The organism is Mesorhizobium sp. Root695 (assembly GCF_001428185.1).
Classification (GTDB): Bacteria; Pseudomonadota; Alphaproteobacteria; order Rhizobiales; family Rhizobiaceae; genus Mesorhizobium.
In genome coordinates this window covers 223,089-278,689 of record NZ_LMHO01000023.1, presented here as the reverse complement: position 1 = coordinate 278,689, position 55,601 = coordinate 223,089, and the positions used below count along the sequence as shown (strand labels likewise).

At 62.8% G+C, this 55,601-nt stretch carries 59 protein-coding genes (2 of these 59 cut by a window edge); 34 read left to right on the top strand and 25 right to left on the bottom strand.

Features of this window, described 5'->3' with window-relative positions; genetic code table 11:
- From ASD99_RS20365 to ASD99_RS20345, 5 genes are all read right to left on the bottom strand, one after another.
- Positions 1-82: the 5' portion of a DoxX family protein gene (locus ASD99_RS20365; RefSeq protein ID WP_057144700.1), read on the bottom strand. 395 nt of this gene lie to the left of the window's left edge; only the first 82 of its 477 coding nucleotides appear in the window; it begins with the start codon at positions 80-82; its stop codon lies off the left edge, out of view.
- An 11-nt stretch (positions 83-93) separates the two neighbouring features.
- Positions 94-849 carry a DNA-binding domain-containing protein gene (locus ASD99_RS20360; RefSeq protein ID WP_244497830.1) on the bottom strand — a complete coding sequence of 252 codons (756 nt, stop codon included), beginning with the start codon at positions 847-849 and terminating at the stop codon, positions 94-96.
- Between the two features lie 16 nt (positions 850-865).
- Positions 866-1,894 carry a DUF692 domain-containing protein gene (locus tag ASD99_RS20355; protein WP_056594629.1) on the bottom strand — a complete coding sequence of 343 codons (1,029 nt, stop codon included), beginning with the start codon at positions 1,892-1,894 and terminating at the stop codon, positions 866-868.
- Positions 1,895-1,939: 45 nt separating this feature from the next.
- Positions 1,940-2,209 (bottom strand): DUF2282 domain-containing protein, encoded by a 270-nt coding sequence (locus ASD99_RS20350; protein ID WP_056594632.1) that lies wholly within the window; start codon positions 2,207-2,209, stop codon positions 1,940-1,942.
- Between the two features lie 231 nt (positions 2,210-2,440).
- Positions 2,441-3,283, bottom strand: coding sequence for a patatin-like phospholipase family protein (locus tag ASD99_RS20345; protein WP_057144698.1), 843 nt, complete (start codon positions 3,281-3,283; stop codon positions 2,441-2,443).
- A 333-nt stretch (positions 3,284-3,616) separates the two neighbouring features.
- On the opposite strand from ASD99_RS20345, the gene ASD99_RS34860 reads away from it, so the two are divergent.
- The 5 genes from ASD99_RS34860 (at position 3,617) to ASD99_RS20320 (ending at position 7,414) form a co-directional block, all read left to right on the top strand.
- Positions 3,617-3,775, top strand: coding sequence for a hypothetical protein (locus tag ASD99_RS34860; RefSeq protein ID WP_244483005.1), 159 nt, complete (start codon positions 3,617-3,619; stop codon positions 3,773-3,775).
- 245 nt (positions 3,776-4,020) lie between these two features.
- Positions 4,021-4,935 carry a LysR family transcriptional regulator gene (locus tag ASD99_RS20335; protein WP_056594637.1) on the top strand — a complete coding sequence of 305 codons (915 nt, stop codon included), beginning with the start codon at positions 4,021-4,023 and terminating at the stop codon, positions 4,933-4,935.
- Between the two features lie 194 nt (positions 4,936-5,129).
- A complete protein-coding gene (locus ASD99_RS20330) occupies positions 5,130-5,612 on the top strand; it encodes a cupin domain-containing protein (protein WP_056594641.1) in 483 nt (160 codons plus the stop codon).
- 92 nt (positions 5,613-5,704) lie between these two features.
- Positions 5,705-6,907 carry an MFS transporter gene (locus ASD99_RS20325; protein ID WP_057144697.1) on the top strand — a complete coding sequence of 401 codons (1,203 nt, stop codon included), beginning with the start codon at positions 5,705-5,707 and terminating at the stop codon, positions 6,905-6,907.
- Between the two features lie 42 nt (positions 6,908-6,949).
- The gene (locus tag ASD99_RS20320; RefSeq protein ID WP_056594647.1) at positions 6,950-7,414 is read left to right on the top strand and encodes a DUF302 domain-containing protein; all 465 of its coding nucleotides are present in this window, start codon (positions 6,950-6,952) and stop codon (positions 7,412-7,414) included.
- Positions 7,415-7,477: 63 nt separating this feature from the next.
- Here the strand turns inward: ASD99_RS20320 and ASD99_RS20315 are convergent, their stop codons facing one another.
- Positions 7,478-8,362 (bottom strand): LysR family transcriptional regulator, encoded by an 885-nt coding sequence (locus tag ASD99_RS20315; protein WP_244497828.1) that lies wholly within the window; start codon positions 8,360-8,362, stop codon positions 7,478-7,480.
- A 305-nt stretch (positions 8,363-8,667) separates the two neighbouring features.
- On the opposite strand from ASD99_RS20315, the gene ASD99_RS20310 reads away from it, so the two are divergent.
- From ASD99_RS20310 to ASD99_RS20295, 4 genes are all read left to right on the top strand, one after another.
- Positions 8,668-9,450 carry a 3-hydroxybutyrate dehydrogenase gene (locus tag ASD99_RS20310; RefSeq protein WP_057144695.1) on the top strand — a complete coding sequence of 261 codons (783 nt, stop codon included), beginning with the start codon at positions 8,668-8,670 and terminating at the stop codon, positions 9,448-9,450.
- Positions 9,451-9,476: 26 nt separating this feature from the next.
- Positions 9,477-10,616: a patatin-like phospholipase family protein gene (locus ASD99_RS20305; RefSeq protein ID WP_082583360.1), complete on the top strand. Its 1,140-nt coding sequence runs from the start codon at positions 9,477-9,479 to the stop codon at positions 10,614-10,616.
- A 42-nt stretch (positions 10,617-10,658) separates the two neighbouring features.
- The gene (locus ASD99_RS20300; protein WP_082583359.1) at positions 10,659-12,053 is read left to right on the top strand and encodes an NAD(P)/FAD-dependent oxidoreductase; all 1,395 of its coding nucleotides are present in this window, start codon (positions 10,659-10,661) and stop codon (positions 12,051-12,053) included.
- A gap of 284 nt (positions 12,054-12,337) precedes the next feature.
- The gene (locus tag ASD99_RS20295) at positions 12,338-13,042 is read left to right on the top strand and encodes a peroxiredoxin-like family protein (RefSeq protein ID WP_057144694.1); all 705 of its coding nucleotides are present in this window, start codon (positions 12,338-12,340) and stop codon (positions 13,040-13,042) included.
- Here the strand turns inward: ASD99_RS20295 and ASD99_RS20290 are convergent.
- Both ASD99_RS20290 and ASD99_RS20285 read right to left on the bottom strand, forming a co-directional pair.
- Positions 13,026-13,931, bottom strand: a complete 906-nt coding sequence (locus ASD99_RS20290; RefSeq protein ID WP_056594659.1) for a LysR family transcriptional regulator — start codon at positions 13,929-13,931, stop codon at positions 13,026-13,028. The two genes, ASD99_RS20295 and ASD99_RS20290, sit on opposite strands and share 17 nt — an antisense overlap.
- A gap of 147 nt (positions 13,932-14,078) precedes the next feature.
- Positions 14,079-14,969, bottom strand: coding sequence for a LysR family transcriptional regulator (locus ASD99_RS20285; protein WP_056594663.1), 891 nt, complete (start codon positions 14,967-14,969; stop codon positions 14,079-14,081).
- 110 nt (positions 14,970-15,079) lie between these two features.
- Between ASD99_RS20285 and ASD99_RS20280 the strand changes: the two genes are divergently transcribed.
- From ASD99_RS20280 to ASD99_RS20225, 12 genes are all read left to right on the top strand, one after another.
- A complete protein-coding gene (locus ASD99_RS20280; protein WP_057144693.1) occupies positions 15,080-15,745 on the top strand; it encodes a peroxiredoxin-like family protein in 666 nt (221 codons plus the stop codon).
- An 18-nt stretch (positions 15,746-15,763) separates the two neighbouring features.
- A complete protein-coding gene (locus tag ASD99_RS20275) occupies positions 15,764-16,996 on the top strand; it encodes an MFS transporter (protein WP_057144907.1) in 1,233 nt (410 codons plus the stop codon).
- Positions 16,997-17,244: 248 nt separating this feature from the next.
- Positions 17,245-17,496 (top strand): hypothetical protein, encoded by a 252-nt coding sequence (locus tag ASD99_RS35200; protein ID WP_057144692.1) that lies wholly within the window; start codon positions 17,245-17,247, stop codon positions 17,494-17,496.
- 164 nt (positions 17,497-17,660) lie between these two features.
- On the top strand, positions 17,661-18,692 hold the full coding sequence (locus ASD99_RS20265; protein ID WP_056594673.1) for a substrate-binding domain-containing protein: 1,032 nt from the start codon (positions 17,661-17,663) through the stop codon (positions 18,690-18,692).
- 92 nt (positions 18,693-18,784) lie between these two features.
- Positions 18,785-20,320, top strand: coding sequence for a sugar ABC transporter ATP-binding protein (locus ASD99_RS20260; protein WP_056594676.1), 1,536 nt, complete (start codon positions 18,785-18,787; stop codon positions 20,318-20,320).
- Positions 20,321-20,402: 82 nt separating this feature from the next.
- Positions 20,403-21,326: an ABC transporter permease gene (locus tag ASD99_RS20255; RefSeq protein ID WP_413813945.1), complete on the top strand. Its 924-nt coding sequence runs from the start codon at positions 20,403-20,405 to the stop codon at positions 21,324-21,326.
- Positions 21,327-21,350: 24 nt separating this feature from the next.
- On the top strand, positions 21,351-22,331 hold the full coding sequence (locus ASD99_RS20250; protein WP_056594688.1) for a sugar-binding transcriptional regulator: 981 nt from the start codon (positions 21,351-21,353) through the stop codon (positions 22,329-22,331).
- Positions 22,328-23,323 (top strand): aldo/keto reductase, encoded by a 996-nt coding sequence (locus tag ASD99_RS20245; protein WP_056594692.1) that lies wholly within the window; start codon positions 22,328-22,330, stop codon positions 23,321-23,323. The genes ASD99_RS20250 and ASD99_RS20245 overlap by 4 nt, the downstream gene beginning before the upstream one ends.
- A gap of 21 nt (positions 23,324-23,344) precedes the next feature.
- The gene (locus ASD99_RS20240) at positions 23,345-25,042 is read left to right on the top strand and encodes a glycerol-3-phosphate dehydrogenase/oxidase (protein ID WP_056594697.1); all 1,698 of its coding nucleotides are present in this window, start codon (positions 23,345-23,347) and stop codon (positions 25,040-25,042) included.
- Positions 25,043-25,056: 14 nt separating this feature from the next.
- Positions 25,057-25,875 (top strand): class I fructose-bisphosphate aldolase, encoded by an 819-nt coding sequence (locus tag ASD99_RS20235; RefSeq protein ID WP_200951027.1) that lies wholly within the window; start codon positions 25,057-25,059, stop codon positions 25,873-25,875.
- A gap of 22 nt (positions 25,876-25,897) precedes the next feature.
- Positions 25,898-27,412, top strand: a complete 1,515-nt coding sequence (locus ASD99_RS20230) for an FGGY-family carbohydrate kinase (protein ID WP_057144691.1) — start codon at positions 25,898-25,900, stop codon at positions 27,410-27,412.
- Positions 27,409-29,025 carry a GMC family oxidoreductase gene (locus ASD99_RS20225; RefSeq protein ID WP_057144906.1) on the top strand — a complete coding sequence of 539 codons (1,617 nt, stop codon included), beginning with the start codon at positions 27,409-27,411 and terminating at the stop codon, positions 29,023-29,025. Before ASD99_RS20230 ends, ASD99_RS20225 begins: the two co-directional genes overlap by 4 nt.
- A gap of 148 nt (positions 29,026-29,173) precedes the next feature.
- Here the strand turns inward: ASD99_RS20225 and ASD99_RS20220 are convergent, their stop codons facing one another.
- Positions 29,174-29,560 carry a hypothetical protein gene (locus ASD99_RS20220; RefSeq protein ID WP_057144690.1) on the bottom strand — a complete coding sequence of 129 codons (387 nt, stop codon included), beginning with the start codon at positions 29,558-29,560 and terminating at the stop codon, positions 29,174-29,176.
- Between the two features lie 128 nt (positions 29,561-29,688).
- Here ASD99_RS20220 and ASD99_RS20215 point away from each other — a divergent pair, with 128 nt between their 5' ends.
- Together ASD99_RS20215 and ASD99_RS20210 are read left to right on the top strand one after the other, a co-directional pair.
- Positions 29,689-30,009 carry a hypothetical protein gene (locus ASD99_RS20215; RefSeq protein WP_057144689.1) on the top strand — a complete coding sequence of 107 codons (321 nt, stop codon included), beginning with the start codon at positions 29,689-29,691 and terminating at the stop codon, positions 30,007-30,009.
- Positions 30,010-30,105: 96 nt separating this feature from the next.
- Complete coding sequence (locus ASD99_RS20210) at positions 30,106-30,888, top strand: DeoR/GlpR family DNA-binding transcription regulator (RefSeq protein ID WP_057144688.1); 783 nt, start codon at positions 30,106-30,108, stop codon at positions 30,886-30,888.
- A 2-nt stretch (positions 30,889-30,890) separates the two neighbouring features.
- Here the strand turns inward: ASD99_RS20210 and ASD99_RS20205 are convergent, their stop codons facing one another.
- The 6 genes from ASD99_RS20205 to ASD99_RS20180 form a co-directional block, all read right to left on the bottom strand.
- Complete coding sequence (locus tag ASD99_RS20205) at positions 30,891-31,397, bottom strand: L-2-amino-thiazoline-4-carboxylic acid hydrolase (RefSeq protein WP_057144687.1); 507 nt, start codon at positions 31,395-31,397, stop codon at positions 30,891-30,893.
- Entirely contained in the window at positions 31,394-32,179 is a 786-nt protein-coding gene (locus ASD99_RS20200; RefSeq protein WP_057144686.1) for a dipeptide/oligopeptide/nickel ABC transporter ATP-binding protein, read from the bottom strand. The genes ASD99_RS20205 and ASD99_RS20200 overlap by 4 nt, the downstream gene beginning before the upstream one ends.
- A complete protein-coding gene (locus ASD99_RS20195; RefSeq protein ID WP_057144685.1) occupies positions 32,176-32,973 on the bottom strand; it encodes an ABC transporter ATP-binding protein in 798 nt (265 codons plus the stop codon). The genes ASD99_RS20200 and ASD99_RS20195 overlap by 4 nt, the downstream gene beginning before the upstream one ends.
- Positions 32,970-33,800 (bottom strand): ABC transporter permease, encoded by an 831-nt coding sequence (locus ASD99_RS20190; RefSeq protein ID WP_056594731.1) that lies wholly within the window; start codon positions 33,798-33,800, stop codon positions 32,970-32,972. Before ASD99_RS20190 ends, ASD99_RS20195 begins: the two co-directional genes overlap by 4 nt.
- Positions 33,797-34,783, bottom strand: a complete 987-nt coding sequence (locus tag ASD99_RS20185; protein ID WP_057144684.1) for an ABC transporter permease — start codon at positions 34,781-34,783, stop codon at positions 33,797-33,799. The genes ASD99_RS20190 and ASD99_RS20185 overlap by 4 nt, the downstream gene beginning before the upstream one ends.
- Before the next feature lie 129 nt (positions 34,784-34,912).
- Complete coding sequence (locus tag ASD99_RS20180) at positions 34,913-36,523, bottom strand: ABC transporter substrate-binding protein (RefSeq protein WP_057144683.1); 1,611 nt, start codon at positions 36,521-36,523, stop codon at positions 34,913-34,915.
- On the opposite strand from ASD99_RS20180, the gene ASD99_RS20175 reads away from it, so the two are divergent.
- Both ASD99_RS20175 and ASD99_RS20170 read left to right on the top strand, forming a co-directional pair.
- Positions 36,522-36,722: a hypothetical protein gene (locus ASD99_RS20175; RefSeq protein WP_057144682.1), complete on the top strand. Its 201-nt coding sequence runs from the start codon at positions 36,522-36,524 to the stop codon at positions 36,720-36,722. The genes ASD99_RS20180 and ASD99_RS20175 overlap by 2 nt on opposite strands.
- Positions 36,723-36,898: 176 nt before the next feature.
- On the top strand, positions 36,899-38,089 hold the full coding sequence (locus tag ASD99_RS20170) for a M24 family metallopeptidase (protein ID WP_057144681.1): 1,191 nt from the start codon (positions 36,899-36,901) through the stop codon (positions 38,087-38,089).
- Positions 38,090-38,261: 172 nt separating this feature from the next.
- Here ASD99_RS20170 and ASD99_RS20165 read toward each other — a convergent pair whose 3' ends face one another.
- The 3 genes from ASD99_RS20165 to ASD99_RS20155 are packed head-to-tail and all read right to left on the bottom strand — an operon-like array spanning position 38,262 to position 40,763.
- Positions 38,262-38,681 carry a cupin domain-containing protein gene (locus ASD99_RS20165; RefSeq protein ID WP_056594744.1) on the bottom strand — a complete coding sequence of 140 codons (420 nt, stop codon included), beginning with the start codon at positions 38,679-38,681 and terminating at the stop codon, positions 38,262-38,264.
- A gap of 6 nt (positions 38,682-38,687) precedes the next feature.
- On the bottom strand, positions 38,688-39,554 hold the full coding sequence (locus ASD99_RS20160) for a phosphoenolpyruvate hydrolase family protein (RefSeq protein WP_056594747.1): 867 nt from the start codon (positions 39,552-39,554) through the stop codon (positions 38,688-38,690).
- A 12-nt stretch (positions 39,555-39,566) separates the two neighbouring features.
- A complete protein-coding gene (locus ASD99_RS20155; RefSeq protein WP_057144680.1) occupies positions 39,567-40,763 on the bottom strand; it encodes a Tm-1-like ATP-binding domain-containing protein in 1,197 nt (398 codons plus the stop codon).
- 83 nt (positions 40,764-40,846) lie between these two features.
- Between ASD99_RS20155 and ASD99_RS20150 the strand changes: the two genes are divergently transcribed.
- The 7 genes from ASD99_RS20150 to ASD99_RS20120 all read left to right on the top strand — a co-directional run bounded on the left by ASD99_RS20150 (position 40,847) and on the right by ASD99_RS20120 (position 47,663).
- A complete protein-coding gene (locus tag ASD99_RS20150; RefSeq protein WP_057144679.1) occupies positions 40,847-41,542 on the top strand; it encodes a TetR/AcrR family transcriptional regulator in 696 nt (231 codons plus the stop codon).
- A 359-nt stretch (positions 41,543-41,901) separates the two neighbouring features.
- Complete coding sequence (locus ASD99_RS20145) at positions 41,902-43,218, top strand: ABC transporter substrate-binding protein (protein ID WP_056594757.1); 1,317 nt, start codon at positions 41,902-41,904, stop codon at positions 43,216-43,218.
- Between the two features lie 68 nt (positions 43,219-43,286).
- A complete protein-coding gene (locus ASD99_RS20140; protein ID WP_056594760.1) occupies positions 43,287-44,192 on the top strand; it encodes a carbohydrate ABC transporter permease in 906 nt (301 codons plus the stop codon).
- Position 44,193: 1 nt separating this feature from the next.
- Positions 44,194-45,153, top strand: a complete 960-nt coding sequence (locus tag ASD99_RS20135; protein ID WP_057144678.1) for a carbohydrate ABC transporter permease — start codon at positions 44,194-44,196, stop codon at positions 45,151-45,153.
- On the top strand, positions 45,150-45,371 hold the full coding sequence (locus ASD99_RS20130) for a hypothetical protein (RefSeq protein ID WP_056594768.1): 222 nt from the start codon (positions 45,150-45,152) through the stop codon (positions 45,369-45,371). Before ASD99_RS20135 ends, ASD99_RS20130 begins: the two co-directional genes overlap by 4 nt.
- Positions 45,368-46,471 (top strand): ABC transporter ATP-binding protein, encoded by a 1,104-nt coding sequence (locus tag ASD99_RS20125; RefSeq protein ID WP_056594771.1) that lies wholly within the window; start codon positions 45,368-45,370, stop codon positions 46,469-46,471. The genes ASD99_RS20130 and ASD99_RS20125 overlap by 4 nt, the downstream gene beginning before the upstream one ends.
- A 106-nt stretch (positions 46,472-46,577) precedes the next feature.
- Positions 46,578-47,663, top strand: a complete 1,086-nt coding sequence (locus tag ASD99_RS20120) for an ABC transporter ATP-binding protein (RefSeq protein WP_057144677.1) — start codon at positions 46,578-46,580, stop codon at positions 47,661-47,663.
- Between the two features lie 185 nt (positions 47,664-47,848).
- Here the strand turns inward: ASD99_RS20120 and ASD99_RS20115 are convergent, their stop codons facing one another.
- Entirely contained in the window at positions 47,849-48,832 is a 984-nt protein-coding gene (locus tag ASD99_RS20115) for an AraC family transcriptional regulator (protein WP_056594777.1), read from the bottom strand.
- A 91-nt stretch (positions 48,833-48,923) separates the two neighbouring features.
- Between ASD99_RS20115 and ASD99_RS20110 the strand changes: the two genes are divergently transcribed.
- Entirely contained in the window at positions 48,924-50,138 is a 1,215-nt protein-coding gene (locus ASD99_RS20110) for an MFS transporter (RefSeq protein ID WP_057144676.1), read from the top strand.
- 118 nt (positions 50,139-50,256) lie between these two features.
- Here ASD99_RS20110 and ASD99_RS20105 read toward each other — a convergent pair whose 3' ends face one another.
- Positions 50,257-50,604, bottom strand: coding sequence for a GFA family protein (locus ASD99_RS20105; protein WP_056594784.1), 348 nt, complete (start codon positions 50,602-50,604; stop codon positions 50,257-50,259).
- Between the two features lie 106 nt (positions 50,605-50,710).
- Here ASD99_RS20105 and ASD99_RS20100 point away from each other — a divergent pair, with 106 nt between their 5' ends.
- Positions 50,711-52,000 carry an amidase gene (locus ASD99_RS20100; RefSeq protein WP_057144675.1) on the top strand — a complete coding sequence of 430 codons (1,290 nt, stop codon included), beginning with the start codon at positions 50,711-50,713 and terminating at the stop codon, positions 51,998-52,000.
- 24 nt (positions 52,001-52,024) lie between these two features.
- Here the strand turns inward: ASD99_RS20100 and ASD99_RS20095 are convergent, their stop codons facing one another.
- The 5 genes from ASD99_RS20095 to ASD99_RS20075 all read right to left on the bottom strand — a co-directional run.
- Positions 52,025-52,399: a hypothetical protein gene (locus tag ASD99_RS20095; protein ID WP_056594790.1), complete on the bottom strand. Its 375-nt coding sequence runs from the start codon at positions 52,397-52,399 to the stop codon at positions 52,025-52,027.
- Positions 52,400-52,440: 41 nt separating this feature from the next.
- A complete protein-coding gene (locus ASD99_RS20090) occupies positions 52,441-53,421 on the bottom strand; it encodes a hydroxyacid dehydrogenase (RefSeq protein WP_057144905.1) in 981 nt (326 codons plus the stop codon).
- Between the two features lie 5 nt (positions 53,422-53,426).
- Positions 53,427-54,143, bottom strand: coding sequence for a FadR/GntR family transcriptional regulator (locus ASD99_RS20085; protein WP_057144674.1), 717 nt, complete (start codon positions 54,141-54,143; stop codon positions 53,427-53,429).
- A gap of 2 nt (positions 54,144-54,145) precedes the next feature.
- Entirely contained in the window at positions 54,146-55,315 is a 1,170-nt protein-coding gene (locus tag ASD99_RS20080; RefSeq protein WP_057144673.1) for a mandelate racemase/muconate lactonizing enzyme family protein, read from the bottom strand.
- A gap of 62 nt (positions 55,316-55,377) precedes the next feature.
- Positions 55,378-55,601: the final stretch of a sugar phosphate isomerase/epimerase family protein gene (locus ASD99_RS20075; protein ID WP_056594799.1), read on the bottom strand. 664 nt of this gene lie beyond the right edge of the window; the window shows 224 of its 888 coding nt (coding positions 665-888); its start codon lies beyond the right edge, outside the window; its stop codon occupies positions 55,378-55,380.

Here is a 55,601-nt window from a genome sequence, read left to right as displayed (position 1 = left end):
GCTCCGGCAACTTGATCACTCGTTGGTAAAGACCAACAAGGCCGGCAGGGCGAGGAGGGGAATATTCCGGTATCGCAGTCATGGTCGTTTCCTTCAGTTTGAGAGAGGGTGCACCGGGACGCGCACGTCGGTGACGAGCCTGTCGCGGAACAGACGCACAAGCGCTGAAACCAGGTCGAAGGCCGGGTCGAGCGCCAAGGCGCGGCCAGTGGCATGCTCAAGGCCGAAGCCGTGCTTCAGCGAATGCCAGAAGGCGAAGCTCGCGCGGTCGAGCAGAAAAAGCCGCACGTAGTTCCTCGATCGCCACAGCGCCACCCGTTCGGGGCGCCTTGTCCAGGTGATTTTTTCATCGACCGCAGTCTCCTTTTGATGCTCCATCCATACCGATAGGATCGACCAGTGGGAGACGATCAGTCGCAGTGAAGGCTGGAGCAGCATATCCGGCGACAGCCCAAGGTCGGTGCTGTCGTATTCTGCGAGACTGCGGGCCGGCAGCGAAGCTGTATCGAGCGCTTCGGCAATGGCCCATTCGAGCCGCGCGGTCTCGGCGACGATTGGCATGTCGGACAGCGTGTCGATGGTTTTCAGGAAGCGAGGGAAGCCCGCGCCATAACGCGCCAGGCGTGACTCCGCCGGCGGATGCCGTCGAATGAATTCGCTCGCCATAAAGCGGAAGAAACGTTCGTCGACGAGGCGAGCCGTAACGGGGAAGACCGCCATCAGCACAGCAGTCAACGAACTGCGCGTATTGTTCTGGTAGATGCGCAGGCGAGCCATTGGGTCGGCCTTGCCGGCGGTCAGCATTTTTGCGTCGATCACTGGCTCCATGGCCAGCACCGAGCGCGCCACGATGGTCTGCAGATGTTCAAGCGGCAGCATGATATCCTCCCTCGATTGTCGGCAAGGCCATGTGCATGGCCGGTTTGGCTCTGGCAGCGGCAAATGCCGCAAGCACAGGCATGCTTGTCTGAGAGCTTTCGAAAGCCGGTAGCGTGTGCGCCGGCGGGGCCATAGTCGTGGCGATGTGCCGCGCGGCCTGCTTGCGGTTGAACATGACCGAAGCGGTGAGCATGTCGGCCCACATGGCTTCACCAAGCAGAACGTCGAGAACCGGCACATCGGTATCCCATTCGATCAGCGTAGGGCGCGGTCCAAGACTGGTGATGGCATGCTGGTAGAGGTGCCAGACAACTGGCGGCACGCGAGAGCCGTGGTCGTCGATAAGCACCGTGTCGCCGCCGACCTGATTGGTCGCGTGACCGGCAAGGTGAATTTCGCCGATGGCATCGGCAGGCAAAGCGTCGATGAAGGTCTTGGCGTCGTATTGGAGATTGTGCGCCGAAACCTGGACATTGTTGACGTCCAGAAGCAGGCCGCAGCCAGTTTGCGCCACCAGCCCAGCCAGAAATTCAGCTTCATTCATGGAGGAGTCCGCAAACGCGACATAGGCGGACAGGTTCTCGATCAGCACACGCCGCTTCAGCGTATCTTGGATGGTCGCTACATTGCGCGCCACGATCGCCAGCGCCTCTTCGTCATAGCGAAGCGGCAGCAGGTCATTGAGATAGGCTCCGTCGGCAACGCTCCAGGCAAGATGCTCCGAAACAAGATCAGGCTGGAACCGCTCGCAGACCTTGCGCAGCCTTTCCAGATGATCGCGGTCCACGCCTTGTGCGCTGCCCAGAGACAGGCCGACGCCATGCACCGACAGCGGATATATTTGGCGCAGCCGTTCAAGCGCCTCGACGGCGGCGCCGTCGCCCATATAGTTCTCGGCATGAACTTCGAGCCAGCCAGCGGAGGGTCTGCGGGTCAGCATCTCGCTGATGTGAGGAGAGCGCAGACCGATGCCAGCGGATGCCGGGATCGTGAGGGGCTGAAATGCACGGGACATCGGTCTGCTCCCTTCCAAAGGGGGTTGGCTTGAAGTCTGGGTCGGTCAGGCTTTCGGCTTGTCGCTGCCGCCGGTGATCTTGGCGCAGCTGCCGGCCGGCACGTAGAGCCAGGAGTCCGGCTGGTTGTCGGCGGTCGAGGTGCCGGCGCATGAATGCGTCGCAGTCTGGCAGTCGTTCTGGCCAGCCTTGACGACGCCATAGCACTTCTCGAACGAGAAGCTGGGCTGAGCGGCGGGGCCGCTATAGGCTGCAGTTGCAGCAAGCGAGGTGGCGGCCGCGAGGGCCGATCCGATGAGGGTCTTGGTGTTGATCACGGTCGTTTCTCCTGATTGCGTTTCGAGGGAAGACTGACCTAGCGGCCTGTCTGCAAACAGTGTCGTCGAACGTGCGATGAAGCTGAAATGCTGTCTCGGCATGGATTTGATACGCGGTCACTATGTTGAGGAGGATAACGTGCAAAAGCCCTCCGGCGGGGAACCGGAGGGCTTTGGCGCCTGCACTTCGTGAGCGGAGCGAAGCGGGCGCGGCTAGGCGGAGGGAGGCGCCTAGACGTATCGATTTTTGTTGTCGACGACCGAGCTTTCGCTCAAGGTTGGATGGTCGGCGAGAAGCCAGTCCTCGGCTCGCTGGCGACCGCGGTCACGCATGTCGGTCAATTCGCCCCAGTCGATCCAAGGCCTGGTAAACAAGGCAGCGCTTGTTCTGTGATGGCTGTCGAAGAGGATAGATCCAGAGTTCACGGCATTTGCGGCGAGGCAGTAAGCCGCACAAGGCGTCATGCACCCGGAGGGTTTGCCGCTGACAATGAGCCAATGCGCAGCCTCGATCGGCTGCACTGCTGGCAAGGTCGAAAAATCGCATTCGCCCCAATACGTATCGCCATCGATTTCCACGGGCGGGAATAGAAATGGGACTGTCGCCCCCGCCAAAATAGCGTCGATCGACAACTGGTCGCCGGAGAAAATCGTCACTGTGTCGGTGCGTGCATTTGAAGTCAGGATGTTGAGCTCCAACTGGCAGCTGTTTTTGTGCAACTCGGCAATGTCGATCGACTGTTCCAGGATCGATTTCAATGGATTGGCTGTCGCGGCCACAGACGTCCATGCGTGGCTGACGCGCCGCCAGAAATTGGTAAGCGCCGTCCTTGCCCCACGCCTGCCGCCCAAAGCCAGTCCGTAGGCAAGAACCGCCGCTTCTATGCCCCCGAAACCGGATGCGGTGATGCTGCGGAAGGAAAGACGAGGTTCATCCAGCAGACGATCGAGCACGCCCCAGACAAATGCGCCGTGTGCGTCGCTTGCCAGCGCAATGTCGATCAGCTGGCGGTCTTCCGTCGCGGGTCTCGCACCGGCAATGAAGGCTTGGTCGGTTGCGGCCTGGATTTGCATCTTTTGAGTCTCCTCCCGAAGAACGCCCGGCAAGGCGTTTGATGGAGACACTGCCGCATGATCCGCCATTGGCGAAATGCCAAGGTGGCATGAACTCCATAGGCAGATTGCATTGGCTGCAATCCCTCGCGCGGCGCAAGGTTGTGCCAGCTAGGCGAGGATCTTGCTTGGCGCGACGACGGTCGCTGGCAAGCCTTCAGCACAAGGAAGAGCGTGTCATGAGAATACGAACTGTCTGTGTGGGGTGTTCGCCTTCAGTCTTTTGGCCAGACGCGCATCCGCCGATGCCTTCAGCGATCTGGCGTCGCTGCCATCATTCATAGCGATGCCGGAATGAAAACGATGAAGCCGATGGCCTGTTTCAAGAAGGCCTGGCTGGCTGCGCCTCGGAAGGATCGGGACACGATGATGAAGATGTGCAATGACGCCGCCATGAGCAAGCCGCAAGCTGCGTTCTGCGCCAATGTATTGGCGCTTGGCGGCGCCAATTGAGCTGCTCCGGCCGCTAACCGCAGCCCCAGGGCTCGGGCAGCCAGGGATGATGTCAACGATGGCGAGCGGTTGGCCTGCCGTCCTCTTCGAAGGTGGTCAGCTGCTCCGCTACCCAATTTGTCCGTACCGCGTGCCATGACAGACCGCTATCGACTTTATAGCCGCAGTGCATTGGCGCCAAAGCGAGCCTTACGGCAGTCTCCGAAGCACGAACAGCCACGTCTGCAATTCGGGGACAAATCGGCATGGACATTCACCACATCCGCTACTTCCTGGCCGTGTGCGAGACGCGAAACTTCACGCGCGCAGGTGAAAAGTGCAACGTCACTCAGCCGGCGCTATCCCGCGCCATTCAGCAACTTGAGGAGGAGGTCGGAGGGCTACTGTTTCGCCGCGAACGAAGCTTGACCCACCTGACCGATCTAGGTGTGCTGCTTCGCCCCCGTTTTCAGCAGATCCTCGACGAACTGACTGGAGTGCGGCAGGAGGCATCAAGGTTCCTGTGCCTGGAGAACGCCAACCTTAAGGTCGGCGTCATGTGCACCATCGGCCCCCGTCGCTTCACCGGTCTGCTGACCGACTTTAACCGGCGTCAGCAGGGCATCCAGCTGCAACTGGTTGAGGGCGTCCCGGCATCACTCTCCCAACTTCTAGAGTCCGGCGAGATCGACGTCGCCATTATGGCGTCAAGCGACAGCTTTCCGGACCGCTTCGACGTCACACCGCTTTATCGCGAGCGCTTTGTCCTCGCCTTTCCAAACGGCCATCGGCTGGCCCGCAATGACAACGTGGCCATCTCCGAACTGGATGGTGAAAATTATCTCAGGCGGCTCAATTGCGAGTATCGCGATCACCTCGCGGGTCTGTGCACGGATCGGGGCGTGAAGCTCAGGATCTCCTATGCCAGCGAACGCGAGGACTGGATCCAGAATATGGTGTCGGGAGGACTGGGCATCTGCTTCATCCCGGAATTCAGTGCGGTGATTCCAGGGCTGCAGGTCCGTCCCGTGATTGATCCTGAGGTCTGGCGAGAAGTATCCCTGGTTGTCGTTGCGGGGCGCAGGTTCTCGCCTGCGGCATCGGCTTTCGTAAACAGCGTCAAGGCGTATGGCTGGCCTGAGAGCGCAATCGTCCAGGCCATCCAAAAGACCGCTGCCTGAAGCAAATCAAAGAATTAAGGGGTCGCACGTGGCAGTTTGCCGCGTGTGCCCCACATGCATTTGCGATGGTCCACGATAGTTTTCAGGTATCGATTTCAGAGCCAGTCAGCATTTCTCTTTTTGGATCGCTCCCGTCACTCTCCGCGTCATGCCCCGCCTCCCGCGTTTGGGCACCGACAAAGGAGAAATACAAGATGGCTACCAAAAAACTCACCCTTTCGTTTGCGGCAGGTCTGCTTTCGGCAACCGCTGCTTTTTCCTCTGCTCCAGCCTTCGCCGGCGACTGCCCCGCCGGACAGGCCGCCACGACCGACATCCAGGAACATCCCAGCAAGCCGATCGGCGTGACCGACACCGTTCTTTCGGCGATCGATCTCAGCCCGAAGGGCGAAGCCTGGAAGGGCAACATGCTGCGTCTGCGCAAGCTGGTCGTTCAGCCGGGCGGCGTGGTGCCGTGGCATGAGCACACGGTTCGCCCCGCTAACATTATCGTCGTCGAGGGCTCGATCACTGAATACGCCAGCACCTGCAAGGTCGGAATCGAGCACCCTGCTGGCGATGTGACCGCTGAGTTCGGCCAGCTCGCCCATTGGTGGAAGAACAACGGAAAGGTGCCCGCGGTGCTCTATTCCGCCGACGTCCTTCCGCCCGCGATGCACGACGACCACATGATGTGATCCGAACGTTTGGGCGGACAGTTCCCACACTCAGCAACCGAATGCGCGTCCTCAGGTAATCGCCTGGGGACGTCCGGCCACGGAGCCTCGTCATGACAACCAGTGAACAGACAGAAATGACGCCGCTGCACAACGTGGCCGCAGATAGTCGGCGCTTTGGCCTTGTTGCGCTGATCGCATTTCTTACGCTTGTCGATCTGTTCGCCACCCAGGCAATACTGCCGTCACTGGTGATAAAATTCGGCGTCAGCCGTGCAACTATGGGGTTCGCCGTCAACGCCAGCACGTTCGGCATGGCGGTGGCAGGTATCGCTGTTGCCCTCTTCGGGCGCGGCATCGATCGCCGCAATGGCATCTGGATCAGCTTGGCCATATTGGCGATCCCGACAACACTGCTTTCGCAGACCGACAGCATAGTCGTCTTTGCCCTCCTGCGCGTTGCGCAAGGCCTGTGCATGTCGACCGCGTTCACGCTGACAATGGCCTACCTGGCCGAACATTTCTCCGCACGGCAGACGACCAGTGCGCTCGCCGCCTATGTAACGGGCAATGTCGCCAGCAATTTCTTCGGACGACTGATGTCGGCCGCCGTCGCCGACACATTCGGCATCTCCACCAACTTTCTGACCTTCGCGGCTCTCAATTTGTCTGGCGCGGCGCTTGTCTGGTTCACGCTACAAAAGACTTCGGCAGCGATGCGCGTCGATACGGTCGGTCATTCTGCCCGCGCATCTTGGAAAGGCCCTCTGGAGAATGCCGAACTACGTGCTTGTTTCGCGATCGGCTTCCTGATCCTTTTCGTCTTCATAGGCACCTTCACCTATGTGAATTTCCAGCTTGTCGCCCCGCCGCTGTCGCTGTCACCGATGGCACTCGGACTGATCTATTTCGTCTTCCTGCCATCGATGCTGACCACGCCACTCGCCGGACGTGTGACGGCCGGTCTCGGCCCGAGGATTGGCATCGGTGCAACGCTTGCGATGGCAATCGTTGGGCTGCTGCTGTTGCTCACAACCAGCCTGCCGATCGTCCTTGCAGGGATGGCGCTGGTCGCCATGGGAACCTTCCTGGCGCAAGCGATAGCAACGGGACACGTCAGCCGGACCGCTTCGCGCGATCGCACCGCCGCGAGCGGCATCTACTTGGCCTCCTACTATGGGGGCGGGCTCGCTGGCAGCTTCGTCATCGGACAGATTTACGACCGGATCGGGTGGACGGCATGCGTGGCCGTGCTCGCCGCCTTCCTTGCCGGCGCCATCGCGGTGGCGCGCGTGCTGCAACCTCCAAAGACGTGACACCCAAGACCGAAAAATGACCATTCAACAAAGGAGACTGACATGACCAACTACCTCAAGACCATGATTGCTGGAGCCGCCCTACTGATAGCTGCCGCCATACCAGCCGCCGCTTCTGATGGCGTTGTCACGGTGAAGAGCGACTATTCCGTCACTGAGACCGTCGCCCGCATCAAGAAGGATGTCCTCAAGAAAGGCATCAAGTTCTTCGGCGTCATCGACCAGGCAAAGCTGGGCAAAAATGCCGGCAACGAAGTCAAGCCGTCGCGACTGGTGATGTTCGGCAACCCGGCCCTCGGGACAACCTTCATCACATCCAATCCCGAAGCCGGTCTCGACTGGCCGGTGCGCGTGCTCGTCTATCAGACTGCGGATGGCGCGGTTTACGCCGCCTATAGCGACTTCGACTGGATCGCCAAGCGTCATGGCATCACCGACCGCGCCCCGCAGTTCAAGATGGCAACCGAGGTCATCCAGTCGGTGACCTCGACAATCAGGAAGAACTGAGCGTGGGCATGTGCCGGAGATCCATCACTCTGGCATGGGAAAGAACGTGTTTGCGCGCAGAGGCTATTCAGCGGCGGACAACGCCTTTGCACGCTCGCCGAACCACTTCTTCTGCGTGGCCTCGCGCACGAGTGCGCCAACCGCCGGCGAATGCCTGCGGCCGCGCACCGTGACGAGATTGACCTCGCGCCAGAATTCCGGATCGGTGATCGGCAACGGCACCACTCCGGGGTGCTTGGCGGTATGCTCAGGCATGAATCCGAAACCAAGCCCGGCGGCGATCATTGCGAGTGTCCAATCGTCACGATCGCTCCAGTAAACGGGACTGACGGTGACGCCCTGCGAGGCAAGAATGGCATCGGCATAACCGGCAAATTCACAGTTGTTGCGGTGGATGTAGGTCTCATTGCTCATATCCGTCACCCGCACGCTGCGCTGGTTGGCCAGGCGATGGTTCAGATGAACTGCCATCACCATCTGTTCCTGGAACAACGGCAAGGAGTGAACCTCCTCATCGGGCACGTTTGACGGCAACGCGTAAATTGCTGCCTCGAGATCTCCCCCGAGCAGTCGTTTGCGCAAGCTCGGTGCATCGGCATCGCAAAGATGAAGCTCCACGCCCGGATGGTGCGTTCGCACGGACGAGATGAGCTCGATGATTTCATCCGGAGCAATCGTGCTCATGATGCCGACCCGGAGAGGCGTTTTCTTCAGGTGCACGTATTGCTCGGCGATCTGCTTTGCCTGCCTGGAGTTCTCGAAAACGCCTTCGAGATAGGTCTCGACCATGCGACCGAGTTCAGTCAGATGGGTGAAGCGCCGTTCACGGTGAAAAAGCGCGCCGCCGAACTCATCTTCGAGCAACTTGATCGCGCGTGACAGTGCCGGCTGCGTAACGTTGCACAGCTCGGCCGCCCTGGTGAAATTCATTTCCTTGGCGACGGCCAAGAAATACCTGACCGGGCTGATCTCCACTGCACGCTCCCCCAGCGGCTGGCATACGGCACGACCCGCATTGCCCGGTGATCTTACTAGTTGCCCCAACGTCAAACAACCCGATCCGGCATTGAAAACCCAGGCGACAGATTGACGATCTGACGGTCGGCTATCGAATCCATGTCTCAACGGCATTTCCGCTGTCCCGAGCCAGCCGCCATACTTGGCCCCAGAAGTCGAGACCCGGGTGCTAAGGCCCGTTGCTAGCAGCCCTTTGCAGGCCATTTCGGCCGCAGCTTCAACCGAAGGAAACAACGATGCTCAGAGGAAAGACGGCACTGATCACAGGCTCGACCAGCGGCATCGGCCAAGGCATTGCCGACGCCTTCGCAGCGAAGGGCTGCAACATCATTCTGAACGGCTTCGGCGATCCCGGTGCGATCGAGTCGCTGAGGGCAAAGCTTGCCGCGAACCATGGTGTGACTGTTTGCTACGACGGCGCGGACATGAGCAATGGCAGCGCGATCACCGCGATGATGGACAAGGCAATCGCCGAGTTCGGCGCAGTAGACATCCTCGTCAACAATGCCGGCATCCAGCATGTCGCGCCGATCGACGACTTTCCGATCGAGAAATTCGAGGCGGTCGTGGCGATCGATCTCATGTCGTCCTTCTACACGATCCGGCGCGCGCTGCAGGGCATGAAAGAGCGCAAATGGGGTCGCATCATCAATGTTGCATCTGCCCACGCGCTCGTCGCTTCACCGTATAAATCCGCTTACGTCGCTGCCAAGCACGGGGTCGCCGGTCTGACCAAGACGGTCGCGCTTGAAGTCGCTGAGCAAGGCATCACCGTCAACGCGGTGTGCCCAGGATACGTCCTCACCCCATTGGTCGAAAAGCAGATACCCGACACAGCCAAGGCACGCGGGATCACGGAAGAACAGGTGATCAAGGACGTGCTCCTGGCAGCCCAGCCAACCAAACAGTTCGTGACTGTAGCTGAGGTAGCGGCGCTCTGCCTGTTCCTGGCCTCAGAGGATGCGGCTTCGATCACCGGCGCGATCATGCCGATCGAAGGCGGCTGGACCGCCCATTGAATCCGGCAACGAGGAGCTGAACAACCATGAACAAGATCACCAGAAATCCTTCGGCGTCGGAACCTGTGCAAGCGGCCGCCAGTGTGCGACAGACCGTGCTGGTCCTGCAGGGCGGCGGCGCGCTGGGCGCGTATCAGGCCGGCGTCTACCAGGCGATGGTCGAAGGCGGTATCGAGCCGGACTGGGTGATTGGCACCTCGATCGGCGCAATTAACGCCGCGCTCATTGCCGGGAACGAACCACAAGACCGCCTGCCAAGACTGCGCGAATTCTGGGATGGCGTCGGTCGCAGCAGTCCGCTCGACGAGTTCTTCCGGATGATGGTTCCAAGCAACATTTTTGCCAATATGGGCACGGTGATACGTGGCATACCGGGATTCTTCGAGCCCAACCCAATCGCAATGTTCGGGGTCAATCGCGAAGTGGGTGTGGAGAATGCATCCTACTACACCACCGATCCGCTGAAGCGGACGCTAAACAACCTTATCGACTTCGATTGCCTCAACCGCCGTTACACGCGGCTGACAGTCGGCGCTGTCAACGTCAACACCAGCGAACTCAAATATTTCGATAGCAGCCTGATGCCGTTGTCGGTGGCCCATATCATGGCGTCGGGCGCCTTGCCGCCGGCTTTCCCGGCAGTCTGCATCGACGGCGAGCCCTACTGGGATGGCGGCATCTATTCGAACACGCCTATCGAGGTCGTGCTGGACGAGCGTCCGCGGCGCGACGCGCTGATCTTCGCCGTCAACATGTGGCAACCGCGCGCCACTGAACCGAAATCGATCTGGCAGGTCATGGGCCGGCAGAAGGATCTTCAATACGCCAGCCGCGGACGTAGCCACGTCGCCCGCCAGGAGCAACTGCATCGTTTGCGCCACGTCGTGCGCGAAATGGGAAAGTTGGTCCCTGAAGAGCGGCGCGAGGATCTAATGTTCAAGGAGCTTGCGGCCTACGGCTGTCCGTCGGTCATGCATCTTGTGCGGCTGCTGTCACCGCGCCTCGACGGAGAGGATCACACCAAGGATATCGACTTTACCCGCGCAGGCATTCGCACCCGCTGGGAGGCCGGATACGAGCACGGGCAACGCGTCCTCTTGGAGAAGCCGTGGGAATGCGACGTCGACCTGCTCCAGGGCATCGTTATTCACGAATCGCAAGAGTGAGTTGTTCCAGCGGCGAGCCCGAGGAAAAGACGGAGACTACCGATGCAGATCATCACTCCTGGGATGCGGCTGGTTCCGGAAGCCGTGCTCGCCAACGACGCCGCGCTTTTACGCACGATACCAGAGACGCCATCCCACGCCGACAGTTCACGGCATCGCGTAGTCATCGTCGGCGGAGGTGCCGGTGGACTCGAGTTGGCAACACGGCTCGGCAGGAAATTCGGCAAGCGGCGGCTTTCCATAACGCTCGTCGATCGCAATCGCACACATGTCTGGAAGCCACTTCTGCACGAGGTGGCGTCCGGTGCGTTGAACCCGTCGAGCGATGCGGTGGAATACATCGCACATGCCAACAGGCACCACTATCGCTACCGGATCGGTGAAGTCGTCGGCATTGACCGCGCCAAGCGCCAGGTTTTTGTGGCGCCGAGCTTCGACGACGACGGCAGACGGATCATTCCGCCGCGGGTGTTGGGCTACGACACGCTGGTGCTGGCCGTGGGCAGCGTCAGCAACGATTTCGGGACGCCGGGGGCGGCGCGTCACGCCATTGCGCTCGACACGACCGGTCAGGCCTCCCGTTTCAACAAGCGCATGATCGACGCCTGCCTGCGTGCGAACGCCCAATACGAGAAGCTTTCACCAGGCCAACTCCATTGCGTCATCGTTGGCGCCGGGGCCACCGGCGTTGAACTGGCCGCCGAGTTGCATAAGTCGATGCGAGAAATCGCCTCGCACAATCTCGACAACATCGATTTCGAAAGGCTGATCCGCATCACCATCGTCGAGGCAGAACCGCGCATCCTGCCGGCTTTGCCGGAACACCTTGCGCGCTCTTCCGCGCGCCGGCTTGTCGATCTCGGCGTCCAGATCCGATGCGGCATAAAGGTCACCGAAGTGACAGAAGACGGTATCAGGCTTGGCGAGAAGCTGTTCGTGCCAGCTGAACTCGTCGTATGGTCCGCGGGGATAAAGGCGCCGGATTTTCTGAAGCAACTCGATGGCCTCGATACGGATCGCATCAACCGCCTGGTCGTGGATGAGACGCTGCGGGCCATGGGAGACGAAAACGTGTTTGCGATCGGCGACTGCGCGCGTTGTGTGTTGCCCGGCAGCGAAGATCCCTTGCCGCCGCGCGCCCAGACGGCCCATCAGCAAGCCGATCATATGGTCAAGGTGATTGCGGCACGCCTCGAAGGGCAGGAGGCGCCGGCGTTCCGTTACCGCGACTACGGTTCTCTCGTTTCACTGGCCGACTACGGCACCTTTGGCAGCCTGGTGGGCGGACTGAAGGTCGAGGGTTTTCTTTCCCGGCTGATGTATCATTCGCTCTACAAGATGCATCTCAAGGCGGTGCACGGGACCTTCAAGACCATGCGGGATACGATCGTGGGAATCCTGTCGCACCGCACCAAACTGCGGGTCAAATTGCATTGAATCTCGATAGGCCGGGACGGTGGAAAAATATGATGTCGCGATCCTCGGTGGCGGTGGTGCAGGGATGGCTGTGACAGTAGCCACACGCGATGCCTGGATGCCGCTTTCAGACTTCCGCTTCGGAAGTCTGGATATCTGATGTAACGATTCGAGCCGCAATACCCAACAGAAGATGAATCCGCATAGCTTCGATGCACGCAGGGCATCGACTCCATGCAAGAAAAGCATGGCCGTGCCCGTGGGGCTTCAATGTTAGGCTGCATGGAAATTGCGAAGGTGCAGAAATGGCCGCCGACGACCAGCCAATGACATTTGAACAGTCCGTCCAGGCTGCCATCGAACTCGATGCACCTCTCAACGAGAGGCTGGCGGTGATCGCGAGCGCAGTGCGCCGACTGAACTCGGAGTTCGCTGACGCGGTTGACCGGCTCGTGGCGCGCCTCAAGGAACAGGGAGCTGGTGCAAGTGCTCCCGCCCCCGGCGATGTTATGCCCGCATTCCTGTTGCCTGATGACGAGGGCAGACTCGTGAGCCTATCTGAAATCCTTAGCCACGGGCCGGCCGTCATTACCTTTCAGCGCGGACATTGGTGTCCCTATTGTCGCCTGAATGCGATCGGCATCGTCGAAGCCCAACAAGAGATTTCGACGCTGCGCGGCCAAGTCGTGGTGATCATGCCGGAGCGGCGCAAATTCGCAAAGGCAATGAAGGCCTCGGTTGGTGCTCAGTTTCCTTTCCTGACGGATATCGACAATGGCTACGCCTTGTCCCTCAACCTGGCGATCTGGGTGGGAGCCGAGATGGAGCGGTTGATGGGCCTCGGCCTCGATCTGCCGAACTATCAGGGCAACAGCAGCTGGTTCCTGCCGATCCCTGCTACTTTCGTCGTTGGAACTGATGGCATCATCACAGATCGGTTCGTCGATCCCGACTATCGTCGGCGGATGGACATCGACGACTTGATCGCGGCGCTCAGGCGGGCTCGCTGACGCCAAATGTCGACCAGTCGGTCGATCGCAGGAGGTTGAGGAGCGTCACGGCCACCTGCGAGCGATGTCGGCCGGCGACTGCGTAGACGGCGACGATCCGAGAAACATCCAGATCACGCAGCTTGAGTCTGCGGACGTTGGGCGAGCGGGGTGCGGTCATCGAGACAAAGCCAACGCCTGCATTGGCTTCCAGCAGCGCCAGCAAATCCTGGTCGGTTTCAACCTCATGTGTGGTGCGAGGCGTAATCCCTTTTGCCGAGAGACCGCGCGACAGATCTTCGCTCGTTTCCCAGTCGATCCGACTGAGCACGGGTTCTGCGGCTAACTGGCTCAGCGCTACATCCGCTTCGTTTCGGCGGGCAAGAGGGTGATCGGAGTTCACGACGAGCTCGATCCCCTCCTGGAAAAGCGGCCACGTGTCGAGCCGATCCCAAGCCTGTCCCAGCGGACCGGCAACCGCCAGTTCGACCTCGCCGTTCTTTAGGGCGTCGATGACAGCGGTCGGGGAACCGCGACTGATCTTGAGATGCACCCCAGGGTAGGCTCGGAAAAGCTCGGTGAAGGGAGAGACCAGCAGCGCTATGTTGACGCTGTTGGAAATGGTTACGTTGAGTGGGGCGACGTCACTGCTTTGCACGGCCTTTGCGAGAGATTTTGCGGAGGTCGCAGCATCGTAACATTGTTGCAGCAGGGGCAGCATGCGCCGGCCAAGCTCGGTCAGATGGGAATGCTGGCGCTCGCGACGAAGCAACTCACCGCCCAACTCGTCTTCGAGGGTCTTGATTGCGCGAGTCAGGGCCGGCTGCGTGACATTGCACTCTTCCGCTGCTCGGGTGAAATTTAGCGTGTTGGACAGGGCCAGAAAATAGCGGACCTGCTGCATCTCCATGAATTTTCGCCCCCTCAGCGAAATGATCTATCAGCGATGGTGCATATTCGAAGATTAACGCAATAAATCGTTTTCAGCAAAGTGGCCTGCACCATGGTGCGAATGGGGCGCCGACGGCAAGACAATCAAGACTCTGACAATCTAGAGTCATGACGAACTGAGCGATCTGCTTAGCCAATCGGCAAACCCTCTTGCCCGTTTGCTCGGCTGGCGCCCGGCCGGGAACAGGACATGGATGGGGATGGTCGGCAGCGGAAACTCCGGTAGCAGCCGGCGAAGGCTGCCGTCCGAGAGCTCGGCATTGAACATCCAGCCGGAACCGAAGGCCACGCCAAGTCCAGCCAGCACGCAGGCGGTGACGCCGGCTGAACTCGATACCCGGATGCGCGGGCTTTCCGGCAGAGTAAAGTTGGCCTCCGGGCCGATCAGTTCTTGAAAAGTAGCGCCGCTGCTGTCGGAGGGGCCGAAGATGACCTCGTGCTGAACCAGATCGCCAGGGCTTTGCGGCAAACCGCGCCGGGCGATGTAGTCCGGTGAGGCCACCAGCAGTCGCGGCGTCTGCCCGACCTTGCGCGCCATCAGGCTGGAACTGTCGAGCAGACCGAGCCTCACCGCGACATCGGCGCCTTCTTCGACAAGGCTTCGCCTGCGATCGTCCATCATCAGTTCAATGGAGAGGTTGGGATGCTCGGCAAGAAGGCCGGGCAGCCGCGGAATAAGCGCGCGCACGGCGAAAGTGACAGACAGCTCGACCCGCAGCAGCCCGCGCAACTCCTCATTGCCGGCCGCAGTATCGGCCGCCGCCCCAAGCTCGGCAAGCAGCGGCCGGACCTGTCCGAGATAACCATGCCCCGCCTCGGTCAGCCCGACCTTCCGGCTGGTGCGGACGAGGAGGCGGGCGCCGATGCGCCCCTCGAGATCGTTCAGGATCCGCGACACTGAGGGCTGCGACAGCCCGATTTCGCGGGCGACCTGTGAAAGGTTGCCACGCTCCGCCACCCGAATAAACACTTCAAGTTCCTGGAGCCGGTCAGCCATCCATTTTCCGAATGATTGCTATCCTTTCCGGCAGGCTACCCCTGTTTTGGGAAATAGGCGAGGACGTTTCCGCCGCTTTGAGAGCGGTGAGAAATCTTCGGAGTAATTCCATGTCGCTTCAAGACAAGCTTGATGCCTTCAAGGCCGACTTTGAGAGCAAGAAGGCGCCCAGACAGGCGGTCGAGATCATGCATCGCGCCACCGCCGAGCTTATCGCTTCCGGTCAGGCCGCCCGCGTCCTGGGAGTCGGAGCTGTCGCCCCGACCTTCGCATTGATGGAGGCTGATGGCGGCCTCGTTTCGTCGGCCGACCTGCTGGCGCTCGGCCCACTGGTGCTCAGCTTCTACCGCGGTGTCTGGTGCCCCTATTGCAACATCGAACTTGGCGCACTGCAGGAAACCTGGCCGGCAATCAACGCCACCGGCGCGCAGCTGGCCTCCATCTCCCCGCAATCACCGGCGAACGGTCGCAAGGCCAAGCGCGACAAGCAGGTTGCGTTCCCGATGTTGAGCGACCCGAACGGCGAGGTCGCCAACGCCTTTGGCCTGCGCTTCCGCCTGCCCGACGATCTGATCGCGCTCTACAAGAGCTTCGGCGTTGACCTACCTGCCATCAACGAAGACCCGTCATGGACGTTGCCGATGCCGGCGCGGTTCGTGATCAGGCGCGATGGCATCATCGTCTATACGGAGGTGAGCCCGGACTACACAATCCGACCCGACCCGGCCGGTCTGCTTCCACTGCTGAAGCGGTTGCAAAACGCCGTCACCGTCTGAGACCGCCAGATGGAACCCATGGCAGCCATGAACCCGGCCGGCATTGGCGCTGGCCGGCGCTGGTCGATGCTGGCGGTGATCTGCGCCGGCGCCTTCCTGCCCATGACTGCCTGGTTTTCGGCTACCGCGATCGCGCCGCAGCTGACGCAAGTCTGGGGGTTGTCGCCAGCGCAAGGCGCCTGGATCACAGGCGCCGTGCAGGTCGGCTTTGCGGTTGGCGCGCTCGCCTCCAGCATTGCCGGCCTGCTGGACATCGTCTCGCTTCGCAAGGTGATCGGCATCAGTGCCCTGATCGCCGCCATTGCCAATCTCTGCCTGCTGGTCGCCCCATCCGTCGGCTTGCTGCTGCTTGCCCGCTTCGCCACCGGCGTTGCCTTGGCAGGTGTTTATCCACCGTCGCTCAAACTGGTTTCGACCTGGTTCCGCCGCGGGCGCGGCATGGCACTGGGTGCCTTGCTCGCGGCGCTGACGCTCGGATCGGCGTTTCCGCATCTGCTGTCCGCATTTGCTACTGATGTCTCCTGGCAGGATGTCATCATCGCGACCTCGCTCGCTGCATTGGCTGGCGCAATCCTGATCCTGTGTCTTGGCAGTGAAGGCCCATATCCCTTCGCCAAATCGACCTTCGACCGCCGCCATATCCGGGCGGTCCTGCAGAACCGCCCGCTGGCTCTCGCCAATCTCGGCTATCTCGGACACATGTGGGAGCTCTACGCCATGTGGGGCTGGATGCTGGCCTATATCAGGGCGGGGACCCCCGGCCTCGGCATCGATGGCTCAAGGACGGCGTCCCTGCTTGCCTTCCTTGTCGTCGCGTCTGGTGGGATCGGGTCGATCCTGGGCGGGATTGTCGCCGACCGCATCGGCCGCACGGCAACAGCAGCAATCATGATGACGCTTTCGGGATTTTGTGCGCTGACGATCGGCCTCGCTTTCGAGGGGCCGCTTTGGCTGTTGATCGCCATTGCCATTCTCTGGGGGATGACCGTCATCGGCGATTCCGCGCAGTTTTCCGCCATGACCACCGAATTGAGCGACCAGCGCTATGTCGGCACGGCACTGTCGTTGCAATTGAGCGTCGGCATCGCGCTCACCTTTGTCTCGATCCACCTGACCTCGTCGGTGGCGGAGGCTTTCGGCTGGCGCTGGAGCTTCCTGATCCTCGCGCCTGGCCCGCTGCTTGGCGTTGTCGCAATGGTAGCGCTGCGGCGGATGCCGGCTGCGCGACTAATAGCGCATGGACTGATGTAAAGGTTTCAGCGGTGCTCACCTTAATGCGGCACCGGAGCCGTCTGTCGGGGTCATTTTGTCGGTCGTCACAATGTTACAAAGTATGACATAAATTATTGATTTATATAGATGTATTAAGGTTCTCCTTTCCGAGTCTCTCTCTTCGCGAAGGGCGTCTCGACAGAGAAATACCGGCAAACCCATCGTGGTCTGCGGGGGAGGGTGGAGAAGGGCAAGGCCGGGGCGGGCTGTGCTACGGCTACCGGGTGATGAAGAAACTCGATTCCGAAGGCGAGCCCATCCGTGGCGATCGCGAGATCGTGCCGGAGGAAGCGACCATCGTGCGCCAGGCGATAAAGGTGCGGCCTGCGGTCGGGCATCACTGCGAAAGTCCCGTGCCAATATTCTACCATCTCCGGTTCGGCGCCAAAGGCGGGAAAGGCCTTGCCCAGCATGCGCGCAACCTTGGCGCGGCCGCGATCGGCCTCGCCGAACCAGACCGCATGCGTCCCGCCGTATGATGTGAAATATATTTCACTATGTGAATTATATTGACAATACACGCCCGGGCTGTACTGTCCGATCGTCGGCTTTCGGAGGAGGTCGGCTTCATCAGATCCATACGGCAGCGCTCGTTGAGCGCCTGCGACGGTCATTGAGGATGGCTTCGGCCAAGGGAGGAAACTTGCGCAAATTTCTGAGCACGCTCGCAATCGCGGCGGCTGCATCGACCTGCTTTGGGCCGATGCAGGTACGCGCCGAAACCCCCAACCCGTTCAAATGCGAGCCGGGTGAAAAATACGTCATGAACGTCATGGTCTCGGGCGTCGAATACTGGTTCCCGGTCTATGAAATGTTCAAGCAGGCCGGCCAGCAGTTCGGCTGCGAGACCGCCTATACCGGTACGCCTGAATACGACGTCAACAAGCAGATCGCGACCTTCGACCAGGCGCTCGCGCAGAAGCCGGCCGGCATTCTGGTGCACCCGATGAACTCCGACCCGTTCATCGAGCCGATCAACCGCGCCATCGAGCAGGGCACCGCGGTGGTGACCTTCGCCGCCGACTCGCCGAATTCCAAGCGTGTCTCCTACATCACCTCCGACAATAATGCGGAAGGCACCTATGCCGCCGACGCCGTTGCCAAGGCGATGGACGGCAAGGGCGAATATGCGGTGCTGGAGAATCCCGGCCAGGACAACCACGACAAGCGCGTCAACGCCTTCGTCGCTCGCATGGAAGCCAAATGGCCTGACATGAAGCTCGTCGGCCGGGCCGCCTCGAACCAGGATCCGACCAAGGCCTATCAGGCCGTTCTGAGTCTGGCGCAGGCGCATCCTGACCTCGGTGCCGTGTTCATGCCGGAGGCCAATTCGGCCATTGGTGCCGCCCAGGCAGCCAAGGAAGGCGGCGGCAAGATCCGCGTCATGCTCGCCGACGTCAATGCCAAGATCCTCGACATGATCAAGGCCGGCGAGATCTTTGGCTCGGTCAATCCCAACCAGGGCATGCAAGGCTATATGGGCTTCATGCTGTTGTGGATGGCCAAGCATCCCGGCCTGATCGACCCGATGAACGATGCCAAGCGTTCGGGCTTCAACCCGATGAGCGTGCCGTTCGTCGACAATGGCTTCTCCATCGTCTCCAAGGACAATGCGGACGACTTCTACTGGGACAAGTACCTCAAGCGTCGCGGCACCAAGGGTATCGAGGAATAGCCTCGATCTCGCTGCCCCGGCCGGCAAGGCCGGACCAACCGGGAAGGAGGCTTCGGCCTCCTTCCTCCCCGCAAGCATCGCAGGAGCATGGCGTGACCCAGTCGCCCATTCTTGAAATCCGCGGCCTGTCCAAGGCGTTTGGCCCGGTCAAGGCGCTGAGCGATGTGCAGTTCGAGCTGCGGCGCGGCGAAATCCATGCGCTGTGCGGCGAGAACGGCGCCGGCAAGTCGACGCTGATGAACATGATCGCCGGTGTATTGCAGCCCGACGAGGGCGACATCCTGATCGATGGGGAGCGTGTTTCGATCCACTCGCCCGCGGCCGCCCAACGCCTCGGCATCGCGCTTGTCCACCAGGAGATAGCGCTGTGTCAGGACGCGACGGTTGCCGAAAACATCTATATGGCCGCGATCAACAGCCGGCGCGCGCCGCTGATGAATTTCCAGAGGCTCTACGCCGATGCCCAGAAGGTCATGGACCTGCTCGCGCCCATTCCGGTGCGCACCAGGGTCGCGGATCTCTCCATTTCCAGCCAGCAGCTCGTCGAGATCGCCAAGGCGCTGACGCTCGACTGCAAGGTGCTGATGCTCGATGAGCCAACCGCAGCGCTCACCGAAAGCGAAGCACAGCGCCTGTTTTCGATCGTGCGCGGGCTCAGGGAGCGTGGCATTTCCGTGGTCTATATCAGCCATCGCATGGCCGAGATATTTTCGCTGTGCGACCGCGTCACCGTCTTCCGCGATGGCCGCTACGTGGTGACCGATCCGATCGCCGCCGTCTCACCGGACGATGTCGTGCGCAAGATGGTGGGCCGCGAAATCAGCCAGCTCTATCCCGACAAGCTGGCGCCGCAAGAGCCGGGGCGCCTGCTCCTGTCGGTCGGGGGGCTTTCCGATGGTCGCCGCTTCGCCGGCGTCGATCTTCAACTTCGCGCTGGTGAAATTCTCGGCATAGGCGGCCTCATCGGCGCCGGCCGCAGCGAAATCGCGCAAACGGTCTGTGGCCTCAGACCAATGACGGCAGGAACCGTTGCGCTCGACGGAAAGCAGCTGCGGCTGCGCGGCTATGGCGATGCGGTCAAAGCAGGCCTGGTTTACCTTTCGGAGGATCGCAAGGGCTCCGGCGTGTTCCTCGATCTGCCGATCGCGGCGAACATCTCGGCGCTCGACCTCGCCAGGCTGACCGGACCGCTGGGCCTGGTCGATCGCAAGGCCGAGGATCGTCAGGCGAGAGAGCTGACCGGCAGGCTCGGCGTACGCATGGCTGGCATCGAGGCCGCCGTCTCGACGCTGAGCGGCGGCAACCAACAAAAGGTCGCCATCGCCAGGCAGCTGTCGGTCGATCCCAAGGTCATCATCATGGACGAGCCGACTCGCGGCATCGATGTCGGCGCCAAGGTGGAGATCCACCGGCTGCTGCGCCAGCTTGCCAGCAGCGGTGTCGGCGTCGTCGTCATCTCGTCGGAACTGCCGGAGCTGATCGGCTTGTGCGACCGCGTCATGGTGGTGCGCGAAGGCAGGATCGCCGGTGAACTCGCCGCCAGCGAACTCGGCGAGGAAGCCATCATCATGCTCGCCTCGGGCGTCCACAACAGTTCAACTCAAAGGCAGGCCCAGAATGTCGCCTAGGGAATCGGGAGAAGTGCTCGTGCACGCCGAGATCAAGGTCGCCAGTGCCGCGCGGCGCATCAATTTCGCTCAGCTCGCATCGATGCGCGAGGCCGGGCTGATCGTCATCATCCTGGCGCTGTGCATCGCCATGAGCTTAGCCTCGCCGCACTTCCTGACATGGGGCAATTTCCGCGCCATGCTGATGAGCTTTTCCATCGAAGGCATCGTCGTTGTCGGCATGACCATCCTGCTCATCGTCGGCGGCATCGACCTGTCGGTCGGCTCGGTCGTGTGTTTCTCGATGGTGGTCTCCGGAGCGCTGTTCCTCGCCGGCCTCGATCCCTGGACGGCAAGCCTGATCGGCATCGGCGTCAGCGCGCTGATCGGCGCGGCGATGGGCTTCTTCGTCACGGTGATAGGCCTCAATCATTTCATCACGTCGCTGGCGGCCATGGTCATCGTGCGCGGCATGTGCCTGGTGGTCACCAAAGGTACGCCGCTGTCGCTGTTCACCCTGCCGCCCGCTTTCAAGGCCATCGGCCAGGGCAGTTTCAACAACATCCCCTATGTCATCCTGATCTTCGTCGTCGTGGTGGCGATCTTCGATTTCCTGCTGCGTCGCGCCACGGCCTTCCGCAAGGTTTTCTACACCGGCTCCAATGAGAAGGCCGCGCAGTTCTCGGGCATCAGGACCAACCAGGTGAAGTTCTGGGTCACGGTGCTGTGCTCGACCCTCGCCGGACTGGCCGGTGTCATCTACATGGCGCGCTTTGGCGCGGCGACGCCGACCTTCGGCGCCGGCATGGAGCTCAACATCATCGCCGCGGCGGTCATCGGCGGCGCCTCGCTCAATGGCGGCTCGGGCACCATCTTCGGGGCGATCCTCGGCATGGCGCTGCTCTCGGTGGTGACCAGCTCGCTCATCCTGCTCGATATCTCGGTCTATTGGCAGGACATGATCAAGGGATGCATTCTGCTCGCAGCCGTATCGATCGATCACTTCCTGCACCGCAAGAAGTCCTGAACCTCCAAGGCACCGAGCAAGACCATGGCCCCTCCCAACACCCGCGACGACATCGCCGCTGTCCGCCAGATGCACCAGGCGCTTGTCCTGCATTATGTCGAAGGCAAGACCCAGGCCGAGATCGCCAGGGAACTCGGCATCTCGCACGCCACCGTCAACCGGCTCATCAAGCGCGGCCACCAGCTCGGCCTCGTCGAGATCAAGATCAAGTCGCCGATCGACCATCTGGTCGACCTGGAGGCGCGGCTGGTGGCGCTGGGCGGCATCGAACGGGCGGTGGTGGTGCCGTCAGTCTCCGAAAATCCGCACACCGCCCTGCAGCGGGTCGGCGAGGCGGCGGCACGGTTGCTGCTCGACACTATCAAGGATGGCGACACCATCTCGATTACGGGCGGCAAGGGCGTCAGCGCGCTGGTCGCCGGTCTCAAGCCGGGGCGCCGCTACGATGTCGAGATCATCCCCGCCACCGGACTGGTCCAGGGCAAGCACTACACAGACGTCAACCATGTCGCCTCGCTGATGGCCGACAAGCTCGGCGGACGCGCCTACCAGATCCATGCACCGCTGTTTGCGGACACCGCGCAGCAGCGCGAGATGCTGATGGGCATCAGCTCGGTCGCCGACGTGTTTCGCAAGGCGCGAGAGGCCGATGTCGCTGTCGTGGGCGTCGGCTCCATCCTGACCGACGATTCCAGCTACTACGATCTTCATCCGTCCTCGAATGCCGATCGCCAGGCGATCGAGAAGTCCGGGGCCACAGGCGAGCTGCTCGCTCATCTCATCGATCGCCAGGGCAAGCTTTGCAACTACTCGCTCAATCGTTCGCTGGTCTCATTGACGCTTGACGAGTTCGCGACCATCCCGCGCTCCATCGGCATCGCTAGCGGCCCCAGCAAGGTCGCACCGATCCTCGCCGCCCTGCGCGGAGACCATCTCGACACCATCGTCACGGACGAGGCCACCGGGCTCCAGATGCTCGAGCTGGCCGAACAGGAGGCAGCATGAATTCTCGACTGATCCAGCGGCAGATCGGCAAGTCCGGCATATCGGCGTCGGCTGTGGGCCTCGGCACCTGGGCCATTGGCGGCTGGATGTGGGGCGGCACCGACGAGAAGGAGTCGGTGCGGGCGATTGAAGCCTCGATCGACGCCGGCCTCAGCCTGATCGACACCGCACCGGCCTACGGCCTTGGCCGCAGCGAGGCGATCGTCGGCACCGCCATCAAGGGCAAGCGTGACAAGGTGGTGATCGCGACCAAATGCGGGCTAAACTGGCATTCCGGCAAAGGGGGCCATTTCTTCGACCAGGACGGCAAGCCGGTGCATCGCTATCTTGGCGCCGACGGCATCGCCTATGAAGTCGAGCAGAGCCTGCGGCGTCTCGGCACCGATCATATCGACCTCTACATCACCCATTGGCAGGACCCGACGACACCGATCGTCGAGACGATGGCAGTGCTGGAAAGACTCAAGGCGGCCGGCAAGATCCGCGCTGTCGGCGCCAGCAATATCAGCGCCGAGGATCTCAGCCACTATATCGATGCCGGCCAGCTCGATGCGATCCAGGAGCGCTATTCGATGATCGACCACGACATCGAGAGCAGCCTGCTGCCGATCACCCGCCGCCATGACATCGCCACCCTCAGCTACTCGTCGCTGGCGCTGGGCCTGCTCACAGGCACTGTCGACCCCGGCCGAACATTCTGTGGTGACGACCAGCGCAAGGACAATCCACGCTTCTCCATGGGCAACCGGCAGAAGGTGGCAAAGCTGAAGGAGGCAATCGCCCCGATCGCCGAAAGCCGCCAGGCGTCTATGGCCCAGATCGTCATCGCGTGGACGCTTGCCCAGCCGGGTATCACCTTCGCCCTGTGTGGCGCGCGCAATCCCGAACAGGCGCTCGACAATGCGCGGGCCGGCGAGATCACGCTTGCGGCAAGCGATCTTGCAGCCATCGACGCTGCGGCAGCCGCGCATCTCACCGCGATGGATGCCTGAGCAAAAAAGGCAACAGCCCCGATGAACCGTAGCCAAACACTCGCCGGTCTGCGCGACCGGCCTGATATTGCCGTGCTCATCATTGGTGGCGGCATCAACGGCATCAGCGTCTTTCGCGAACTGGCCTTGCAAGGGGTCGATGTCGTCCTGGCGGAAAAGGGCGACTACTGCAGCGGCGCCAGTGCCGCCCTGTCGCGCATGGTGCATGGCGGCCTGCGCTACCTCGAAAACGGTGAATTCAAACTGGTGCGCGAATCGCTGCTCGAACGCGACCGCCTGCTGAGGAATGCGCCGCACTATGTGGCCCCGTTGCCGACGACGGTGCCGATCTTCGATATGTTTTCCGGCCTCGCCAACGGTGCGGTGCGTTTCCTGGGGCTGACGCGGCGGCCGAGCCGGCGCGGCGCTCTGGTGATCAAGGCCGGCCTTGCCATGTACGACTTGTTCACCGCCGCACGTCGATTGATGCCGACGCACAGGTTCAGGGGGCGTGCCGAGACCTTGAAAAAATGGCCGGCGATCAATCCGGCGATCCGCAATTCGGCGACCTACTACGACGCCTGGGTAAGCCGGCCCGAACGCCTCGGCCTGGAGATGCTGCTGGACGCCACGGCGAGCGGGGAGAACGCGCGCGCCTTGAACTATGCACAGGTATCATCGACCGGCGACGTCCTTGCCATTACCGACAGACTGACGGGCAAAGAGCTGCCGGTGCGGGCGCAACTGGTCATCAACGCCACCGGTGGCTGGATCGACCTGACCAACAAGGCCATCGGGGCAGCGGCGCAGAGAATGATGGGCGGCACCAAGGGCTCGCATCTGATCGTCGACAACGCAGAACTCTACGCCGCGCTCGGCGGCCACATGGTCTATTACGAGAACGAGGACGGGCGCATCTGCATCCTGTTTCCCTATCTCGGCAAGGTGCTGATCGGTTCGACCGACATTCGGGTCGACGATCCCGACCAGGTCCGTTGCGAGGAGGACGAGCAGCGCTACATCCTGCAGTCGCTCGCCTTCGTCTTTCCCTCGATCAAGGTTACCGACGACCAGATCGTGTTCCGCTTCGCGGGAGTACGTCCCTTGCCCGCCAGCAAAGATAGTTTCACCGGCCGCATACCGCGCGACCATTTTTGCGAGTTCGTCGAGCCGGCCGGACACCTGCCGGCGACACTGTGCATGATCGGCGGCAAATGGACGACCTTCCGTTCGTTCGGGGCGTTGGCCGCGGATATGGCGCTGAAGCGACTCGGGCTCGTGCGCAGCATGGGCACGCAGGACATGGCCATCGGCGGCGGTCGCGACTTTCCGGCCGATCCGCAGGCCTGGTGTGCGTCATTCGCCGCCGAGCACGGCCTGCCGGTCGAGCGTGCGGGGACACTGCTGCAGCGCTATGGCACGTCGGCCAGGGACTTCGTTTGGCATCCAGCTGGCGAACAGGTGCTGCCGCGCTCGGACTACTCGGCAAGCGAGATCGGGCGCATCATCGAGCGTGAGCAGGTCGAGTGCCTTGCCGACCTGTTCCTGCGCCGCACCACCATCGCCATTTCGGGCGGCCTCAGCTTCGACCTCATCAACGCCGTTCTCGACATGCTGGCGGCGCACAAGGGCTGGAGCGCCAGCGAGGCCGCCGCCGAACGCTCGACTTTCCTGGCCTTGCTGGCCGACCGGCACGGCATCGATCTCCAGACGCATCAAAGGAGCGCCCTATGCGCGTAAACAAGAAAGTCCGCATGAACCGGCTGTTCAGCGGTGGCCGCTGCCTCGACGTGGCGATCGATCATGGTGTCTGCAACGAACCGAGCTTTCTTGCCGGGCTCGAAGACATGGCCGGTGTCGTCACACAGCTGGTCAAGGCCGGCCCCGACGCCATCCAGATGAACTACGGCCAGGCCGATCTGCTGCAGTCCGTACCGGGCAAGGATAAGCCGGCGCTGGTGATGCGCATCGACATGGGCAATCCCTACAACAGGACACGCCACCGGGCGATGTGGGCGGTGCTGCAGAACGATGCCGAACCCTTGCTTGGCGCCATCGAGATGGATGCGGCTTGCGTCGTGGTCAATCTGTTCATGCTGCCCGACGAGCCGGATCTGTTCCGGCAATGCGTGCAGAACATCGCCCGCGTGCGCGCCGATTGCGAGAAATACGGCCTGCCGCTGATGATCGAGCCGCTGGCCATGCTGCCGGTCACTGAGCATGGCGGCTACATGGTTGACGGCGATGCCGAAAAGATCGTCACCTTGACCCGGCTTGCCCGCGAGATGGGTGCCGATATCGTCAAGGCCGATCCGACCACCGATCCGAACGATTTCCACCGCGTCGTCGAGGCCGCGCGGTGCCCGGTGCTGGTGCGCGGCGGCGGCAAGGAGGACCTGCGTGCTGTGTTCGACAAATCGGCTGCCTTGATGGCACAAGGTGCGCTTGGCATGGTCTATGGCCGCAACATCTACCAGCATGCCAACCCGAGAGCTGTCGTGCGCGGGCTGATGGCGATCATCCATGACGATGCCGATGGCGGCGTGGCCTGGGACCTGTACAACCAGGCATAGGCTGCGGCCTCGGGAGGCGCCAATGGCAAACTACATCCTCGGCCTCGATGCCGGCAACACGGTCATCAAGGCCATCCTCTTCGACCTGTCGGGACGCGAGTTGGCGCTTGCCGCCCGCGATGGCCGCTCATCCATGCCAAAGCCCGGACATGTCGAGCGCGACCTCGACGAACTCTGGCGCAACGCGGTTTCGGTCATCGGCCAATGCATCGCCGAGGCCGGCATCGACGCCGGCGAGATCGTCGCCATCGGCTGCGCCGGCCATGGCAACGGTCTCTACGCGCTCGATCACGTAGGTGCGCCGCTGATCGGGATCCAGTCGCTTGACACACGCGCGGTCGGCATCGTTGCCGAATGGGCAAAACAGGATGTCGGCGACCGCACCTATGCACACTGCCTGCAACGGCCGTGGGCGGCGCAGACGCCGACCCTGCTTGCCTGGCTCAAGCGCTTTTCGCCGGCGCTGTTCGCTCGGATAGGCACGGTCTTCCTGTGCAAGGATTTCGTCGTCAATCGCCTGACCGGCGCGCGCTGCAGCGACACCTCCGACATGTCGGGCTGCGGCCTGCTGCAGATGCGGGCTCGGCGCTACGAGCCGGACCTGCTTGCCGCCTACGGGCTCGGCGATTGCACGGACCTGCTGCCGCCAGTGCTGGAATCGGCCGACATTGCCGGTCATGTCAGCGAGGAGGTGGCGGCCCTGACGGGACTGCGCGCCGGCACGCCCGTCGTGGCCGGGCTGTTCGATGTCGTCGCCAGCGCGGTCGGTTCGGGTGTGACCAGAACCGGTGCCGCCTCGGTCATCGCCGGAACCTGGAGCATCAACCAGGTCATCACCGACGAACCGATCCGCGACCCCTCAATCTTCATGCTGTCGACTTTCGATCGCCAGCGCTATCTGGCGATCGAATCCAGCGCCACATCGGCCGCCAATCTCGAATGGATCGTTCGCGAATTCCTCGAACATGGCGGCGAAGCCGGCAAGTCGCCGTTCGAATTGTGCAGCGAACTCGTCGCTTCCGTCGACCCGAACAGCGACATCCCGATCTATCATCCTTTCCTGTACGGCTCGCAGCAGAATGGGCACGCGCGCGCCGGCTTCTACGGCATCGCCGGCTGGCACAGCCGGGCACATCTGCTTCGTGCGCTGTTCGAGGGCGTCGCCTTCGAGCACAAGCGCCATGTCGAGACGTTGCACAAAGCGGGCGCCGATTTCGACCAGGTGGTGCTGTCTGGCGGCGGCTCGCGCAGCACGGTCTGGCCGCAGATCTTCGCCGATGTGCTCGGCGTGCCCGTTACCGTGGCGCGCAGCCGCGAAACCGGAGCCCTGGGAGCGGCGATCGCTGCGGGTACCGGGGTGGGCATCTTCGCGGACTACAGTGCCGGTGCCGCCGCCATGACGGCAGCCGCCCGACATTTTTTACCCAACGAGGCGGTTGCCGACGCCTATGCACGGCGGTATCGACTGTACGGCGAGATCAACCAGGCGATGACCCCGATGTGGGAGCGCATCGCCGGACAGCAGGCGCGCACGTGACCGAACCTTCACCGTCCCCGTTCGGCAGTTACGACTACGTCATCGTCGGTGCCGGCTCCGCCGGCTGCGTGCTCGCCAACCGGCTTTCGGCCGATCCGCGCAACAGTGTGCTGCTGCTCGAAGCCGGCGGCAGCGACCGCTATCACTGGGTCGATATCCCGATCGGCTACCTCTTCTGCATGGGCAATCCGCGCACCGACTGGATGATGAAGACCGAGCCGGAAGCCGGTCTCAACGGACGCAGCCTCAACTATCCGCGCGGCAAGGTGCTTGGCGGCTGTTCATCGATCAACGGCATGATCTACATGCGCGGCCAGGCAGCCGACTATGACGGCTGGCGTCAGGCCGGCAATGCCGGCTGGGGCTGGGACGATGTCCTGCCTTACTTCCTCAAATCGGAAGATTTCCATGGTGGCAAGAGCGCCATGCACGGGAGCGGCGGCGAGTGGCGGGTCGAACGGCAACGCCTGTCATGGCCGATCCTGGACGCCTTCCGGGACGCGGCCGAGGAACTCGGCATTCCCCGCACCGAGGACTTCAACACAGGCACCAATGAAGGCTCGGGCTATTTCGAGGTCAACCAGCGGAAAGGCGTGCGCTGGAACACATCGAAGGCGTTTTTGCGCGTCATTGCCACGCGCAAGAATCTGCGTGTGGTGACTGGCGCGGAGACCATGCGGCTCGAATTCGACGGCCGGCGCGCAACCGGACTCGTCTTCCAAAAAGACGGTGTCCAGCACCGTGTGTCAGCCGGCCAGACCATTCTCGCCGCAGGCGCCATCAACTCGCCGAAGATCCTCGAACTCTCCGGCATCGGCCGCCCCGACCTGCTTTCGAGCATTGGCGTGGATGTCCGTCACGCCTTGCCGGGCGTCGGTGAAAATCTGCAGGACCATTTGCAGATCCGCACCGTTTTCAAGGTCGCCAATGCCGCGACGCTCAACCAGCGCTACCACAATCTGATCAGCCGTGCGTCGATGGGGCTGGAATATGCACTTAAGCGCAGCGGGCCGCTGTCGATGGCACCAAGCCAGCTCGGCATCTTCGCCAGGAGCGATCCGCGCCTTGCAACGCCCGACCTCGAATATCATGTGCAGCCACTGAGCACCGACCGGCTGGGCGAGCCGCTGCATCGCTTTCCCGCTGTCACCGTCTCGGTCTGCAATCTGCGTCCGGAAAGTCGGGGCACCGTACATATGGGTTCGTCCGATGCACGGGAGGCGGCGAAGATCCGGCCAAACTATCTTTCCACCGAAGGAGACCGCAGCGTGGCCATCGCTTCGTTGCGCCATGTCCGCAGCCTGATGAAAGCCCGCGCCGTGGCGCGCTTTTCGCCGGAAGAGATGCTGCCCGGCGCGCAATATGACAGCGACGAAGACCTCATCCGCAAGGCCGGAGATATCGGCACGACGATCTTCCACCCCGTCGGTACCTGCAAGATGGGTTCAGACTCGATGGCGGTGGTCGACGACGGCCTGCGTGTTCACGGGCTTGCCGGACTTCGCGTGGTCGATGCCTCGATCATGCCTACAATCGTTTCGGGCAACACCAATTCTCCGGTCGTCATGATCGCGGAGAAGGCAGCCGAGATGATCCTGCAAGAGGCCCGCTGACCACCATCGGCTTCAAGCCGTGGCACCACCGCGCGATCGTCTTTTCTCTGCGGCCGCGAGCAGATCGACGAAGGCGCGCACCTTGGCGGGCCGGAACCGGGCCGGCGGCCGGCGACCTCGAATTGATCGAACGGGCGGCGCCCGAGCCTCAATCGAGGGCCGGCCGAGCCCGCCGCATCAGCGCTTCGCGGACACCGGCACGCCGGTAGGTCTCGGTGACGAGGCCGTCCTGTCTCAGCGCCTCGCGGCGGCGTTCGACAAAGGCGCGTTCCTCGCTGGTCAGGTCGTGCTCTCGCTTGCGCAGCCATTCCTGGTAGGACGGATCGACCTCCTTGACCGGCTTGGCCGCTGTCGAAATCGAAGCCGGCCGGTTGTCGGCATAGCGAGGCCGCAAGGCGCTGTTGGGGGTGTATTCAGTTCGCCTGTCGTTGCCCCAAATGACGAGGTCGGGATCAGAAACCCGGCCCGACGGGCTGCAAACGAATGCCGAGACAATCCGGTCGAGCGCCGCGTCGACTTCCTTCGGCCGGTGCACGACGTCTCGCGGCAGGTGATCGGGGACGGCAAGCCAGGTGATGCCGCGATCGTTAATGCGTCGAGGACCTCACGGTGATCGCGCGAGGTGATGACCTCGCGCCGAGCCGGCCAGAAATCATAGGGCGCATGCGCGCCATAGCCCTTGCCGATATGGAATGCATAGATTTCCGGATAGACCGTCAACTCGGTGCGGCGGCTCGGTTTGACGTCGTACAACGAAGTGATGGCGATCTGCGGCAGATGGGTCGCACCGATGCCGCCAAGGACGTCGTCGATCACCAGGCCGAAACGGGCATGCGGGTTCCAGTCCGGCAAAGCCTCGGCGATCGAAGCGGGCTTGCCGTCGATCTCGACATCGAACATGTTAGGTTTCAACAATGTCACGACATGCATTGGGCTCTCCTGACGGCCCGTGGATTCGTCAAGGCTTCATCAGACCAGCCATGAACGCGCTTGTCAGCCCATATCGGCTTTGAGCCACTCACGCTGCTTCCCCACCGGCGCCCGCATCGCTAATGTCCTCGACTTGGCGGAGGATTGATCATGGAGCATAGCCGGCTTTCGAAGAAGGAGCGGCATGAGCTGATCTTGTCGGAAGTGCGACGGTCGGCCTCGATCCGTATCTCCAGGCTCGCCATGCGCCTCGGGGTCGCCGGCGAGACGATCCGTCGCGACCTCATCGAGCTTGGTGATGCGGGGCTGCTCAACCGAACCTATGGTGGCGCGACGATCTCGCTGGTGACGTCGGAGCCGGTGATTGCCGAGCGCAGCCAGACCATGGTCGAGGAGCGTACCCGGATCGGGCGTGGCGCGGCCGGACTGGTCAAGAAAGGCCAGATCGTGATGATCGACGGGGGCTCGACAACCTATGAGGTGGCGCGCAATCTCTCGCAGCTGAGGCGCGAGCTGACCATCATCACCAACTCCATTGGCGTGGCCTCGGTAGCCGGCGCCAATCCGACTTTCCGGGTTGTCCTTTGCCCTGGCACCTATGACAGCCGGGAAGCCAGCGTGTTCGGCGAGGATACGGTCGAATTCATCAGGCGCTACAATGCCGACATTGCCATCATCGGCGCCTCGAGCCTGTCCGCGGATGGGCCCAGCGACATGATCTCGGGAGCAGCGGCGGTCAAGCGGGCGATGATCTCGCGAACGCTGTCGACAGCGCTGGTGGTGACCAACGACAAGTTCGGCCGCAACAGCCTCGAGCGCGTGTGCGGCCTCGGCGAGCTTTCTGACATCGTCACCGATCGCGAGCCGCAGCCGGCGCTGCGCGCCGTCATCGAATCGGCTGGAACGGAACTTCACGTCTTTGGCGGCGGCTGAGCCTATCCGGCACCCCGGTTTGTCAGCGCGATATGACAGCAGCCGGAGCCATGGCCCGGCGTCCAGGTGACATTGTCGAAACGCAGGCCGGTCGCCTCGAACAGGCCACGGTCGAAGGCGCCGGCAATGCGGCAGAGCGCGGCGAGTTTTTCGTCACCGAAACCGGCCTCGACCCAGGCGTCCTTCAGCGGGCAGCGCTTCACCTTGAAGGCGATATGGTCGTCGTGGCGTTCGACATCGGTCGGATACATCAGGCCGCCATCCGGGCTGACCGCCAGGAAGGCTTCGTCGATCGCGCGGGCGTCGTTGGCGCCGAAGCTGGCGAAAGTGGCTGCCGCGACTTCCTTGCCGCGCTGTTCGATGGCGCGGATCATGATCGCTTCGGCCTTTTCGGCGCCCAGCTCTCCGTTCAGTTCTTCGAGGAACAGGCGGTACAGATCGGCTCGGTTGCGAAAGGCGGAATCGAATTCGCGCGACAGTTTCTCGGCTCTGGCTTCGGTGTTGGTCATGATGCGTCCTGTTTGGTCCCGTTCAATCTCGGTGCGGCCGCCACCAGCGCCTTGCCAATGGCTGATTGCGGCGCGTCGATGACGGCACAGGCATCGCCACTCTCGGCAATCCGCCCGGCATCGAGAAGGACGACGCGGTGGGCGATCGCCCTGATGACGCCGAGATCATGCGAAATGAAGAGATAGGCGATCCGTTCCTGGCGTTGCAGGTCGAGCAAAAGGTCAAGGATCTGTCCGCGCACGGAAACGTCGAGCGCCGACACCGCCTCATCGAGCACGATCAGTGACGGCTTCGTCGCGACGGCGCGGGCAATGGCGACGCGCTGCCGCTGGCCACCTGAGATTTCATGAATGGCGCGCGGGGCGAGGTCAGCCGTCAGCCCGACGCGCTCCAGCAAGGCGGCGATGCGGCGCGGGCGCTCGGAGCGGGAGGCAATGCCATGAATGCGCAAGGGATCGTCGAGCACACGCGCCACCGTGGCGCGCGGGTTGAAGGCGGCCAACGGGTCCTGGAACACCATCTGCAGGCGTGCGCGGCGTACGCGCAGCGCAGCGCCATTCAAAGCCAGAAAATTGTCGCCTTCGAAGTCGATGCGCCCGTCGTCCGGCTCGATCAATCGCAGCACCAGCCGTGCGATCGTCGACTTGCCGCTGCCGGAGGGTCCGGCCAGCGCCAGCGTTTCGCCGGAGTCAATGTGAAAGGAGACATCGTCGACGGCAGCGATGGTCTTGTCGCCGCGATGGTAGCGTTTGGTGAGGTTGGACACGGTCAGCAGGCTCATACGTCGAGCCCGGCTCGGTTCAGCAAGGGCTTGGCGTCGAGGCCGATATGGGCATCGAGCAGCGTGCGTGTATAAGCCTGGGCCGGTGCGCCGACGATCTCCGCTGTCGTGCCAAGCTCGACCAGCTGGCCATGACGGAAAACGGCGATGCGCTCTGCAAGCTCGGCCGCCAGCGCAATGTCATGGCTGATAAACAACAGCGTCATGCCGTCCTCGGTCACCAATCGTCGGATCAAGGCAACGATCTCAGCCTGCACGATGGTGTCGAGCGCGCTGGTCGCCTCGTCGGCGATCAGCAATTTCGGACCGGCCGCAATGGCTGCGGCGATCGCCACACGCTGCTTCTGGCCGCCGGAGAGCTGATGCGGGAAGGCGCGCAAGGCCGAGCCCGGGTCCGGCAGACGGACGCGTTCGAGCAGGTGCTTTGCCTTCGCATAGGCCTGTGGCCATGTGAGGCCGAGATGGGTGTGCGCGACTTCGGCGATTTGTTTGCCGATTGCCATCACCGGATCGAGGCTGGCGGAAGGATCCTGGAAGACGAAGCCGATGTCGCGACCGCCGAGGGGCGCGTGGGCAAGGCCAGGCCACTCGATTCCTCCGCTGACCACCGAAGAAGCTGGCAACAGGCGGGCAATGGCCAGTGCCAGCGTGCTCTTGCCCGAACCGCTTTCGCCGATGATGGCGAGGCGTTCGCCAACAGCGATGTCGAGGTTGATACTCTTCAGCGCCGCAACCTCGCTGCCGTCGCGGCGGTAGGTCACCGTGAGGTCGCGGATCGTAGCCAGGGCGGTCACGACAGGCCTCTTCTGACCGCGGTCGTCTCGACGATGCCTTCACCGGCGAGATAGACGCCGAGCACGGTCAGCACCAGCGCTATGCCCGGGACGATCGACAGGAAGGGCGCGGTGCGCAGGACGGCACGGCCTTCGGCGATCATGCCGCCCCAAGTGACCCGGTTGGGATCTCCCAAGCCGAGGAAGGACAACGCCGCTTCGGTGAGGATCGCGGCGGCGACGATCACCGATGACATCGCCAGCACCGGAGGCAAGGCATTGGGTAGCACCTCGCGGAAGGCGATCACCAGCGGGTGCATGCCGATGACCCTGGCCCCGGCGACATAATCGCGTTCGCGAATGGAGAGGACTTCCGCGCGGGCTACTCTGGCAGGTCCGGTCCAGGTGCCGAGCGCGATGGCAATCGCGACGATGCCGAGCGACGATCCGACGACGCTGACGAAGGCCAGCGCCAGCAGGAAGCTCGGCACGGTCTGGAAGGCGTCGGTGATGCGCATCAGCACCTCGTCGACGAGGCCACCGGCAAAGCCGGCCAATGTGCCGACCACCGCGCCGACGACAAGTGCGGCGGCTGCGGCCGCGAGCCCGACAGCCAGCGATGTGCGGGCGCCATGAAAGAGCTCGGCCAGCACGTTGCGTCCAAGCCGGTCGGTGCCGAGCGGCAGCGACCAGTCCTGGAACGGCGACAGCAGTGCCGGTCCGGCAATGGCCTGCGGATCGCCAGGGAAGAGCAAGGGTGCGGACAGCGCCATGGCGATCAGCACCGCCAGGAGGATGGCGCCGGCAACCGCCTCGGGCGTGCGCAGAAAGCGGCGGAGCGGGCTCATGCGCCAGCCTCGCCAGCGCCGACGCGGGGATCGAGGAAGGCATAGGCGATGTCGACGGCAAGGTTGATGACAATGACCAGGACGGCGCTGGTGAGAATAATCCCGAGCAGCAATGGGGTGTCCCGCGCTGCCACCGCTTCCTGCGCCAGCCGGCCGAGGCCGGGCACGGAAAAGACGCTCTCGATGACGACGCTGCCGCCGAGCATCTGCGCCGACTGCAGGCCGAGCATGGTGACCAGCGGCAGCACTGCGTTGCGGGCGACGTGGGCGAGCACGATGCGGCGGCGTGACAATCCCTTGGCGCGGGCGGCCAACACGAAATCCAGGCGCCAGACCTCGGCCATGCCGGCACGCATCATGCGCAGATAGAGCGCCAGATAGATGAAGCCGAGGGCGGAAACAGGCAGGACGAGATGGACGGCGATGTCGGCGGCACGGTCTAGACCGGTCTTGTCAGAAGCCAGAGTTTCGATGCCGCCGATCGGCAGCCAGCGCAGGTCGACGGCAAAGACGACGATCAGCACCAGTCCGAGCCAGAAACCCGGCACGGCATAGAGCGCCAGCGAGCCGATCGACAGGAAGCGATCGCGGAAACTGCCTGGCCTCGCGCCGGCATAGATGCCAAGTGCCGAGCCAAGCCCGAAGGAGAGCGCGGTGGCGCTGACCATCAACAGCAGCGTGTTGGGCAGGCGTTCGAGGATGATGTCGCGGATCGGTCGGGAGAACGTCACCGACTGGCCGAGATCGAGATGCAACAGGGCCCAGAGGTAGTTGGCCAGCCGCGTCAGCTCCGACTGGTCGAGGCCCCAGCGATGGCGCAACAACTCGATCATGCCGGCGTCGCCGCCGGTCGAGACGATATAGGCGTCGACCGCATCGCCGGGAGCCGCTTCGAGCAGCAGGAAGGTGCCGACGACGACGATCAGCAGCACGAAGATGCTGCCGACGAGGCGACGGCGGAGCAGGGTGAGGGCGCGGGCCATGGTCGCCTTACCCTCCCCACAAGGGCGAGGGTGAAGCCAGCGGCGCTATCCGGCAGGATAGGAGGGGGCGCGAAGGAACTCTCATTGTCGAACCTGAGCACCCAGACCGACGATCTGCAAGTCTGGCGGTCAACCCGACAAATACGTGTCCGCCCAGTTAGACACCGCCCAGCGCGGATTGTTGGCGATATTGCCGACCGTGTCGCGGGCAACACTGATAAAACTCCATTCGGCGACGTTGATCAGCGGCAGGTCGGTGGCCACCTCCTTCTGGAACTCCTTGTAGAGGTTGGTGCGAGCAGCCGTGTCGAGCGTCTCCGATGCCTTGGCGATCAGCGCATCGAGGGCGTCGTTCTTGTAGCCGCCCTGGTTGGAGAATGGCACACCGTCCGGAATGCCGCTTTGCACCAGGATGGTGGTGGAGATCGCCGGGTCGCCGCGGAACACCGGCGGGCCGACCGCGAGGTCGAAGGCGTGGTCGGTGTAGACCGCCTTGATGTGCGCGGCCGAGTCGTTGTTGACCAGTTGGGCATCGATGCCGATGGCGGCGAGCGCCTGGCGCAGATAGTCGCCGAACTGCTTGGTCTCGTTGAAGTAGGGCGCCGGCAGCAGCTTGAGCGAGAAGCGATTGCCGTCGGCGCCTTTCTTGTAGCCGGCCTCGTCGAGCAGCGCGTTGGCCTTGGCGACGTCGAAGGCATAGGTCGGTACGTCGGCGGTGTAGAACTGCGGATCGTTCTTTGGCACCGGACCGGTGGCTGTCGCGGCATAGCCGAGGAACACCGTCTTGACGACGAAATCCTTGTCGATGGCATGCGCGATCGCCTGCCGCACTTTGACGTCGGCCAGCTCCTTGCGGCGATGGTTGATCTCGACGACGAGCTGATAGGTCAGCCCTTCGTAACCCTTGGAGATCACCTTCAGGCCCGGCACCTTGGAGATGCGTTCGAGATCGGCCAGCGGCACGGCGGAGAAGGCTGCGAGTTGGATCTCCTCGGCCTCGAGCGCGCTCGCCGCGGACGTGCGATCCGGCAGCACCTGATAGATGATCTCGTCCAGATAGGGCTCGTCCTTGCCCCAGTAATCCGCGTTCTTTGTCAGCCGGTAATACTGGCCGGCCTTGTACTCGCCGAATTTGAACGGCCCAGTGCCGATGGGCGCGTTGTTGGCCGGGTTGTCCTCGATCTTGCCGACCTCGTAGATGTGCTTCGGCACCACGCTGCTCAGCGCCGGCAGCGCGTTGCGGATCAGCTGGAAGGGCGTCGGCTTGGCGAATTTGAACACGGCGGTGAGATCGTCAGGGGTGTCGACGGCGGCCAGATCCTTGAACACGGTGCGGCCGAGGTTCTGCAGCGGCTTCCAGATCTGCAGCGCCGAGAAGGCGACGTCGGCCGAGGTGAACGGCTTGCCGTCATGCCATTTGACGCCGTCGCGCAGTTTGAACGTCACCGAGAGCCCGTCGGCGGCACCCTCCCAGCTCAACGCCAGCCTTGGAGCGAGCCCGTCCTTGCCGTCGAAGGAGGCTTCGGCCAGCGTTTCGACGATCTTGCTGGAGATGAAGAACACGCCATTGGAGGCGACGATCGCCGGGTTGAGGTTGCGTGGTTCGGAATCGGCGGCAAGCACCAGCCGTCCGCCCTTCTTCGGAGTCTGCGCCCAGCCTGATGTCGGTATGGCGGTGGAGGCCAGCAGCATCGCCGAGCCGGCAAGCATCGTGCGTCTGGAAATCGTGAAACCTGACATGATCGAACTCCGTCCTCTCCGCAACCCGGTCGGGTGCGCCAATACCCCCCCAGACGCCGGCAAGCCCGCCAGCATCCATGCGGTGGCGATTATGAGCCTTGCCGAGGGTTTCGCCAGAGACGGAATTGGCGCATCCTCACTTGGCTTTGAAATTTTCGTCCGCTGGACCAGTTTGAGGGAAGCGGCTCAATTCGACTAATCTGGTAGGACCAGATTGATCTGACATGCGGCGGATGACGATATGGTGACATCGAACGGCGCTATTTTTCCTATTTCTGGCTGGACCAGAGTGAGCAAAATGGTGCAGATTTGAGCCATAGCCAAGGGATCGGGAGCAGAACGGCCGGCGCTCCCAGGCAATTCAGGGAGAGAGAGATGAACATTGCTCCGGGCAAGAATGCCGTCGGCAATATCCCGTTCGACCAGGCAAGGGTCGACCGGCTGATGGAGGAGGCCGGCATCGATGTGCTGCTCGCCACCTCCAAGCACAACACGCAATATCTGTTGGGCGGCTACAAGTTCATCTTCTTCGCCGCCATGGATGCGATCGGCCATAGCCGTTACCTGCCGATCGTCGTGTACGAAAAGGGCGGGCCGGACCATGCCGCCTATATCGGCAACCGCATGGAAGGCGGCGAGCATCAGAACAACCCGTTCTGGACGCCGACGCTGCACGCCGCCTGCTGGGGCACGCTCGATGCCGCCAATCTCGCCGTCGAGCATCTGCAGAAGATCGGCAAGGGCAATGCCCGCATCGGCATCGAGCCCGGCTTCCTGCCGTCGGACGCGTATACGCTGATCCGCAAGGCGTTGCCGGACGCCAGACTGATCGATGCCACCGACATGCTGGAACGCATGCGCGCCATCAAGACCGATGCCGAGCTGGAGAAGCTGCGCACGGCCTCCGAACTGATCACTGATTCCATGCTGGCAACCATTGCCTGGGCGCGCGAAGGCACGACCAAGAGCGAGATGATCGAGCAGCTGCGGCGCGAGGAAACCAATCGCGGCATCCATTTCGAATATTGCCTGCTGACGTTGGGCTCCAGCCATAACCGTGCCGCCTCGCCGCAGGCGTGGAAGAGGGGCGAGGTGCTGTCGATCGATTCCGGCGGCAACTATCACGGCTATATAGGCGACCTCTGCCGGATGGGCATTCTGGGCGAACCGGATGCCGAGCTCGAAGATCTGCTGGCCGAGGTCGAAACGGTGCAGCAGGCGGCCTTCTCAAAGGTCAAGGCAGGCACGCCGGGCGGCGACATGATTTCGCACGCAGAGGGCGTGCTGAAGGCCTCGAAGGTCGCGGCCTACACGGATTTCTTCGCCCATGGCATGGGGCTGATCACGCACGAAGCGCCGTTCCTGATGACCAACCACCCGGTGACCTATGAGGGCACCTATGCGGCAAAGCCGCTGGAGAAGAACATGGTGCTGTCGGTGGAGACGACCATGCTCCACCCGACGCGCGGCTTTATCAAGCTGGAGGACACACTTGCGGTCACCGACACCGGCTATGTGATGTTCGGCGACCGTGGCAGGGGGTGGAACAGGGGTGGCACCCTATAAAGACGAAGGCTGGCGCCGCCCCTCATCCGCCTGCCGGCACCTTCTCCCCGTAGAACGGGAGAAGGGAGCAGTTCCGGCGATTGGCGAAAGCGCCTATGACAGCGTCTTTCTCTCCGTTCTACGAGGAGAAATGTCCGGCAGGACAATGAGGGGCGGCGCTGCCCAAAAATAGCTATTTCCCGCCCGCCGGGATCAGCCTGAAATCCGGCAGCTCGCGCAGGACCAACTCCGGGCCGGCCGGCGAATAGACGACGAAAAGCTGCATCGGCCCGTCACCGGTGTTGAGCGTCGAATGAAAGCGGCTCTCCGGCACATAGATGGTGCAGCCAGGGCCGACCTTCTCGACCACCGGATTGCCCTTCTCGTCCTCAACCATCTGCTCGCCATGGCCTGAGATGACGAAGATGATTTCCTCGGCACCGGGATGATTGTGGCGCGTGTGGCCCTTGCCCGACGGCAGGTCGACGACGCCGCCTGAAAACCGGGTCGCGCCATTCACTTCGGGCGCTACCGTCAACGACAACTTTCCCCAGTCGAAGCCGAAGGCGCTGACGTCCTTCGGGTACACGAACACCTTGCTCTTGTCGGTCATCTCTCATCATCCCTTCTTTTTCTTTGGCATCGTCTTCTCACCACCGAGTGTCACGGCCTTGAAATCCGCCGTCTGGCGGGCGATCGCCGCTTCGGCCGGCAGCCGTTCCATCGAGCTTGCGCCATAGAAGCCGTGCAGGCCCTTGCAGCGGTCGAGGATGTAGCGGGCGTCGTCCGGCATCGAGATCGGCCCGCCATGGCAAAGCAGGATGACATCCTTGCGCACCGAGCGGGCCGCGTTGGCGATGGCGTCGATCTCGACGACGCAGTCGTCGAGCGACTTGGCCGAGGTGGCGCCGATCGAGCCGCCTGTCGTCACGCCCATATGGGCGACGACGATGTCGGCGCCTGCCTTGGTCATGGCACGGGCCTCACCCGGGTTGAAGACATAGGGCGTGGTCAAGAGGTCGAGTTTGTGCGCTTCGGCGATCATGTCGACCTCGAGCCCGAAGCCCATGCCGGTCTCTTCGAAACTCTGCCGCATGCTGCCGTCGAACAGGCCGATGGTGGGAAAGTTCTGCACCCCAGAAAAGCCCATCGTCTTCAACTCGGCCAGCAACAGCGGCATGATGACGAAGGGATCGGTGCCGTTGACGCCGGCCAGCACCGGCGTCTTCTTGACCACCGGCAACACCTCGTAGGCCATCTCCTTGACGATCTCGTTGGCATTGCCATAGGCGAGCAGGCCGGCGGCCGAGCCGCGCCCGGCCATGCGGTAGCGGCCGGAATTGTAAATGATGATGAGGTCGATGCCGCCGGCTTCCTCTGCCTTGGCAGACAGGCCGGTGCCGGCGCCGCCGCCGACGATCGGCACGCCCTTGTCGATCATCCCCCGGAACCTCTTCAGTATGTCCTTGCGCGGTATGGCGGGCATTTTTTGGATCTCTCACTGTCTGGCGATGTCGAGGAAGGCTGATGTTGCAGCCTTGGCGAATTCCGGGTCATTGATGTGGAGCGGAAGGCGCGTCACGCGCCGCGTGTCATTCGGCCTGATGGCGCGCTCGATGGCTTCGAAGAGAGCGGCGTCGGCTTCCGGGTCGAAGAAGGCGCCGTCCTCGATGTCGAGTGCCGAAACGCCTTTTTCCGGGATGAGAAAATGCACTGGCCCCTCGCAAAGGGCGAGCCTGGTGCCAATCCATTCGCCGATCTTGTGGCATTCCTGCGCCGTGGTGCGCATCAACGTGACGTTGGGGTTGTGCTCGTAGAACAGCCGGCCGCGATGGTGTTCGGGAATCGTCGACGGCGCCCAGAAGTTCACCATGTCGAGCGCGCCGACCGAACCGACATAGGGCAGTCTGGTGCGGGCGATTGCGCCAAAACGATCCTCGGTCGCCGGCAGGACGCCGCCGAACAGGAGATCGCAGACTTCGGTCGTGGTGATGTCGATGATCCCGGACAGCAGGCCGCTGTCGGCCAGCTTCTCCATGCTGCGACCGCCAGTGCCCGTGGCATGGAAGACTATGCAGTCATAGGTCGAACGGAGCTGGTCGGCGATGGCCGTCACGCAAGGCGTGGTGACGCCGAACATGGTGAGGCCGATCGACGGTTTGCCGTCGGGTGGCGGCGCCGGCCTGGCTGCCATGCCAGCGATTGCCTGGGCGGCATTGTGCAAGACAACACGGGACAGCCGGTTCAGTCCGGCCATATCGGTCACAGCAGGCATCATGATGATGTCGGAAACATCGACATAAGGCGCTGTGTCGCCGGAGGCGAGCGTCGAGACCATGATCTTGGGCAGGCCTAGCGGCAGCGCGCGCATGCCCGACGTGATGATCGAGGTGCCGCCGCCGCCGCCAATGCCAATGACGGCGGCGATGTCGTTTCGCGATTGGACGAAGCGGGCGAAGGCGATGCCCATTGCGGCAACCGCGGTTCCGCGGTCGTCGATATCAAGCACGGCGCCGCGACCGTCGGGGTGGTGGCCGGCAATTTCCTTTGCGGTGATGTCGACGGGAATGGTTGCGTCGCGCGTTCCGACATCGACGCGGGACACTGCTGCGCCCGCAGCAGTGATCGCATCGGCCAGGAAGGCAAGCTCTTCGCCCTTGGTGTCGGCGGTGCCCACCACATAGATGCGCTTCATCGCGTTTCCCCGCCGGCTGTTTGCCCGGCCTTTCCGCAAGCGAAGGCCATTGCAATTTTTTGAGACGTGCGTATCGTATTGATATGGAAGTCTCACGTCAACAATCCACGGTGAGCGACGACGCTGAGCGAGGAAACGGCCAGGCGATAGAGCGCGGCCCGCGCGCTCGCACGAAACGGCTGATGCTGGAGACGGCGACGCGGCTGATGCAGGCGGGCGTCACGCCGTCGGTCAGCGAGGTCGCCGAGGCGGCTGAGGTTTCCCGAGCCACTGCCTATCGTTATTTCCCGAGCCAGGCGGCACTGGTGCAAGCTGTGGTCGACGAGGGGCTGGGGCCAATCCTCACCTGGCAATCGACCTCCGTCGATGCCGAGCGCCGGGTCGCCGAGCTGTTCGACACGGCCATGCCGCGCATCGAGGCCTTCGAAGCCACGTTCAAGGCAGCACTGAAGCTGTCGCTCGATCAATGGGCACGGCGGCAGGCCGGCACGCTGGGTGGCGAGCCGACTTTCACGCGCGGCCACCGCATCGACTTGCTGAAAGAGGCGATCGCGCCGCTCAAGGGCCGTTTGCCGCCGCGCGACTTCAAGCGGCTGGCGCAGGCGCTGTCGCTGATGTTCGGCGTCGAGGTGCTGATCGTGCTCAAGGATATATGGGGGTTGGACAGTCGCCGAACGATGTCGGTCGCACAATGGGCGGCCGGGGCGCTGGTGCGTGCGGCGGTCGCGGAATCAATCGGTGACGGAGACAACATCAATCGGGCGGCAGTCGTGAAATAGCGCCTATCTGGTTCGACCAGATTGGCATGCCGACTACCGATATTAACCGCAATGCGGGGTACGGGACAACACCTGCGCGTATCACTGAGTAGGAAAATCTTGGTAAAACAGGCAGATAAAGCCGGAATCCGATAGCAATGGGCAAGTCGAGCTGCCAAGAAAGGGCTTGACGCGCATGCAGAATTGGTAATACCAGATCAAGTAAGAAAAGCGGATCGAAAGTGAGGGCTGCGATCCATTTTCCGGCAGGGCGAGGAGGCTCAGAACCGGAATGGTGCGATCACGGGAGGAACTACCCGGGCCGGTCCCGTTGCCGGCTCGCATGACCAGGTAGAATGCGCACAAGGGAGGAAATCATTATGCGCAAGTTAGTGACCAGCGTACTTGCTGGTATCGGCTTAACGCTTGCCTGCGGAACGTCCGTTTACGCGCAGGAAAAGTCGCTCACCATCTTCTGGGCCGAATGGGATCCGGCCAACTATCTGCAGGAACTCGGCAACGAGTACGAGAAGGAAACCGGCGTCAAGATCACGGTGGAGACCACACCCTGGTCCGACTTCCAGACCAAGGCCTTTACCGAGTTCAACGCCCATGGCGACGCCTATGATTTGGTCGTCGGCGACTCGCAATGGCTCGGCGCCGGCTCGACCGGTGGCCACTATGTCGACCTGACCGACTTCTTCAACAAGTACAAGCTGAAGGAGGTGATGGCGCCGGCGACGGTGAAATACTACGCAGAATATCCCGGCAACAGCGGCAAATACTGGGCTATTCCGCTCGAAGGCGACGCCGTCGGCTGGTCCTATCGCAAGGACTGGTTCGAGGACCCCAAGGAGAAGGAAGCGTTCAAGGCCAAGTACGGTTACGACCTGGACGTGCCGAAGGATTTCAAGGCGCTGCGCGACATCGCCGAATTCTTCTACCGGCCGGATCAGAAGCGCTACGGGATCGCCATCTATACCGACAATTCCTATGACGCGATGGCGATGGGCTTCGAGAACGCGCTGTTCTCCTATGGCGGCGAGCTGGGTGACTATTCGACCTACAAGGTCGATGGCTTCATCAACTCCGACAAGGCGGTCGCAGCACTCGATGCCTACAAGGAACTCTACAAGTTCACGCCTCCAGGCTGGGCCAAGTCGTTCTTCGTCGAAGACAACCAGGCGATCACCGAAAACCTGGCCGCGATGAGCATGAACTACTTCGCGTTCTTCCCCTCGCTGATCAACGAGGCGTCGAACCCGAACGCCAAGAACACCGGCTTCTTCGCCAATCCTCCCGGCCCTGGCGGCGACCAGTTCGCAGCGCTCGGCGGGCAAGGCATCTCCATCGTCTCCTACTCGCAGAAGCAGGACGAGGCGATGAAGTTCCTGGAATGGTTCATCAAGGACGAGACCCAGAAGAAGTGGGCGGCACTTGGCGGCTACACCTGCAGTGCGGCCGTGCTGAAGTCGGCTGAGTTCCAGAATGCCACGCCCTACAACAAGGCGTTCTATGAGACCATGTTCAAGGTGAAGGATTTCTGGGCTGTGCCGGAATATGCCGAACTGCTGCAGCAGCTCAACCAGCGCGTCTATCCCTACATGATTGGCGGCGAAGGCACCGCCAAGGAAACGCTGGACGCACTGGCGGCCGACTGGACCGCGACCTTCAAGAAGTACGGCCGCGGCCAGTAACAATCATGCCTCACGGAGGGGGCGTTGGTGCCTCCTCCGTTTCTTTTTCTGCAAACGGGAGCAGGGTCTTGGCGACCACGATGATCACCACACTGGACAGGTCTTCAAGAGCGGCCGCGCGGGGCCTCAGCGACATTTCGATCCGCAACCTCTTCATCATTCCGACGGTCCTGTTCCTGATCGTCTTCAACATCTTTCCGCTGATCTATTCGCTCGGCTATTCCTTCACCGATTTTCGTGCGTCGACCAACGCGCCGGCGAATTTCGTCGGGCTGCAAAACTATCGCGACCTGCTCAACGATCCCTATGTCTGGTCCAACTTCGCCATCACCGCGAAGTACGTCATCATCTCGGTCGCCGGACAGTTGCTGGTCGGTTTCGGCGTGGCGATGCTGCTCAACCGCGACATCCCGCTGAAGGGTCTGCTGACGACGCTTCTCCTGCTGCCGATGATGCTGTCGATGGCCGTCGTCGGCCTGTTCTGGAAACTGCTCTACGACCCGTCCTTCGGCATCATCAACTACGCGCTCGGTCTCGGCACCTTCGAATGGCTGTCGGATCCGAAGATGGCGCTCTACGCCGTTGCGCTGACCGACATCTGGATGTGGTCGCCCTTCGTCATGCTGTTGTCGCTGGCCGGCCTGTCGGCGGTGCCGAAGCACCTCTACGAAGCCGCAGCGATCGATCGCGCCGGGCCGTTCTACACCTTCTTCCGCATCACGCTGCCGCTGGTCGCGCCGATCCTGATGATCGCCGTCATCTTCCGCACCATGGAAGCGTTCAAGACCTTCGATCTCGCCTACATCCTGACCAGCCAGCCGACCACCGAGTTGATCTCGATCCGGCTCTACAAGATGGCGTTCCAGGAGTGGCAGACGGGGCGCTCCTGCGCGCTCGCCTACATCGTGCTGATCATGGTGCTGGCCATCACCAACATCTACGTCAAATACCTCAACAAGGTGAAGGAGCGCTGAGATGGCGGCCGTTCGCACTTCTTCCGAAATCGGCTTCAACCGTGTCGCCATCGTCGCCGTTCTGGTGGTGACGATCATTTTCCTGGCACCGATCTACTGGATCGCCTCGACTGCGTTCAAGCCGCGCAATCTCGCCACCACCATCCCGCCGACGGTCGTCTTCCAGCCGGAAATTTCGCCCTTCGTGAAGCTGTTCACCAAGCGCTCGCAATTGCGCAGCCCGCCGACGCCGGAAGAATATGCGGCCGCCCCATGGTGGGAGCGCGTCGTCTTCGACGGCGGCGAGAAGATCGTGCGTGACGGCAAGGACCAGGTGCAGTGGTCGGGATATCCAAGCCGCTTCCTGAACTCGCTGATCATCGCCATCACCTCGACGGTGCTGGCGGTCGGCATGGGAACGTTCACCGCTTACGGCTTCTCGCGTTTCAAGGTGAAGGGGGAGGCGGACCTGCTCTTCTTCATCCTGTCGACACGCATGCTGCCGCCGGTCGTGGTGGCGATCCCGATGTTCCTGATGTACCGGGCGGTCGGCCTCAACGATTCCCATATCGGCCTGATCATCCTCTACACCGCTTTCAACCTGTCCTTCTCGGTGTGGCTGATGAAGGGCTTCATGGACGAGATACCGAAGGAGTATGAGGAGGCTGCCCTCGTCGACGGCTATACGCGCATGGAGGCCTTCTTCAAGATCGTGCTGCCGGAGGCCGCCACCGGCATCGCCGCCACCGCCGTGTTCTGTTTCATCACGGCGTGGAACGAATATGCCTTCGCGCTGATCATGACCAACCGCCGCGCCCAGACCGCGCCGCCGTTCATCCCCAGCCAGGTCGGCTCCGGTCTGCCGGACTGGACGGTGATTGCCGCCGGAACCTTCCTGTTCCTGCTGCCCGTCGCAATCTTCACCTTCCTGCTTCGCAACCATCTGTTGCGCGGCATGTCCTTCGGAGCGATCCGCAAATGAGCTTTCGCGCCATCAATCAGAAATATCTGGAGCCCGGTTCGCAGGTGCTGATGGTGCTCGGCATCATCGCGCTCTGCCAGCCCTGGAACCTGCTGTTGCACACCTATGGCCTGACCATCATCCTGATCGGGCTGATCGGCTTCAACATCACCTCGAAGATCGCGCCTGAGGAGAAGGCCGGCACCGGCCAGGTGCGAAATCCGGGAGCACAGCATTGACCCAGATCGAGCTTCGCGGCGTCCAGAAATTCTTCGGCGCCGTCCAGGTCATCAAGGACCTCAATCTGAAGATCAGCGACAACGAGTTCATCGTCCTGCTCGGCCAGTCGGGCTGCGGCAAAACGACGACGCTGCGCGCCATCGCCGGACTGGAGACGATCGACGAGGGCGACATCCTCATCGACGGCAAACCGATCCAGCATCTGAAGGCCGCCGACCGCGACATCGCCATGGTCTTCCAGTCGTTTTCGCTCTATCCGCATATGAGCGTCTACGAGAACATCGCCTTCCCCTTGCGCGCCACGCGCAAGAGCAAGGCCGAGATCGACTCGGAAGTGCGTTCGGTCGCCAAGACTCTGCAAATCTTGGACCTGCTCGACAAGAAGCCGTCGGCGCTTTCGGGCGGCGACATGCAGCGCGTGGCCATCGGCCGGGCGCTGGTGCGGCGGCCGAAGGCGATGCTGATGGACGAACCGATCGGCGCGCTCGACGCCAAGCTGCGCGAGGAAATGCGGGCCGAGATCAAGCGGCTTCACATCAAGCAGGGCTCGACCACCATCTATGTCACGCACGATCAGATCGAGGCGATGAGCCTCGCTGACCGCATCGTCATCATGCATGAAGGTGTGCTGCAGCAGGTCGGCTCGCCGGACGAGGTCTATTCGCGTCCGGCAAACCTGTTCGTGGCGCAGTTCGTAGGCAGTCCGGTGATGAACGTCGCCGACGCGGCGGTCGCGGAGACGGCGTCTTCGGTCTCGGTGACGGTCGGCGGGGCTGCCTCCGGCTTTGAATTCCCGCGGGCGCTGCTGTCGAAGCTCAACGGCCATGCCGGCGGCCAACTGGCGCTCGGCATCCGGCCGGAAGGCGTCCTCATCCGCCGCGATGCGGCCGAGGGGTTCCTGCCGGTCGAGACGCAGATCGTCGAGCCGCTCGGCTCCTTCGACATCGTCGACCTCAAGGTCGGGTCCAAGATGCTGCGCGCACGCACCAAGAGCGGCTTCGTCAGCGGCCCCGGCGAGAAGGTGTTCGCCAGGATCGATCCGGCCCAGGCGCATTTCTTCGACACGGCGAGCGGCAAGTCGCTGGAGGTGAGACTGTGACGGCCGAAGGTCGCGAGAAGCCAACGATTTGGCTTTTCGAACAGTCGAACGCCCGGAGCCATAGCGGAGGGCAGACCGCCCTCGAACAGCATCGAGACAACTGACCATGGCCCATATCCAGCTCAAGAATATTTCGAAGACCTTCGGAAATCACACCGCCTTGACCGGCCTCGATCTCGACATCGCCGATGGCGAGTTCTTCGTGCTGCTGGGTGAGACGGGCGCTGGCAAGACGACGACCCTGCGGCTGATCGCCGGGCTGGAAAAGCCCAGTGAAGGCCAGGTCTTCATCGACGGCGTCGACGTCGCCGACTGGGGTGCGGCCGAGCGCGACGTGGCGCTGGTGTTGCAGCAATATTCGCTCTATCCGCGCTACACTGTGCGCGAAAATCTCGAGTTCCCGCTGAAGCCGAAGATCCGCCGGCTGCCCGACGCCGAGATCAAGGATCGTGTCGACCGCGCCGCCCGCACGCTGAGGATCGAGCATCTGCTCGACCGCAAGACCGACCGCCTGTCCGGCGGCGAGATGCAGCGCGTCTCCATCGGCCGCGCCATCGTGCGCAAGCCGCGCGTATTCCTGATGGACGAGCCCCTGTCGGCGCTCGACGCCAAGCTGCGCGAGGCGCTCCGCACGGAACTCAAGAATCTCCAGATGCAGCTTGGCGCCACCTTCCTGTTTGTCACCCACGACCAGATCGAAGCGATGTCGATGGGCGACAAGGTCGGCGTGCTCAACCATGGCCGCATCGTCCAAACCGGGACGCCGCACGAGATCTACAACAACCCGCGCGACACCTATGTCGCAAGCTTCGTCGGCTCGCCGCCGATGAACCTTATCGACGGCAAGCTGGTGAACGGCCGCGCGGTGATGGCGCCGTTGAATTTCGAGCTGCCTTTTTCAGGGGGAGCCAAGGCGAGTGCGGCGACCGACGGTCGCCCGCTCGTCTTCGGCATTCGTCCCGAGGATGTCTATCTCGAGAGTGGCGCGCCGGTCGAAGCGCGCGTCCATGATGTCGAGAACCATGGCGTCGAAAAGATCCTGACGCTACGCGTCGGCGACGCGACACTGCGTGCCACCGTTCCGGCCAGGACCGATGTCGCCATCGAGCAAGCGGTGCGCTTCGCCTGGAACCCGGACAAGGTGGTGCTGTTCGACAAAGGCAGCGGCGTCAGCTTGCGGCACGCGTCATAGGCCCGCCTATTTCAGCAGGTAGGTCTCATAAGGCGCGGCGTTGATCAGCAGGATCACGCTTCGGTGTCGGAGAGGCAGGCGTCGTCAGCGCACCGCCTGGGGCCGGCAAGATAGTCCTGGATGAGGTGAAGACCACGCCGATTTCTAGCCTGGAATCACCAGCCCGTCGCGGCCTCCGTGCTGCGTCAGCTGGCCTGGCGGATATCAGCCTGTTCCTCGGCGCGCAGGTGACTGGGCGCCGAGCCGATGACGCGCTTGAAGGCGCGACTGAAGGCGGCGTCCGATTCATAGCCGAGACGCGCGGCAACGACGGAGATTTTCATCCTGTCGCGGACCAGCCACTGTCGCGCCTGATGCATTCTGACCTGGGTGACATATTTTGCCGGCGTTTCGCCAACGATGGTGGCGAAGCGCTCGGCAAATCCCGATCGCGAGGCGCCCATCATCCGGGCCAGCGACTCGACCGTCCAGTCGTGGTTCGGTTCGAGATGGATGGCGGCCAGCACGCGGCCGATTTCGCGGTCCCTGACCGCGGCGATCCAGCCGGACGAGTCGCCGCAGCCGCGCTCGACCCATGAGCGTATGACGGTGGCGGCAAGCACGTCAGCCAGCCGCGCCAGGATGCCGCCGGAACCGACGCGCTCCATCGTCACTTCGCGCGCCATCGACTCCAGCAGATGCGGAATGCCGGGCTCATAGGCCTCCAGCTCATGCGTGCGCATCACGTCCGGCATCATGCCGAGCAGGGGGTGCAGGCCATCGAGATTGAAGTACATGCTGCCGCAGAACAACAGGGTGCCCGGCCGGCAACACTCCGACATGCCTTCGTTCGACATGCAGTAGACGTCCTTGCAGACCTCCTCGACTTCGTAGCCGTGGATCGGCCAGGCCTGCGCGCCGGGTTCGCTGGCAAGCACATGGGCCGCACCGCGCGGCAGCAGGATCGCATCGCCTGCGTTGAGTTCCACCCATTCGCCGGACGGCTGCTTCAGCCAGCAGCCTTTCCGGCCGATGAAATGAAACCGCGCCGCCGGCTGGGCCGGGAACTGGATACCCCAAGGCTCCTTCAGTTCGAAGCGACCATATTCGACGCCGTCGAGGCGCAGGCCGCGCAATATGTCGGTGAGCGGGTCGCCGGTGATTGGAATTTTGGACGAATGGTCAAGCATGATGGGGTTTCTAGCATGGAAACTCCAGGTGGTCACTCCCTATGTTGCATTGCAGCCAAATGCTGCGCTGCAAACATATCGGAGACTGACCATGGCCGAACCCGCGACAGGCGTCATCGACGCTGCTCTTCTGAACCCCGCAGACTCCGATGAACGGACCGAACCGGCCTGGGGTGCCGTGTTCTCGCTGGCACTTGGGGTGTTTGGTCTGGTGACGGCTGAATTTCTGCCCGCCAGCCTGCTGACGCCGATGGCGCGCGATCTCGGCGTCAGCGAGGGCGTGGCCGGACAGGCGGTGACGGCAACCGCGATCGTTGGCGCCATTGCCGCACCCACCATGGCCATCATTACCAGACGCATGGACCGTAGGCTGGTGATGTGGATGCTGACGGTGTTCCTGATCCTGTCCAATCTCCTGGCCACCTTTGCCTCATCGCTGCCCGTGCTTCTGCTTGCCCGTGTCGTGCTCGGCGTAGCACTTGGCGGCTTCTGGGCGATGTCGGCGGCCATGGCGCTGCGTTTGGTGCCGATGCGGCTGATGCCACGCGCCATGTCGATCATCCTCACCGGCGTTTCGCTGGCGACAGTCTGCGCGGCGCCGGTCGGCGCCTATGTCGGCGACATCTGGGGCTGGCGCACTGCCTTCATGATCGCCACTGTCGTTGCCGCCCTGGCGTTGCTGGTGCAACTGGCCACCATTCCGAAATTGCCGCCCATGGGTGTGGCGAGCTTCCGCACCTTGCTCGACGTGCTGGAGCGTCCGTCGATCAGAGTGGCCTTGCTGGTCGTGCTGCTGGTCGCTTCGGGACATTTTGCCGGCTTCACCTATGTCCGTCCCTTCCTTGAGAAAGTGCCCGTGCTTGACATCGCGACGATCTCGCTGGTGCTGCTGGCCTATGGCATAGGCGGCTTCTTCGGCAATGTCGCCGGCGGCATCCTGGCCGAACGCAGCCTCAAGGCAGCCGTTGCGCTGGCGCCCCTGCTGATTGCTCTGGCAGCCGCCTCGATGCTGGTTTTCGGCGCTTCGCCCACGGTCGCGGCTGCCGCCGTTGCGGTCTGGGGCTTTGCCTTCGGCGCAGTGCCGGTCGGGCTGCAGAGCTGGCTGGTGCGGGCCGCGCCCGATCAGGCCGAAAGCGCTGGTGGACTGATGGTGGCGACGTTCCAGGTGGCGATCGCGCTCGGCGCCGTCTTCGGCGGCCTGCTGGTCGACCATGCCGGCGTCGCCAGCGCCTTCGCCTATTGCGGCGCGGCAACGCTGCTGGCGGCCATCGTGGTGTTCCTGCGCGGCCCGCAACGCGCCGAGTAGCCTGGACGCAAATCAGACCTCCGTGACATTGCGCGCCGGCCCGAGAACCATCAGGGTTTTCGGGCCGTCGCCGTTGTGATGTCTCGACGACCCGCGACATACGCCGCCACCGGCCGGCTCAGACAGCGCGCCCGTCGAAGTCGAAGATCGACAAGGTGGAAGGGTCGAGATCGGCGATGCAATTGACGTTGACGTAGGCGCTGCGTTCGCTGCCTTCGCGAACGTCCTCCGCAAAGGCATGAATGCCGCAGCCGCGGCAAAAACGGTGTGCGATGGCATGGTTGCCGAATGTGTAGGTGCCGAGATCGTCGCCCCAGGCCAGGACCTGCAAGGTCCCGTGCGGGATGGCACACAACAGGGCGCCCTTGCGCGAGCATATCGAGCAATTGCACCGCACGGCGTCGGTCAGTTCGGCCTTGAATTCGAAGGCGACCTTGCCGCAATGGCAGCTGCCTTTGTAGAGCATCGGATTTTCCTCGTATTCGACAGGGTGCAAAACCGCCTGCGCCGGGTTAAGTCTCGGCAAGCCATGCCCCAAGGACGTTCAAGGCGTCTGGAGTCCGACACCGAAAATGCAATCAGTCCGTGATCACCTGGAAATCGTCCTTGCGCGCCTCGCTGCCCGTGCCAATGAAGAGCGCGTGTTCACGAAGCTCTATGCCGAAGCCGCACGGGCCGCGGCTGACGCCAGCGATGCGCGCCAACGGGCCGGCGTGACGCTCGGGCCGCTCGATGGAACGATTGTCTCGATCAAGGACCTGTTCGATGTCAGCGGCGAGCCAACCACGGCCGGTTCGCTGATGCTTAGGACAGCCGCGCCCGCCCTGCGCGATGCCGCCATCGTCAACCGGCTGCGGCAGGCCGGCGCGGTGATCATTGGCAAGACCAACATGACCGAATTTGCCTTCACCGCGATCGGCGACAACCAGCACTATGGCACGCCCGGCAATGCGATGGATGCCAGCCGTATCCCGGGCGGCTCTTCCTCAGGCGCCGGCGTTTCAGTCGGCGAGGCGACGAGCGAAATATCGATAGGTTCCGACACCGGCGGTTCGATACGCATACCGGCATCGCTCAACGGCGTCGTCGGCTTCAAGCCGACGGCGCGGCGCGTGCCGCTCGCCGGCGCGTTCCCGCTGTCCGCCTCGCTGGACTCGATCGGTCCGCTTGCCCGAACCGTCGCTCGGTGTGCCGCTGCCGACGCTGTGATGGCCGGCGAGGTGCCGACCGCGCTGGCGCCGATTGCCCTTGCAGGGCTTCGCATTGGCATCCCGCGCGGTGTCCTTTTCGAAAACACCGAAAGTGAGGTCACCGCCGCGTTCGATCGCAGCCTTGGCAAGATCGAGCAGACAGGGTCGCGGATCGCGGACCTGTCGATCGATGATCTGCTTGCCGACATGCGTTCGGCCACCAAACGTGGTTCGATCGCGGCGATGGAAGGGGCCGAAGTGCATGCGGACTGGCTGGCGACTGGGGCATCGGTGCCGGTCGACCCGCACGTCAGCGGGCCTTTGTCGCGGGCAGTAATGCTGCCGATGCCTATTTACATCAGGGCGCTACGCCGTCGCACAGCACTCGTCGCTGCCATGGACGAGCGGTTGGCGTCGGTCGATGTGCTGGCTCTGCCGACCACACCGGTGACGGCGCCGACAATTGTTTCGATGACTGAAGACGCCGAGCTGCGCGACCGCACCGAAGGCCTGCTGCTGCGCAACACGCAGGTCGCCAACCAGTTCGACCTCTGTGCGATCTCGCTGCCAATGCCTGATATGACGCTGCCTGCCGGATTGATGCTGGTGGCGCGCAACGGGCATGACCGGCGCCTGTTGCGGATTGCTGCTGAAATCGAGCGGCTGTTCTGACGGCAGTATGCCCGAGATAGGCAATCAGTGCGCCGCGCAGCGCTTGCGCTCGCCTGTCTTGGAGGCGCGTTCGATATCGGTAACGACCAGCATCGGCGGATCGCTCGTTTCACCGCGATGCTGGATAGATCCTCGGACGACGAGCTTTCCCGCATAGAGCTTGTCGGAGAGGTCGGGTGCGGATCTGTTCAGCGGCCGCAATTCGGTGGTGTTCAGCGCCACGCCCTTGACGATCTTGCCGGTGGCGAGATCGAGCGCATTACCCGACGGACAGGGGGCCCTGATGCAGACGATCCCATTGCCGCAATAGACATAATCGCTGCTCCGGGTCGCGGCGAGCGACGGCGAGGCGCAGATCGAAGAAGCAACAACCAGAGACGCGAAGCGCAGAGTGAACATGAGCTCAGCGTCGCCGAGAATTGGGGCGAAACAGCGATGTGTTACACGCTCGCTGGAAACCGCCGCCGATAGTGATCGACCACTTCGGGATTGCGCAGGTTGACCGGCAGTTTGCCCGCCAGCACGAGCAGGGCCTCGCCAGCCGCGCCGACGCCCATGCGCATCATCGATTCCTCGGTGATGCCGGCCATGTGCGGCGTGATGATGACATTGTCGAAGCCGAAATAGGGATGGTTCGACGGCAGCGGCTGCGTCGAAAACACATCGAGCGCGGCACCGCCGATGCGGCGCTTCCGCAAGGCTTCGATCAGCGCGTCGTCATCGATGACCGGCCCGCGCGACACGTTGATCAGCAGCGCATGCGGTTTCATGCGGGCGATCCGCTCACGCTTGATCAGGCCGCGCGTCTCCGGTGTCAGCGGACAGCACAGAACGATGATGTCGCTCTGCTCGACCAGCGCGTCGATCGACAGGAAGCCGACCTTCTCCGGCGCCGGCTGCATGCTGCGCGTCGTTGCCACCACTTTCAGGTCGAAGCCGTGCGCGGCGATATGGCCAACCGCCTGGCCGACGGCACCGAGGCCGACGATGCCGATGGTCTTGCCGGCGAGCTCGCTGTTGGAGTTGGCGTGCTCGCGGCCGGCAAGCCAGCCTTTGGTGCGCAGGTCGCGGTCGACGACGCGGAAGTTGCGAAGCAGGGCGAGCGCCGCGAACATGACGTGCTCGGCAACCGAGCGGGCATTGACCGCCGGCACGTTCGCCACCAGCACGCCGGCGGCGGTCGCTGCTTCCATAGGGATCATGTCGAGCCCGGCGCCATGGCGGATTGCCGCCCTCAGCTGCGTCGCGCCGTCGAACAGCTGTGGCGGCAGCGGAGCGCGCACGATGACGATGTCGGCCTTCTTCGCCTCGGCGGCCAGCGTGGCTGGGTCGATGGCGGAGGCGACGACGAGCTCTGCGGCGCCGGCCAGCATGGCCGAGGCGCGTGGGTGCAGAGTGTGGGTCGTGAGGATCCGGGCCATGTCGGTCAAGCTCTTTCGAGCGTCGGGCTTTGTGGTTCTTCGCCATGGCCCTCGATCAGGCCTTTCCAGTAGCTCTCGGCGCCTTGCAGATGGGCGCTCATCAAAGCCTGGGCGAGATTGCCATCGCGGCGCAGCAGCGCCTCATAGATCTGGATGTGCTCGGCATGCGAGCGCACGTTGCGCTCCGGGTCGTTGAAATAAATCGGCAGGCGCTGTTCGCCCATCATGTAATAGACGCTGCAGACATTGTGGAAGACGCTGTTCTTGGTTGCCCGCACGATCTCGAGGTGGAATTCGCGGTCCTCCCTGGCAAGGCCTTCGCCCACCGCGATGCGGTCTTCCGAAGCTTTGAGGATTTCGCGCAGCCGCTCGAAATTCTCCTCGGTGGCGCGCGAGCAGGCAAGTTCGGCCGCCTTGATCTCGTGGATCTTGCGCAGTTCGACCGTCTCGTAGATCTGGATCGGGTCGAGCGGCAGGCCGGCACGCGCGAACAGCGCCATCGCCTCGACGCTGGCCTGCTTGGTGTCGATGTAGATGCCGGACTTGGCCCGGCGCTCGACGATGCGCATGGCTTCGAGGATGGCGAGCGCCTCGCGGATCTGGCCGCGGCTGACAGCGAAATGCTCCGCCAGTTCGCGTTCCGACGGCGTTCGGCCGGTCTCCTTGTCCGAATGAGAGAACAGGTAGGCGGCGAGTTCCGCGAGAAGGTTCTTTTCTTTCATCGTCAACCGCGTTGCGCGTGCGCCTCCAGGAACCGGTCCGAAATGGTGAATCCCAGACCCGGTCCTTCCGGGATCGCTATCATACCGTCCTTGGCTTCGACAGTCTCTTCGATCAGGTCATGGATCATCGGGTTGGCGCCGAGCGAATATTCGACGGTAAAACTCGACGGCGAGGCGGCGCAGACATGCAAGCCGGCGAAGAAGCAGGGCGCGCCGGCCCACAGATGCGGTGCAAAGCGCAGGTTGAAGGCGCTGGCGATGGTGCCGATCTTCATCGCCTCGCTGATGCCGCCGCAGAAGGCAGGATCGGGCTGGAAGATGTCGGCGGCCTTCAGCACAGCAAGGTCGCGGAAGGCATAGCGTGTAGCCTCGCTTTCGCCGGTGGCGATCGGAACGGAGCCCGATGCCCGCACTTCGGCCATGCCGGGCTTGTCGTCGGCGATGATAGGCTCCTCGAACCAGGCGAGATCCAGATCGTTGACGAGGTGAATGAAGCGCTTGGCTTCCGCCACCGTATAGGTGCCGTGCGCGTCGACCATCAACTCGACATCGGGGCCGAGCGCCTGCCGTGCGGCGCGGACGCGGGTGGCGGAAATGTGTGCCGCGCCGTCCATGGCGCCAACCCGCATCTTCAGTGCCTTGAAGCCGCCCTTGGCGATATAGGATTTCAACTGCTCGCCGATGGCGCCGGCGGCCGCCCAGCCGCCGGATGCATAGGCCGGCATGCGATCAAGCTTGCGGCCGCCGAGCAGCCGCCAGACCGGCACGCCAAGCGATTTGCCGAGGATGTCCCACAGCGCGATGTCGACGGCACTGATGGCGGCGATGCTCATGCCGCGCCGCGCCAGCTGCGGCATGGCGTGGCCGGCGCGGGCGGCGCTATCGTGGCGACCGCCATTGTAGAGCATCTCCCAGATGACGCCGATGTCGGCCGGATCGCGCCCGATCAATTGCGGCCCGACCTCATGGTTCAGCATGTGGACGAGCGCGCCGTAGCTGCCGGCGCTGCCGGCGGCGTTCTTGCCTTCGCCCCAGCCGACCAACCCGTCATCGGTCTCGATGCGCAGGATGGCGGCGTCGAAGGTCGTCACCTGGCCGAAGTCGCTGCGGTGTTGCCGAGCGGCTTCGATCGGGATGCGGACCCACCAGGCTTGGACGGTCTTGATGCGCATATTCTTCCCCAGCCCTGCCGCCGGTCAGGGCGGAAAGGGCAAATTCCCCAACAGGCAGCCGGCTATTTGATCAGCGGCAGCAACGTTTCGGCGTTGATGCGCATCTGGTCGGTGTAGAACTTTTCCGTGAGCACGCTGGAGCCGTGGTCCTGGATGAACTTCAGCTGTTCGGGTGAGATGTCGACCGGATTGCGCTCGACCATGTCGGGATAGGGGGCCGCCGGCGTCCGGTCTACGGGGGCTACGAATTCGTTGGTCAGCGCGCCATCGTAGCCGATATCCCGCA

Bases quoted from the DNA above. Each gene is read 5' to 3' on its own strand.
- ASD99_RS20210 (WP_057144688.1), top strand. From the start codon at position 30,106: ATGGAGCATAGCCGGCTTTCGAAGAAGGAGCGGCATGAGCTGATCTTG.
- ASD99_RS20110 (WP_057144676.1), top strand. From the start codon at position 48,924: ATGGCCGAACCCGCGACAGGCGTCATCGACGCTGCTCTTCTGAACCCC.
- ASD99_RS20290 (WP_056594659.1), bottom strand. From the start codon at position 13,931: ATGGAGATGCAGCAGGTCCGCTATTTTCTGGCCCTGTCCAACACGCTA.
- ASD99_RS20130 (WP_056594768.1), top strand. From the start codon at position 45,150: ATGAGCTTTCGCGCCATCAATCAGAAATATCTGGAGCCCGGTTCGCAG.
- ASD99_RS20090 (WP_057144905.1), bottom strand. From the start codon at position 53,421: ATGGCCCGGATCCTCACGACCCACACTCTGCACCCACGCGCCTCGGCC.
- ASD99_RS20200 (WP_057144686.1), bottom strand. From the start codon at position 32,179: ATGAGCCTGCTGACCGTGTCCAACCTCACCAAACGCTACCATCGCGGC.
- ASD99_RS20235 (WP_200951027.1), top strand. From the start codon at position 25,057: ATGAACCGGCTGTTCAGCGGTGGCCGCTGCCTCGACGTGGCGATCGAT.
- ASD99_RS20215 (WP_057144689.1), top strand. From the start codon at position 29,689: ATGCGCGCCATAGCCCTTGCCGATATGGAATGCATAGATTTCCGGATA.
- ASD99_RS20280 (WP_057144693.1), top strand. From the start codon at position 15,080: ATGTCGCTTCAAGACAAGCTTGATGCCTTCAAGGCCGACTTTGAGAGC.
- ASD99_RS20145 (WP_056594757.1), top strand. From the start codon at position 41,902: ATGCGCAAGTTAGTGACCAGCGTACTTGCTGGTATCGGCTTAACGCTT.
- ASD99_RS20100 (WP_057144675.1), top strand. From the start codon at position 50,711: ATGCAATCAGTCCGTGATCACCTGGAAATCGTCCTTGCGCGCCTCGCT.
- ASD99_RS20150 (WP_057144679.1), top strand. From the start codon at position 40,847: ATGGAAGTCTCACGTCAACAATCCACGGTGAGCGACGACGCTGAGCGA.
- ASD99_RS20095 (WP_056594790.1), bottom strand. From the start codon at position 52,399: ATGTTCACTCTGCGCTTCGCGTCTCTGGTTGTTGCTTCTTCGATCTGC.
- ASD99_RS20185 (WP_057144684.1), bottom strand. From the start codon at position 34,783: ATGGCCCGCGCCCTCACCCTGCTCCGCCGTCGCCTCGTCGGCAGCATC.
- ASD99_RS20245 (WP_056594692.1), top strand. From the start codon at position 22,328: ATGAATTCTCGACTGATCCAGCGGCAGATCGGCAAGTCCGGCATATCG.
- ASD99_RS20160 (WP_056594747.1), bottom strand. From the start codon at position 39,554: ATGCCCGCCATACCGCGCAAGGACATACTGAAGAGGTTCCGGGGGATG.
- ASD99_RS20190 (WP_056594731.1), bottom strand. From the start codon at position 33,800: ATGAGCCCGCTCCGCCGCTTTCTGCGCACGCCCGAGGCGGTTGCCGGC.
- ASD99_RS20330 (WP_056594641.1), top strand. From the start codon at position 5,130: ATGGCTACCAAAAAACTCACCCTTTCGTTTGCGGCAGGTCTGCTTTCG.
- ASD99_RS20240 (WP_056594697.1), top strand. From the start codon at position 23,345: ATGAACCGTAGCCAAACACTCGCCGGTCTGCGCGACCGGCCTGATATT.
- ASD99_RS20300 (WP_082583359.1), top strand. From the start codon at position 10,659: ATGCAGATCATCACTCCTGGGATGCGGCTGGTTCCGGAAGCCGTGCTC.
- ASD99_RS20325 (WP_057144697.1), top strand. From the start codon at position 5,705: ATGACAACCAGTGAACAGACAGAAATGACGCCGCTGCACAACGTGGCC.
- ASD99_RS20170 (WP_057144681.1), top strand. From the start codon at position 36,899: ATGAACATTGCTCCGGGCAAGAATGCCGTCGGCAATATCCCGTTCGAC.
- ASD99_RS20105 (WP_056594784.1), bottom strand. From the start codon at position 50,604: ATGCTCTACAAAGGCAGCTGCCATTGCGGCAAGGTCGCCTTCGAATTC.
- ASD99_RS20180 (WP_057144683.1), bottom strand. From the start codon at position 36,523: ATGTCAGGTTTCACGATTTCCAGACGCACGATGCTTGCCGGCTCGGCG.
- ASD99_RS20250 (WP_056594688.1), top strand. From the start codon at position 21,351: ATGGCCCCTCCCAACACCCGCGACGACATCGCCGCTGTCCGCCAGATG.
- ASD99_RS35200 (WP_057144692.1), top strand. From the start codon at position 17,245: ATGAAGAAACTCGATTCCGAAGGCGAGCCCATCCGTGGCGATCGCGAG.
- ASD99_RS20275 (WP_057144907.1), top strand. From the start codon at position 15,764: ATGGCAGCCATGAACCCGGCCGGCATTGGCGCTGGCCGGCGCTGGTCG.
- ASD99_RS20320 (WP_056594647.1), top strand. From the start codon at position 6,950: ATGACCAACTACCTCAAGACCATGATTGCTGGAGCCGCCCTACTGATA.
- ASD99_RS34860 (WP_244483005.1), top strand. From the start codon at position 3,617: ATGAAAACGATGAAGCCGATGGCCTGTTTCAAGAAGGCCTGGCTGGCT.
- ASD99_RS20310 (WP_057144695.1), top strand. From the start codon at position 8,668: ATGCTCAGAGGAAAGACGGCACTGATCACAGGCTCGACCAGCGGCATC.
- ASD99_RS20345 (WP_057144698.1), bottom strand. From the start codon at position 3,283: ATGCAAATCCAGGCCGCAACCGACCAAGCCTTCATTGCCGGTGCGAGA.
- ASD99_RS20355 (WP_056594629.1), bottom strand. From the start codon at position 1,894: ATGTCCCGTGCATTTCAGCCCCTCACGATCCCGGCATCCGCTGGCATC.
- ASD99_RS20285 (WP_056594663.1), bottom strand. From the start codon at position 14,969: ATGGCTGACCGGCTCCAGGAACTTGAAGTGTTTATTCGGGTGGCGGAG.
- ASD99_RS20115 (WP_056594777.1), bottom strand. From the start codon at position 48,832: ATGCTTGACCATTCGTCCAAAATTCCAATCACCGGCGACCCGCTCACC.
- ASD99_RS20205 (WP_057144687.1), bottom strand. From the start codon at position 31,397: ATGACCAACACCGAAGCCAGAGCCGAGAAACTGTCGCGCGAATTCGAT.
- ASD99_RS20120 (WP_057144677.1), top strand. From the start codon at position 46,578: ATGGCCCATATCCAGCTCAAGAATATTTCGAAGACCTTCGGAAATCAC.
- ASD99_RS20165 (WP_056594744.1), bottom strand. From the start codon at position 38,681: ATGACCGACAAGAGCAAGGTGTTCGTGTACCCGAAGGACGTCAGCGCC.
- ASD99_RS20155 (WP_057144680.1), bottom strand. From the start codon at position 40,763: ATGAAGCGCATCTATGTGGTGGGCACCGCCGACACCAAGGGCGAAGAG.
- ASD99_RS20175 (WP_057144682.1), top strand. From the start codon at position 36,522: ATGATCGAACTCCGTCCTCTCCGCAACCCGGTCGGGTGCGCCAATACC.
- ASD99_RS20085 (WP_057144674.1), bottom strand. From the start codon at position 54,143: ATGAAAGAAAAGAACCTTCTCGCGGAACTCGCCGCCTACCTGTTCTCT.
- ASD99_RS20305 (WP_082583360.1), top strand. From the start codon at position 9,477: ATGAACAAGATCACCAGAAATCCTTCGGCGTCGGAACCTGTGCAAGCG.
- ASD99_RS20295 (WP_057144694.1), top strand. From the start codon at position 12,338: ATGGCCGCCGACGACCAGCCAATGACATTTGAACAGTCCGTCCAGGCT.
- ASD99_RS20080 (WP_057144673.1), bottom strand. From the start codon at position 55,315: ATGCGCATCAAGACCGTCCAAGCCTGGTGGGTCCGCATCCCGATCGAA.
- ASD99_RS20135 (WP_057144678.1), top strand. From the start codon at position 44,194: ATGGCGGCCGTTCGCACTTCTTCCGAAATCGGCTTCAACCGTGTCGCC.
- ASD99_RS20335 (WP_056594637.1), top strand. From the start codon at position 4,021: ATGGACATTCACCACATCCGCTACTTCCTGGCCGTGTGCGAGACGCGA.
- ASD99_RS20255 (WP_413813945.1), top strand. From the start codon at position 20,403: ATGCGCGAGGCCGGGCTGATCGTCATCATCCTGGCGCTGTGCATCGCC.
- ASD99_RS20230 (WP_057144691.1), top strand. From the start codon at position 25,898: ATGGCAAACTACATCCTCGGCCTCGATGCCGGCAACACGGTCATCAAG.